This window comes from Mycolicibacterium phocaicum (genome assembly GCF_010731115.1).
GTDB lineage: Bacteria > Actinomycetota > Actinomycetes > Mycobacteriales > Mycobacteriaceae > Mycobacterium > Mycobacterium phocaicum.
Map to the genome: position 1 here is coordinate 2,108,870 of NZ_AP022616.1, position 56,511 is coordinate 2,165,380.

The 56,511-nt window shown below is 67.0% G+C and carries 55 protein-coding genes and 2 tRNA genes (2 of these 57 only partly in view); 21 read left to right on the forward strand and 36 right to left on the reverse strand.

Annotated elements, in window-relative coordinates:
* The 11 genes from G6N46_RS10180 to G6N46_RS10230 all read right to left on the reverse strand — a co-directional run.
* Positions 1–181, reverse strand: the 5' end (the start) of a protein-coding gene (locus G6N46_RS10180) for a S9 family peptidase (RefSeq protein WP_138248400.1). It extends 1,799 nt beyond the left edge of the window; 181 of the gene's 1,980 nt are visible here — the first part of the coding sequence; its start codon is at positions 179–181; its stop codon lies off the left edge, out of view.
* Positions 182–221: 40 nt separating this feature from the next.
* Positions 222–1,034 (reverse strand): alpha/beta fold hydrolase, encoded by an 813-nt coding sequence (locus G6N46_RS10185; RefSeq protein ID WP_138248399.1) that lies wholly within the window; start codon positions 1,032–1,034, stop codon positions 222–224.
* 109 nt (positions 1,035–1,143) lie between these two features.
* Positions 1,144–1,470, reverse strand: coding sequence for a transglycosylase family protein (locus G6N46_RS28475; RefSeq protein ID WP_029105388.1), 327 nt, complete (start codon positions 1,468–1,470; stop codon positions 1,144–1,146).
* A gap of 861 nt (positions 1,471–2,331) precedes the next feature.
* Positions 2,332–2,910 (reverse strand): molybdenum cofactor guanylyltransferase, encoded by a 579-nt coding sequence (gene mobA, locus G6N46_RS10195; protein WP_138248398.1) that lies wholly within the window; start codon positions 2,908–2,910, stop codon positions 2,332–2,334.
* A gap of 10 nt (positions 2,911–2,920) precedes the next feature.
* The gene (locus tag G6N46_RS10200; RefSeq protein WP_138248397.1) at positions 2,921–4,003 is read right to left on the reverse strand and encodes a 2-oxoacid:ferredoxin oxidoreductase subunit beta; all 1,083 of its coding nucleotides are present in this window, start codon (positions 4,001–4,003) and stop codon (positions 2,921–2,923) included.
* Complete coding sequence (locus G6N46_RS10205) at positions 4,000–5,934, reverse strand: 2-oxoacid:acceptor oxidoreductase subunit alpha (protein WP_138248396.1); 1,935 nt, start codon at positions 5,932–5,934, stop codon at positions 4,000–4,002. Before G6N46_RS10205 ends, G6N46_RS10200 begins: the two co-directional genes overlap by 4 nt.
* A 349-nt stretch (positions 5,935–6,283) precedes the next feature.
* Complete coding sequence (locus G6N46_RS10210; protein ID WP_020102196.1) at positions 6,284–6,436, reverse strand: hypothetical protein; 153 nt, start codon at positions 6,434–6,436, stop codon at positions 6,284–6,286.
* Between the two features lie 95 nt (positions 6,437–6,531).
* The gene (locus tag G6N46_RS10215; protein WP_138248395.1) at positions 6,532–7,311 is read right to left on the reverse strand and encodes a sulfite exporter TauE/SafE family protein; all 780 of its coding nucleotides are present in this window, start codon (positions 7,309–7,311) and stop codon (positions 6,532–6,534) included.
* A gap of 68 nt (positions 7,312–7,379) precedes the next feature.
* Complete coding sequence (gene trxA / locus G6N46_RS10220) at positions 7,380–7,742, reverse strand: thioredoxin (protein ID WP_138248394.1); 363 nt, start codon at positions 7,740–7,742, stop codon at positions 7,380–7,382.
* Positions 7,743–7,776: 34 nt separating this feature from the next.
* On the reverse strand, positions 7,777–8,979 hold the full coding sequence (locus G6N46_RS10225; protein WP_138248393.1) for an NAD(P)/FAD-dependent oxidoreductase: 1,203 nt from the start codon (positions 8,977–8,979) through the stop codon (positions 7,777–7,779).
* A 20-nt stretch (positions 8,980–8,999) separates the two neighbouring features.
* On the reverse strand, positions 9,000–10,379 hold the full coding sequence (locus tag G6N46_RS10230; RefSeq protein ID WP_138248392.1) for an MBL fold metallo-hydrolase: 1,380 nt from the start codon (positions 10,377–10,379) through the stop codon (positions 9,000–9,002).
* 308 nt (positions 10,380–10,687) lie between these two features.
* On the opposite strand from G6N46_RS10230, the gene G6N46_RS10235 reads away from it, so the two are divergent.
* Positions 10,688–13,030 (forward strand): FdhF/YdeP family oxidoreductase, encoded by a 2,343-nt coding sequence (locus G6N46_RS10235; RefSeq protein ID WP_138248391.1) that lies wholly within the window; start codon positions 10,688–10,690, stop codon positions 13,028–13,030.
* The gene (fdhD, locus tag G6N46_RS10240) at positions 13,018–13,842 is read left to right on the forward strand and encodes a formate dehydrogenase accessory sulfurtransferase FdhD (RefSeq protein ID WP_138248390.1); all 825 of its coding nucleotides are present in this window, start codon (positions 13,018–13,020) and stop codon (positions 13,840–13,842) included. Before G6N46_RS10235 ends, fdhD begins: the two co-directional genes overlap by 13 nt.
* 52 nt (positions 13,843–13,894) lie before the next feature.
* Here the strand turns inward: fdhD and clpX are convergent, their stop codons facing one another.
* The 5 genes from clpX to G6N46_RS10265 form a co-directional block, all read right to left on the reverse strand.
* Positions 13,895–15,175, reverse strand: coding sequence for an ATP-dependent Clp protease ATP-binding subunit ClpX (gene clpX / locus G6N46_RS10245; RefSeq protein ID WP_064859772.1), 1,281 nt, complete (start codon positions 15,173–15,175; stop codon positions 13,895–13,897).
* A 353-nt stretch (positions 15,176–15,528) separates the two neighbouring features.
* Positions 15,529–16,182, reverse strand: coding sequence for an RsiV family protein (locus G6N46_RS10250; protein WP_138248389.1), 654 nt, complete (start codon positions 16,180–16,182; stop codon positions 15,529–15,531).
* A 45-nt stretch (positions 16,183–16,227) separates the two neighbouring features.
* Positions 16,228–17,349 carry an AfsR/SARP family transcriptional regulator gene (locus G6N46_RS10255; protein ID WP_064859774.1) on the reverse strand — a complete coding sequence of 374 codons (1,122 nt, stop codon included), beginning with the start codon at positions 17,347–17,349 and terminating at the stop codon, positions 16,228–16,230.
* A 19-nt stretch (positions 17,350–17,368) separates the two neighbouring features.
* A complete protein-coding gene (locus G6N46_RS10260; protein ID WP_138248388.1) occupies positions 17,369–17,860 on the reverse strand; it encodes a hypothetical protein in 492 nt (163 codons plus the stop codon).
* Positions 17,857–19,071 (reverse strand): hypothetical protein, encoded by a 1,215-nt coding sequence (locus tag G6N46_RS10265; RefSeq protein WP_138248387.1) that lies wholly within the window; start codon positions 19,069–19,071, stop codon positions 17,857–17,859. The genes G6N46_RS10260 and G6N46_RS10265 overlap by 4 nt, the downstream gene beginning before the upstream one ends.
* Positions 19,072–19,270: 199 nt before the next feature.
* On the opposite strand from G6N46_RS10265, the gene G6N46_RS10270 reads away from it, so the two are divergent.
* Positions 19,271–20,614: a hypothetical protein gene (locus G6N46_RS10270; RefSeq protein WP_138248386.1), complete on the forward strand. Its 1,344-nt coding sequence runs from the start codon at positions 19,271–19,273 to the stop codon at positions 20,612–20,614.
* A gap of 56 nt (positions 20,615–20,670) precedes the next feature.
* On the opposite strand, the gene G6N46_RS10275 is transcribed toward G6N46_RS10270, so the two are convergent.
* The 4 genes from G6N46_RS10275 to G6N46_RS10290 all read right to left on the reverse strand — a co-directional run bounded on the left by G6N46_RS10275 (position 20,671) and on the right by G6N46_RS10290 (position 23,719).
* The gene (locus tag G6N46_RS10275) at positions 20,671–21,306 is read right to left on the reverse strand and encodes an ATP-dependent Clp protease proteolytic subunit (protein ID WP_064859782.1); all 636 of its coding nucleotides are present in this window, start codon (positions 21,304–21,306) and stop codon (positions 20,671–20,673) included.
* Between the two features lie 11 nt (positions 21,307–21,317).
* The gene (locus G6N46_RS10280) at positions 21,318–21,911 is read right to left on the reverse strand and encodes an ATP-dependent Clp protease proteolytic subunit (protein WP_138248589.1); all 594 of its coding nucleotides are present in this window, start codon (positions 21,909–21,911) and stop codon (positions 21,318–21,320) included.
* A 186-nt stretch (positions 21,912–22,097) separates the two neighbouring features.
* Positions 22,098–23,603 (reverse strand): trigger factor, encoded by a 1,506-nt coding sequence (tig, locus tag G6N46_RS10285; RefSeq protein WP_138248385.1) that lies wholly within the window; start codon positions 23,601–23,603, stop codon positions 22,098–22,100.
* Between the two features lie 39 nt (positions 23,604–23,642).
* Positions 23,643–23,719: transfer RNA gene (locus G6N46_RS10290), tRNA-Pro, on the reverse strand.
* 123 nt (positions 23,720–23,842) lie between these two features.
* On the opposite strand from G6N46_RS10290, the gene G6N46_RS10295 reads away from it, so the two are divergent.
* Together G6N46_RS10295 and G6N46_RS10300 are read left to right on the forward strand one after the other, a co-directional pair.
* Positions 23,843–23,916, forward strand: a tRNA-Gly gene (locus G6N46_RS10295).
* 370 nt (positions 23,917–24,286) lie between these two features.
* Complete coding sequence (locus G6N46_RS10300) at positions 24,287–25,498, forward strand: alkane 1-monooxygenase (RefSeq protein WP_234880583.1); 1,212 nt, start codon at positions 24,287–24,289, stop codon at positions 25,496–25,498.
* On the opposite strand, the gene G6N46_RS10305 is transcribed toward G6N46_RS10300, so the two are convergent.
* From G6N46_RS10305 to G6N46_RS10325, 5 genes are all read right to left on the reverse strand, one after another.
* Positions 25,495–25,902 carry a DUF2628 domain-containing protein gene (locus G6N46_RS10305; protein ID WP_167526404.1) on the reverse strand — a complete coding sequence of 136 codons (408 nt, stop codon included), beginning with the start codon at positions 25,900–25,902 and terminating at the stop codon, positions 25,495–25,497. The two genes, G6N46_RS10300 and G6N46_RS10305, sit on opposite strands and share 4 nt — an antisense overlap.
* 53 nt (positions 25,903–25,955) lie before the next feature.
* Positions 25,956–26,516, reverse strand: coding sequence for a hypothetical protein (locus tag G6N46_RS10310; RefSeq protein ID WP_138248384.1), 561 nt, complete (start codon positions 26,514–26,516; stop codon positions 25,956–25,958).
* A 177-nt stretch (positions 26,517–26,693) separates the two neighbouring features.
* Positions 26,694–27,329: an NUDIX hydrolase gene (locus tag G6N46_RS10315; RefSeq protein ID WP_138248383.1), complete on the reverse strand. Its 636-nt coding sequence runs from the start codon at positions 27,327–27,329 to the stop codon at positions 26,694–26,696.
* Positions 27,322–28,854: a nicotinate phosphoribosyltransferase gene (locus tag G6N46_RS10320; RefSeq protein ID WP_138248382.1), complete on the reverse strand. Its 1,533-nt coding sequence runs from the start codon at positions 28,852–28,854 to the stop codon at positions 27,322–27,324. The genes G6N46_RS10315 and G6N46_RS10320 overlap by 8 nt, the downstream gene beginning before the upstream one ends.
* Before the next feature lie 14 nt (positions 28,855–28,868).
* A complete protein-coding gene (locus tag G6N46_RS10325) occupies positions 28,869–29,720 on the reverse strand; it encodes a phosphoribosyltransferase family protein (protein ID WP_163692700.1) in 852 nt (283 codons plus the stop codon).
* A gap of 72 nt (positions 29,721–29,792) precedes the next feature.
* Here G6N46_RS10325 and G6N46_RS10330 point away from each other — a divergent pair, with 72 nt between their 5' ends.
* From G6N46_RS10330 to G6N46_RS29060, 3 genes are read left to right on the forward strand one after another with little or no spacing between them, the layout of a single operon-like run.
* Complete coding sequence (locus G6N46_RS10330) at positions 29,793–30,647, forward strand: DUF1542 domain-containing protein (protein WP_138248380.1); 855 nt, start codon at positions 29,793–29,795, stop codon at positions 30,645–30,647.
* 46 nt (positions 30,648–30,693) lie between these two features.
* The gene (locus G6N46_RS10335) at positions 30,694–31,089 is read left to right on the forward strand and encodes a transposase (protein ID WP_163692701.1); all 396 of its coding nucleotides are present in this window, start codon (positions 30,694–30,696) and stop codon (positions 31,087–31,089) included.
* A gap of 7 nt (positions 31,090–31,096) precedes the next feature.
* Entirely contained in the window at positions 31,097–31,456 is a 360-nt protein-coding gene (locus tag G6N46_RS29060; RefSeq protein ID WP_407665190.1) for a transposase, read from the forward strand.
* On the opposite strand, the gene G6N46_RS10345 is transcribed toward G6N46_RS29060, so the two are convergent.
* The 5 genes from G6N46_RS10345 to G6N46_RS10370 form a co-directional block, all read right to left on the reverse strand.
* Complete coding sequence (locus G6N46_RS10345) at positions 31,447–32,802, reverse strand: IS256 family transposase (RefSeq protein ID WP_079890061.1); 1,356 nt, start codon at positions 32,800–32,802, stop codon at positions 31,447–31,449. The two genes, G6N46_RS29060 and G6N46_RS10345, sit on opposite strands and share 10 nt — an antisense overlap.
* Before the next feature lie 278 nt (positions 32,803–33,080).
* On the reverse strand, positions 33,081–33,875 hold the full coding sequence (locus tag G6N46_RS10355) for an Fpg/Nei family DNA glycosylase (protein ID WP_138248377.1): 795 nt from the start codon (positions 33,873–33,875) through the stop codon (positions 33,081–33,083).
* Between the two features lie 15 nt (positions 33,876–33,890).
* The gene (locus tag G6N46_RS10360; RefSeq protein WP_138248376.1) at positions 33,891–34,370 is read right to left on the reverse strand and encodes a ribose-5-phosphate isomerase; all 480 of its coding nucleotides are present in this window, start codon (positions 34,368–34,370) and stop codon (positions 33,891–33,893) included.
* A 45-nt stretch (positions 34,371–34,415) separates the two neighbouring features.
* Positions 34,416–36,638 (reverse strand): LpqN/LpqT family lipoprotein, encoded by a 2,223-nt coding sequence (locus G6N46_RS29005; protein ID WP_138248375.1) that lies wholly within the window; start codon positions 36,636–36,638, stop codon positions 34,416–34,418.
* A gap of 194 nt (positions 36,639–36,832) precedes the next feature.
* On the reverse strand, positions 36,833–37,453 hold the full coding sequence (locus tag G6N46_RS10370; protein ID WP_138248374.1) for a mycothiol-dependent nitroreductase Rv2466c family protein: 621 nt from the start codon (positions 37,451–37,453) through the stop codon (positions 36,833–36,835).
* 102 nt (positions 37,454–37,555) lie between these two features.
* Here G6N46_RS10370 and pepN point away from each other — a divergent pair, with 102 nt between their 5' ends.
* Positions 37,556–40,156 (forward strand): aminopeptidase N, encoded by a 2,601-nt coding sequence (gene pepN / locus G6N46_RS10375; RefSeq protein ID WP_138248373.1) that lies wholly within the window; start codon positions 37,556–37,558, stop codon positions 40,154–40,156.
* A 34-nt stretch (positions 40,157–40,190) separates the two neighbouring features.
* Here the strand turns inward: pepN and G6N46_RS10380 are convergent, their stop codons facing one another.
* Positions 40,191–41,813, reverse strand: a complete 1,623-nt coding sequence (locus G6N46_RS10380) for a GMC oxidoreductase (RefSeq protein ID WP_138248372.1) — start codon at positions 41,811–41,813, stop codon at positions 40,191–40,193.
* A 460-nt stretch (positions 41,814–42,273) separates the two neighbouring features.
* Here G6N46_RS10380 and G6N46_RS10385 point away from each other — a divergent pair, with 460 nt between their 5' ends.
* Complete coding sequence (locus tag G6N46_RS10385) at positions 42,274–43,494, forward strand: alkane 1-monooxygenase (protein ID WP_061005418.1); 1,221 nt, start codon at positions 42,274–42,276, stop codon at positions 43,492–43,494.
* Between the two features lie 129 nt (positions 43,495–43,623).
* Here G6N46_RS10385 and G6N46_RS10390 read toward each other — a convergent pair whose 3' ends face one another.
* The 3 genes from G6N46_RS10390 to G6N46_RS10400 all read right to left on the reverse strand — a co-directional run bounded on the left by G6N46_RS10390 (position 43,624) and on the right by G6N46_RS10400 (position 45,031).
* Positions 43,624–44,100, reverse strand: coding sequence for a DUF5130 domain-containing protein (locus G6N46_RS10390; RefSeq protein WP_020102225.1), 477 nt, complete (start codon positions 44,098–44,100; stop codon positions 43,624–43,626).
* On the reverse strand, positions 44,087–44,317 hold the full coding sequence (ctaJ, locus tag G6N46_RS10395; RefSeq protein ID WP_029105398.1) for an aa3-type cytochrome oxidase subunit CtaJ: 231 nt from the start codon (positions 44,315–44,317) through the stop codon (positions 44,087–44,089). The genes G6N46_RS10390 and ctaJ overlap by 14 nt, the downstream gene beginning before the upstream one ends.
* A 63-nt stretch (positions 44,318–44,380) precedes the next feature.
* A complete protein-coding gene (locus G6N46_RS10400) occupies positions 44,381–45,031 on the reverse strand; it encodes an HNH endonuclease (protein ID WP_138248371.1) in 651 nt (216 codons plus the stop codon).
* A gap of 132 nt (positions 45,032–45,163) precedes the next feature.
* Between G6N46_RS10400 and G6N46_RS10405 the strand changes: the two genes are divergently transcribed.
* The 7 genes from G6N46_RS10405 (at position 45,164) to G6N46_RS10435 (ending at position 52,290) form a co-directional block, all read left to right on the forward strand.
* Positions 45,164–45,568, forward strand: a complete 405-nt coding sequence (locus G6N46_RS10405; protein ID WP_163692705.1) for a globin — start codon at positions 45,164–45,166, stop codon at positions 45,566–45,568.
* Positions 45,568–47,136 carry a glycoside hydrolase family 13 protein gene (locus G6N46_RS10410; protein ID WP_138248369.1) on the forward strand — a complete coding sequence of 523 codons (1,569 nt, stop codon included), beginning with the start codon at positions 45,568–45,570 and terminating at the stop codon, positions 47,134–47,136. The genes G6N46_RS10405 and G6N46_RS10410 overlap by 1 nt, the downstream gene beginning before the upstream one ends.
* A gap of 3 nt (positions 47,137–47,139) precedes the next feature.
* On the forward strand, positions 47,140–47,847 hold the full coding sequence (locus tag G6N46_RS10415; RefSeq protein WP_138248368.1) for a TetR/AcrR family transcriptional regulator: 708 nt from the start codon (positions 47,140–47,142) through the stop codon (positions 47,845–47,847).
* A 142-nt stretch (positions 47,848–47,989) separates the two neighbouring features.
* Positions 47,990–48,871 carry a metal-dependent hydrolase gene (locus G6N46_RS10420; protein WP_138248367.1) on the forward strand — a complete coding sequence of 294 codons (882 nt, stop codon included), beginning with the start codon at positions 47,990–47,992 and terminating at the stop codon, positions 48,869–48,871.
* A gap of 24 nt (positions 48,872–48,895) precedes the next feature.
* Positions 48,896–49,777 carry a metal-dependent hydrolase gene (locus tag G6N46_RS10425; RefSeq protein WP_138248366.1) on the forward strand — a complete coding sequence of 294 codons (882 nt, stop codon included), beginning with the start codon at positions 48,896–48,898 and terminating at the stop codon, positions 49,775–49,777.
* A gap of 12 nt (positions 49,778–49,789) precedes the next feature.
* Entirely contained in the window at positions 49,790–51,367 is a 1,578-nt protein-coding gene (locus G6N46_RS10430) for a flavin-containing monooxygenase (protein ID WP_138248365.1), read from the forward strand.
* Positions 51,364–52,290: an SDR family NAD(P)-dependent oxidoreductase gene (locus tag G6N46_RS10435; protein ID WP_138248364.1), complete on the forward strand. Its 927-nt coding sequence runs from the start codon at positions 51,364–51,366 to the stop codon at positions 52,288–52,290. The genes G6N46_RS10430 and G6N46_RS10435 overlap by 4 nt, the downstream gene beginning before the upstream one ends.
* Before the next feature lie 7 nt (positions 52,291–52,297).
* Here the strand turns inward: G6N46_RS10435 and G6N46_RS10440 are convergent, their stop codons facing one another.
* Positions 52,298–52,888 (reverse strand): TetR/AcrR family transcriptional regulator, encoded by a 591-nt coding sequence (locus G6N46_RS10440; protein WP_138248363.1) that lies wholly within the window; start codon positions 52,886–52,888, stop codon positions 52,298–52,300.
* A gap of 71 nt (positions 52,889–52,959) precedes the next feature.
* Here G6N46_RS10440 and G6N46_RS10445 point away from each other — a divergent pair, with 71 nt between their 5' ends.
* From G6N46_RS10445 to G6N46_RS10460, 4 genes are all read left to right on the forward strand, one after another.
* Positions 52,960–53,376, forward strand: coding sequence for a nuclear transport factor 2 family protein (locus G6N46_RS10445; protein WP_064860152.1), 417 nt, complete (start codon positions 52,960–52,962; stop codon positions 53,374–53,376).
* Between the two features lie 47 nt (positions 53,377–53,423).
* On the forward strand, positions 53,424–54,089 hold the full coding sequence (locus G6N46_RS10450) for a cyclase family protein (protein ID WP_064860151.1): 666 nt from the start codon (positions 53,424–53,426) through the stop codon (positions 54,087–54,089).
* Between the two features lie 20 nt (positions 54,090–54,109).
* Positions 54,110–54,601, forward strand: coding sequence for a pyridoxamine 5'-phosphate oxidase family protein (locus tag G6N46_RS10455; RefSeq protein ID WP_064860150.1), 492 nt, complete (start codon positions 54,110–54,112; stop codon positions 54,599–54,601).
* Positions 54,602–55,029: 428 nt separating this feature from the next.
* Positions 55,030–56,268 carry an HNH endonuclease gene (locus tag G6N46_RS10460; RefSeq protein WP_163692707.1) on the forward strand — a complete coding sequence of 413 codons (1,239 nt, stop codon included), beginning with the start codon at positions 55,030–55,032 and terminating at the stop codon, positions 56,266–56,268.
* Between the two features lie 128 nt (positions 56,269–56,396).
* Here the strand turns inward: G6N46_RS10460 and G6N46_RS10465 are convergent, their stop codons facing one another.
* On the reverse strand, positions 56,397–56,511 hold the end of the coding sequence (locus tag G6N46_RS10465; protein WP_138248361.1) for a DUF8185 domain-containing protein. It continues 521 nt past the right edge of the window; only the last 115 of its 636 coding nucleotides appear in the window; its start codon lies beyond the right edge, outside the window; it ends in the stop codon at positions 56,397–56,399.

The window sequence follows — 56,511 nt, forward strand, 5'->3', positions numbered from 1 at the left end:
GGCGCGCTTCCTGCTGACCGTCGGGATCGAGTTCCCAAGCCGCGGTGATGAATTCGGTGCCCTTGTCGTTCAGTTCGCTGATCATCGTCACGACGCGGCGGCCGTCCGGTGAGACGGCGAGCCCGGACACCCGGGGCAGAGAGAGGTACGCATCCAGGTCATCGAACGGAGTCAGGGCCATGCTCCGTTGTTAGCACATCAGGGGCCGCGGCCTCACGCTGTCATTGCCCGCGGTGGCGGTCGAGGAAGTCGTCGATCAGCGTGTTGACGGTGTCGGGCGCCTCATAGGCGGCCAGGTGCCCCACCTGATCCAGTACCACCAGCTCCGAGCCGGGAATCGCCTCGGCCATCCGGCGCACTTCGGCAACAGGAAAGCTCGCGTCCTCGCGACCGGCGACGACCAGGGTCGGGGTGTTGATGCGGCCGAACAGGGCGTGCTGATCGGGACGCCTGACAACGATGCTCTCCACCGCGAAGCTGGCCGACCGGGCATCGTTTCGCGTGATCATCGTCACCAGTCCGTCGACCAGGTCGGGCCGCTGCCGGCGGGTGGTCTTCCCGAGGAAGCGCGGCACGACCGTCGACCGCACGAAGAGCGGGCGCCCGGCCAGCCGGGTCATCCGGGCCGCGAGCGCGAGTTGCAAACGGTCCCATCGGGGGCCCTCCGAGGCGGTGCCGTTGAGCAGTACCGCGCATCCGACCCGGTCGGGGAACGTCGCGGAGATCGTGCCGCCGATCATGGCGCCCCACGAGTTGCCGACGAGGTGCGCCCACGGCAGCCCCAGCGCGTCCAGGACGTCGACATACGCCCGCGCACTCGCCTCGAAGGTGAAGGGACTGTGCAGCGGCTCGCTGCACCCCTGCCCTGGCGGGTCGACCGCGATGGTGGTGTACCGGGCGGAGAAGTGCGCCACCTGCGCGGCGTACAGCGTGTGGTCGGTCAGGAGGCTGGGCATCAGGAGAATCGGGTCGCCGGAGCCGCTGACGTGGACCTGCAGGGCGCCGAGGCCTGTCGCGATGTCGTGCGTCGCCATGCCCCCATAGTTTCATCAAGTGACGGTTGTCCCCGGCCGGCCACAACGACAAAAGGTGCCGGACCGTGTGGTCCGACACCCTTTGTTTGTCTCGTTCGTCGTACGGCTGTCAGCCGCGACGGCCGCAGACCGGCCAAGCGCCCATGCCCTGACGGGCGGCGACGTTCTCGGCGACTCGGATCTGCTCATCCTTGCTGGCGGTGTGGGGCATGCCCGAGCCGCCGTTGGCACGCCAGGTGCCGAGGTTGAACTGCAGCCCGCCGTAGTAGCCGTTGCCGGTGTTGATGGCCCAGTTGCCACCAGACTCACAGGCTGCAACGGCATCCCAGTTGTGGCCGCCGTCCGCATTCGCGGTACCGGTACCGATGACCATCGGGGCCACAGCAACTGCCCCAGCAACGGCAACCAGTCCAAGCGTTGTGCGGATGTTCTTCACGTTGTTCCTCTCGCCGAGCGCGCGCCAAACATCGCCCGCGCATAGGCGGTGCGAACTGCTGCCTGCCGGGCAGGCGTAGGGGGCTGGATCGTGTCGTCTCGGTCGGACACGACAGCGGGGGCGGTTTGATCGGTCCGGGCTCAAGGCCGGCGGACTCCACGGGCAACAGGCCATCTGCTCTGGTCCCACCGCGATCCCGCTCACACGCAGGTTCATGGTTTTTTCAGTTATTTGCTCTCTTGGAGCTGCACGAGGACCGTAGCAAGAATCCGTGCGGCAATGTCGAACCCATCCCAGCCAGATAACAGGCAGATCACGGTCCAACCTGAGAGGAACATAAGCAGGTCACGCGATATATAAAGCACCCCTAACAAATCACAATTCAGCAACATTCCGTGATAGAGGTCACCATGAAATTGTGGCCTGGCACACAGAAATCAATTCACACGAGTCACAGTTGTCGCAGGTCAGCGCCCCATTTGCGCAGTGTCCGCGCTAAACCTCCGGCGTGTCGCACGGTGAAATGCAGGCGCACCGTGAGCCCCTGTTCGCTGCCGACGGACGCGTCAAACCCGTCCCGACTCGAAGGATCCACTCAATACTGCGCCAATCAGGACTTTTAATGCCCGCGATGCGTACGGTTCGAGCAGCGTCAACCGATCACCCGCAGACGCGTACGCTCAAAGCCGTTGCGCCACAACGTCTTCAGAACTAGAGAATAGAGCGACGGGCAAATTGTCCAGAATTGCGCCCCTAGATTTCCGAATTCAGCGCACAGAACGGAAATGCAAGTAATTCGAATTCGCCGAACAACGAGAAATCCAAGAATGCACAGCCCGGCCGCGGGGCTTTGCTGAGGTGTCAGACGAAATCGTCCGGGCTGTTGACGTTGACCAGTGCCCGCTGCCGGTCCATCACCACCCGCTGGGTGTCGACGGTGTCGACCAGGGCCCGCATGCTGCGTCGCCCGTGCGCCACCAGCTCGTCGGCCCGGGCCGCCAGGGCAGTGCGGTAGACGCCGGCCAGGTAGTGATCGCGCCCGTCCCAGGGCAGCACCACGTCGGCGTCCACCCGTGCCGCATGGTCGGCGAGCTCGTCGATCAACTCGGCCGTCAGATACGGCATGTCCACGGCGCACACGAAGGCGCGCGGGTATCCGGCGTCGGCCGCAGCGCGCAGCCCACGGGCGGTGGCCAGCAACGGGCCGACCCCGGGGGTCGCATCCCGCAGCACTTCCGCGTCCAGGTCAGGCAGCGCCTGGCCGCGGGCAGCGATGACGAACACCTGCGGGCACCGCGCTCGCAGCGTGTTCACGACCTGTTCGACGAACGTGATCTCCCCCGCCGGCCCGCGGAATCGCACGGTGGCCTTGTCGCGCCCCATACGACGAGACGCCCCGCCGGCCAATACAACTGCGGCCGGCGGGGCGTCTTCGGTCAATGCGTCGTTGTTACTCGTCGACTGTCCAGGTGTCCTTGCCACGCAGCAAGGATTGCAGAGCGGCGGTGTCATGCGCCTTGGAATCCATCGCCGTCTTCAGCTGCAGACGCGCTTCGTCGTCGTAGGTCGGGCGGTCCACCGAACGGAAGATGCCCATCACGGTGTGCTCGAGGTTCTGCTCCGACAGGCGCGACAGCGCGAACGCGTAGGCCGGATCGTCGAGATGGGCGTTGTGCACCACGATGTCCGACGGATCGACGTCAGCAGTCTTGCCGATCTCCAGTCCGTAGCCGGACTTGGTCACGCAGAACTCGTTCTCGGCACCGAAGGTGATCGGCTGGCCGTGCACCAGGTTGATCAACCGGTCCTCGGCGCCTTCCTTGCGCAGCGGGTCGAACGAGCCGTCGTTGAAGATCGGGCAGTCCTGCAGAATCTCGACGATGGCGGCACCGCGGTGCGCAGCCGCGCCCTTGAGCACCTCGGTCAGACCCTTGCGGTCGGAATCCAGCGCCCGGCCGACGAACGTCGCCTCGGCACCCAGCGCCAGCGACACGGGGTTGAACGGCTGGTCCAGCGAGCCCATCGGGGTCGACTTGGTGACCTTGCCAACCTCCGAGGTCGGCGAGTACTGCCCCTTGGTCAGACCGTAGATCCGGTTGTTGAACAGCAGGATCGTGATGTTGATGTTGCGGCGCAGCGCGTGGATCAGGTGGTTACCACCGATCGACAGCGAGTCACCGTCACCGGTGACGACCCACACCGACAGGTCCGGACGCGCGAGCGCCAGGCCGGTCGCGATGGTCGGGGCGCGACCGTGGATCGAGTGGAAGCCGTAGGTCTCCAGGTAGTACGGGAACCGGCTCGAGCAGCCGATGCCGCTGATGAACGCGATGTTCTCGCGGCGCAGGCCGAGCTCCGGCAGGAAGTTACGGATGGTGTTGAGGATGACGTAGTCACCACAGCCCGGGCACCAGCGCACCTCTTGGTCGCTGGTGAAGTCCTTGCCCTTCTGCGGCTGGTCCGTGGTCGGGACCAGGGCATTCTTGCTGAGGGCTTCGGTCAGGCCCAGATCAGCACCGATCAGATCCGTCATGCGTTTGCTCCCACACCGGTTTCCACGGTGGCGGCTGCCAGCCGTGCGAACTTGGCCTTGTCAGTTTCCTTCTCGCGCAACGATCCGTCCAGCGCCGCGCTGATGATGCCCTCGACCTCGTCGGCCAGGAACGCCATGCCCTCGACCTTGGTCACCGATTGGACGTCGACCAGGTACTTGCCGCGCAGCAGCAGCGCCAGCTGGCCGAGGTTCATCTCGGGCACGACGACCTTGTCGTACTTGCGCAGGACCTCTTCGAGGTTGGCCGGGAACGGGTTGAGGTGGCGCAGCTGCGCGTGCGCGACCTTGACGCCGTTGCGCCGGGCGCGGCGGCAGGCCTCGCCGATGGGGCCGTAGGAGCTGCCCCAGCCGAGCATCAGCAGTTCGGCTTCGCCACTCGGGTCGTCGACCTCGAGGTCGGGCACCTTGATGCCGTCGATCTTGAGCTGGCGCAACCGGACCATGAGGTCGTGGTTCTTGGGCTCGTAGGAGATGTTGCCGGAGCCGTTGGCCGCTTCCAGACCACCGATGCGGTGCTCCAGACCGGGGGTGCCCGGGATGGCGAACTGGCGACCCAGCGTCTCGGGGTCACGCGCGTACGGCTGGAACGGCTTGCCCGGCTCGGCGAACGTGTGCTCGATGGCCGGGTAGCTGCTGATGTCCGGGATGCGCCACGGCTCGGAGCCGTTGGCGATCGCGCCGTCCGACAGGATGATCACCGGGGTGTGGTACGCGATGGCGATCCGCACGGCTTCCACGGCGATGTCGAAGCAGTCCGACGGCGAGCACGGCGCCAGCACCGCGACGGGCGACTCGCCGTTGCGGCCGTACAGCGCCTGCAGCAGGTCGGCCTGCTCGGTCTTGGTCGGCAGACCGGTGGACGGGCCACCGCGCTGCACGTCGATGACGATGAGCGGCAGCTCGGTCATGACGGCGAGGCCGATGGCCTCGGACTTCAGCGAGACGCCGGGACCCGAGGTGCTGGTCACGCCGAGCGCGCCGCCGTACGAGGCACCGATGGCGGCACCGATGCCGGCGATCTCGTCCTCGGCCTGGAAGGTCATGACGTTGAAGTGCTTGTACTTGGACAGCTCGTGCAGGATGTCCGACGCCGGGGTGATCGGGTAGGTGCCGAGCACCACCTGGATGTCACCCAGCTGACCGGCGGCGACGATGCCGTACGCCATGGCGGTGTTGCCGGAGATCTGGCGGTATTCACCGGACTTGAGCTTGGCCGGGGCCACCTCGTACGTGGTGCCGAACGCCTCGGTGGTCTCGCCGTAGTTCCAGCCGGCCTTGAGCGCCAGCACGTTGGCCTCGGCGATCTCGGGCTTGCGGGCGAACTTCTCGCGGATGAAGGCCTCGCTGTGCTCCAGCTCGCGGCCGTACATCCACGACAGCAGACCGAGCCCGAACATGTTCTTGGCGCGCTGACCGTCCTTCTTGGTCGCGCCGATGGCCTCGACCGCGGCCAGCGTCAGAGTGGTCATCGCCACCGGGATGACGACGAACTCCGACAGTTCGTCGTTCTCCAGCGGGTTCTCCTCGTACCCGACCTTGGCCAGGTTGCGCTTGGTGAACTCGTCGGAGTTGGCGATGATCATGCCGCCGCGCGGCAGGTCGGCAACGTTGGCCTTGAGCGCCGCCGGGTTCATGGCGACCAGCACGTCGGGGCGGTCACCGGCGGTGAGGATGTCGTAATCCGCGATCTGGATCTGGAACGACGACACACCGGGCAGGGTGCCCTGGGGTGCGCGGATCTCGGCGGGGTAGTTCGGCTGCGTCGCAAGGTCATTGCCGAACAGGGCGGCTTCCGAAGTGAACCGGTCACCGGTCAGCTGCATACCGTCACCGGAGTCACCAGCGAAGCGGATGACCACCTTCTCGAGCTTCTGCCGCGAGGTGCCGTTGTCGCCGTCGTTAAGACCCACGACGCCTGCCTTTCACACTCTGTTTCGGAGTCCGTCGCACTGTTTCGGAGTCGCCGCAAAGCGGTGCTCACGATCGCCAGCTCGGCGCCGCCAAAATTTTGATGTCACTGCTAGTACCGATTATTGCACTTCTCTTAGGGTGCACTAGCCAGGACGCGCCAATGAGGGGCGGGGGGCGGCCACCCAAAGGCGCACGTCAGGTCGATTGCAGCCACTTGACACGTGTCAAAATGTGGCTTTCATCACGTTCCGCCGACCGGAATTCCTAAGAAAGCGGTTACCGTCCGGTAGCCGTCTGCGCTAGCGCTTCGCCGCGTCGGAAATACCCGGCGGCACAAGAGATTAGGCGTCAGTCCGGTTGGCCGTCTGGACGGGTGTCCAGACGGCGGCCATGCCACCGCAGGCGTAGCAACATCAACTGCCGGTGCGCCTGGAATCCCAACGCCAACGGGTCGGCCCAGGCGCGGCGACCCGGCGTACCACGACCGGTATCGGTATCCATACGGCCATTGTCCAGAAGCTGGGCAACCGCGCACGTCCCGCGACGGAGCGCCAACATGTCGGTCCGGTGAAGATTTGCCGACACCGCTGATCACGTCACACAAAGCTCACGACGACGGTGTCGATGAGCACATAGGCGGCGACCGCGAAGACGAGGTAGGCGAACCCATGCTGCAGCCGCCGGGTGTCGAACCGGGTCCCGAGGTGGCCGGCGATCAGCGAGCCGGCGATCGCCGTGCCCACGAACGCCGCGGCGATGGTCCAGTCGATGCTGGTGCCGCCCAGGTGGGACAGCAGGCCCGCCAGCGAGTTCGCGACGATGATGAGCAGCGAGGTACCGATCGCGACAGGCATCTCCACCCCGAGCAACAACACCAGCGCCGGAATGATCAGAAAGCCGCCGCCGACACCGAAGAGCCCGGTGAGCAGGCCGACGAGGAAACCCGCGGGAATCGACCTCGAGGCACAGCGGCGCCAGTTGATTCCCGAATCACCCACTCTGCAGGCGGTACCGGTGCCGCCGTCGTCCTGCAGCATCCGGACTCCGGCCAGCACCATCACCACCGCGAAGCCGACGAGGAGCGCCGGTTGCGGCAAGTGGCGGCCGATGGCACTGCCGACGAACGTTGCCGGGATGCCGGCGGCCGCGAAGATGGCGGCCAGCCGCCACTGCACGTGCCCGGCCCGAATCTTCGGCAACGCGCCGACCGCCGAGGCGATGCCGACGACCAACAGCGACATCGGAATCGCCTGCTCGATCCCCAGACCCAGGACATAGACCAACGCCGGTACCGCCAGAATGGAACCGCCGCCGCCGAGCAGGCCGAGCAGGACGCCGATGGCGGCGCCCAGGCCAAGGGCGAGAACGATGTTCACGGCACTTCACTCTCCTCGAACGGAACGGCGGGATGCGTCGTCGCGCGTGGCGCGCGACGACGTCTCGGTCAGTGCGTCTTGGCCGCGATCTGGGCCCGCACGTCGGCCATGTCGAGTGCCTTGACCCGGGTGATCAGATCCTCGAGGGCCGGGGCGGGCATCGCACCGGGCTGGCGGTACACGAGGATGCCGTCGCGGAACGCCATGATCGTTGGGATCGCCTGGATTTCGAGCGCCGCGGCAAGCTGCTGTTGCGCTTCGGTGTCGACCTTGGCGTGCACCACATCAGGGTGCGACTGCGCCGATCGATCGAAAACCGGAGCGAACGCGCGACACGGACCGCACCACGACGCCCAGAAATCGATGAGGACAATGGGATTGGCGGTGATGGTCGCGTCGAAGTCGGCGGCGGTCAGGTTTTTGGTGGTCATGGCGATTTCCTTTCGTGGTCGATCAATTGCCTTGCTAAGCAAGGCCTTTCAGCATCAGATTCCAATACATGAACGGCAGTCCATACTTCTTCAGGTACCAGTACGCCCGGTGCGGGATGACCGGATCGAGCAGCGGGAACGAGGGCTTCAGGTTGAGGTCGTAGTCGAATTCGGCGAGCAGCATGGCGTCCGAGGACGTGACGATCGGGCACGACGAGTAGCCGTCGTACGACGCCCGCAGCGGGCGGCCGGTCAAGAAGGAGTCGATGTTCTCGACCACCACCGGGGCCTGCTTGCGGATCGCGGCCCCGGTCTTCGAGTTCGGTGACGAACCGGCGTCACCGAGGCTGAAGACGTTGGGGTACCGCACGTGCTGCATGGTGTGCTTGTCGATGTCGACGTAGCCCATGGCGTCACCCGTCGACAGCGCGCTGCGTTTGATCCAGTCCGGCGCGGACTGCCGCGGCACGGCGTGAAGGACGTCGTAGGGCAGCATGGCGTCGGTACCACCCTCCCCGACACTGGTGACGCCGACCTTGTGCGACGCCGCGTCGACCAGGGTCACCTCGGAGTTGGTGTGCAAGGTGATGCCGTAGTCGGCGATCACCTTGTCGAGACTGTCCGCGATCGCGGGAATCCCGAACGGCCGCGCGCCCGGCATGACCAGGTGGACGTCGATGTCCTTGAGCACGCCCTGCGACCGCCAGTAGTCGGACGCCAGATACGCGATCTTCTGCGGCGCGCCGGCACATTTGATGGCGCCGGACGGAACGGTGAACACCGCCGTACCCGACCGCAGGTTCCGGATGAAGTCCCATGTCCGCGGTGCGAGGTCGAAGCGATAGTTCGAGGAGACGCCGTCACGACCCAGCGTCTCCGCCAGACCCTTGGTGCGATCCCAATCGAGTTGGATACCCGGGCAGACCACGAGCGCGTCGTATTCGTAGGTGGCGCCGTCGATACAGGTGACGGTGTTGGCGTCGGGGTCGAAAGCGCTGGCGGCGTTCCGGATCCACGTCGCGCCCTTGGGCATCACCGCGGACTCGGCGCGTTCGGTCGTGGCGGCCTGCGCCTGCCCGCCGCCGACCAGGGTCCACAGCGGTTGGTAGTAGTGCTTGTCCGAAGGTTCGATGACCGCGACGTCGGTGTAGCCCTTGCGCAATAGCCGGGCCGCGACCGTGATGCCGGCGGTCCCACCGCCGACGATCACGATCTGGTGCTTTGCAGTGCTGGTCATGTCTGTGATGTCTCCTGTCTTCAGGCGTTCTCGACGGCTTCTGCCCAGGCGCCATAGCCACCCAGGATGTCGCTCACGTCGCTGAATCCGTTCCGCCGCAACAGACTTGCCGCGACCGACGAGCGGTACCCACCGGCGCAGTAGACGACGGTCGGTTTGGTGGGGTCGAGCTCGCCGAACCGAGCGGGCAACTGTCCCACCGGGATGCCGATGGCATTCGGGATGGTCCCGGCCGCGACCTCACCGGGGTTGCGGACATCGACGATCTGCAGGTTCGGCAGCGCGGCGGCCCGTTCGCCAAAAGCCTTGGCGGTCAACCGCGAGGCCACCTGGACGTCACCCCGGTGCGCGACCAACGCCGCGTACGGCTCCGCCACGTAGCCGATCACCCGGTCGAAACCGATCCGGGCGAGCCGGTTCTTGCCCTCGAGCTCCGCACCGGGCTCGGTGAACAGCACGATGTCGACGTCGGACGGCAGGACGGAACCGGCGAACTCGGCGTAGCGGCCTTGCAGCCCGATGTTGACGGCGCCGCGCAGGTGACCCAGCGCGAAATCTTCGGGGCCACGGCCGTCCACCAGGACGGCGCCGGCGTCGATCGCCGCGCGCGCCTGCTCGTAGGTCAGCGCCGACGGCATCTTGGTCTCGTCCAGCAGCTCGCGATCCTTGCGGTTGAGGATCGCGTCGTAGACGAAGTAGCCCGGCGCGGGCGGCTGCCCCTCGGTGACGAGGTCCGTGAACGAGGCCTTGTCGGTGGCGCGCAGCGCGTAGTTCGTCGCCTTCTGATCACCGATCGTCGACCACAGGTCGGTCGACAGGTTCTTGCCACAGGCCGAGCCGGCGCCGTGCGCGGGGTACACCCGGGTCGCATCGGGCAGCGTCATCAGTTTGTTGTGGAGCGACTCATAGAGCTTGTCCGCCAGTTCTTCTCGCGTGAAACCGATCGAGGCCAGCAGGTCGGGGCGGCCGACATCGCCGATGAAGAGCGTGTCCCCGGTCAGGACGCCGTAGGGCGTCGGGTCGTCGGCGTGCTCGTACACCACGACGCTCATCGACTCGGGAGTGTGCCCGGGGGTGTGACGGAACTCGAGCGTCACGTCGCCCAGCGAGTAGCGCTCACCGTCGGCGACGCCCATCGACTCGAACTCGGTCTCGGCGACAGACGAGTAGACGATCTTGGCCCCCGCGGCCTTCGCCAGCTCGAGGTGTCCGGAGAGGAAGTCTGCGTGAAAGTGGGTCTCGATGACCAATTCGATGGTCAGCCCATGCTCTTCGGCATCGGCAAGGTATCCGGCCACATCGCGCTGCGGGTCCACAACCACTGCGCGCCCGGTGGTTTCGTCACCGATCAGGTAGGACGCGTGCGACAGGCAATCCAGGTAATACTGCTGCAGGATCATCAGCGGCTTCTTTCTCCTCGTTGGGTAGCACCACTTTGAGCTATACCCTCATGAGTATTCAATATACCCCTGGGGGTATCTTATTCCAACCCGGAAAATACGGGTGGGGGTATCTGTCACGCTCTCCTGGAACGTACCCCGGCCCGTATACCCGGCGTAGAGGCTTAGGTCCCGTGCGCCGGGTGGTGCTGGTCACCGGCGCCGTACCGACCCGCGATAGGCACCGCCTATCAGGGCATCTGAAATGCCGATGACCGATGCCTCACTTCCAGACCTGAATCCCAGATTTCCGGGATTAGATTGGAGAGATGACCACCGTCAGAGACGGCCACGATGTCGACGCCACCTACGACGAACACAACATCGCGGTGACCGGCGCCGAACATGAAGCCGCCGGGGTCAAGGCCGTGATGGTCAGCATGCAGCGCGGGCTTCGGCAGATGGGTCCGGTGCGCACGGCGGAAACACTCAGCAAGATCAACCAGCGGCACGGCTTCGACTGCCCAGGCTGCGCGTGGCCAGAGGAACATGGCGGACGCAAGCTCGCCGAGTTCTGCGAGAACGGCGCCAAGGCAGTGGCCGAGGAAGCGACGCGACGCCGGGTCACCCCGGAATTCTTCGCCCGGCATCCGGTCGCCGAACTCGCCGAAAAGCCCGAATACTGGCTGTCCCAGCAGGGCCGCCTCACCCACCCGATGGTGCTGGCCCCCGGCGACAGCCATTACCGCCCGATCGACTGGGACGACGCGTACACACTGATCGCCCGCGAACTCAATGCCCTCGCCGGCCCCGACGAGGCGTTGTTCTACACCTCCGGCCGCACCAGCAACGAGGCCGCGTTCCTCTACCAACTGCTTGCGCGCAGTTTCGGCACCAACAACTTGCCGGACTGTTCCAACATGTGCCACGAGTCGTCGGGCACCGCGCTGGTCGAGTCGATCGGCATCGGCAAGGGCTCGGTCACCGTCGACGACGTCATCCACGCCGACTGCATCGTCATCGCCGGGCAGAACCCGGGCACCAACCACCCACGCATGCTGTCGGTGCTGGAGAAGGCAAAAGCGCCGGGCGCCACGATCATCGCGATCAACCCGCTGCCCGAGGCCGGACTGATGCGGTTCAAGGATCCGCAGAAGGTGCACGGCGTCGTCGGCCACGGCGTGCCGATCGCCGACGAGTTCGTGCAGATCCGCATCGGCGGCGACATGGCGCTGTTCGCCGGTCTGGGGCGGCTCCTGCTGGAAGCCGAGGATCAGGCACCCGGGACCGTGTTGGACCGCGACTTCATCGACCGGCACTGCGCCGGCTTCGACGACTACGAAAGCCGCACCCGCGCAGTCGAACTGGAGACCGTCACCGCAGCCAGCGGCATCGGCCGGGACCAGTTGCAGCGCGTCGCCGACGCGCTGGTCCGCTCCGAGCGCACCATCATCTGCTGGGCGATGGGCCTGACCCAGCAGAAGCACGCGGTGGCCACCATCGGCGAGGCCACCAACCTACTGCTCATGCGCGGCATGATCGGAAAGCCCGGTGCGGGCGTGTGCCCCGTGCGCGGCCACTCCAACGTGCAGGGCGACCGGACCATGGGCATCTGGGAGAAGATGCCCGAAGAGTTCCTGGCCGCGCTGGACGCCCGGTTCGGCATCACCTCCCCGCGCAAGCACGGCCACGACACCGTCGACGGAATCCGGGCCATGCGCGACGGGCACGCCAAGGTCTTCATCGGGATGGGCGGCAACTTCGTCTCGGCCACCCCCGACACCGACGTCACCGCCGCCGCCATGCGCAATTGCGCTCTCACGGTGCAGATTTCGACGAAGCTCAACCGCAGCCACGTCGTTCACGGCCGCACCGCACTGATCCTGCCCACCCTGGGCCGCACCGACAAGGACTTCCAGGCCGGCGGTAAACAGGTGGTGTCGGTGGAGGATTCGATGTCGATGGTGCATCTGTCGCGCGGCGGCCTCACCCCGCCCAGCGACCAGGTGCGCAGCGAGGTCGCGATCGTCTGCCAACTGGCCCGGAACCTCCTCGGGCCGGCGCATCCGGTGCCGTGGGAATCCTTCAACGCCGACTACGACGGCATCCGCGACGCCATCGCGGACGTGGTTCCCGGATGCGCCGATTACAACACCCGGGTCCGTCGGCCGGACGGCTTCCAGCTGCCCCACCCGCCCCGGGATTCCCGCGAATTCCCCACGCACACCGGCAAAGCCAACTTCTCGGCCGAACCCGTCGAATGGGTACCGGTGCCCGAGGGCCGGCTGGTTCTCCAGACCCTGCGCAGCCACGACCAGTACAACACCACCATCTACGGCTTGGACGACCGCTATCGCGGCGTCAAGGGCGGCCGGCGCGTGGTGTTCGTCAACCCGGCCGACATCGCGGCCCTGGGCCTGGCCGAGGGCAGCCGCGTCGACCTGGTCTCCGAATTCGACGGCCACGAGCGCCGCGCGAAAGACTTTCTGGTGGTGCCCTATTCGACGCCCGTTGGCAACGCCGCGGCCTACTACCCGGAGACCAATCCCTTGATCCCGTTGGACCACACTGCACGGAAATCCAATACGCCGGTGTCCAAAGCCGTGGTGATCAGGCTGGAACCGGGGGTCGCGCGCAGCGAGAGGGGAGCTGATCAGCCATGGGTCGGGTGACCGCACGGCGCCGAGCCGAACACGTCACCGCCGGCGGCGCCGTCTCCCGGCCGGAAACCCTGGCGGTCGAGGAACCCCTGGAAATCCGGGTCAACGGCACCCCCCTCACCGTCACCATGCGGACGCCGGGCTCGGATGTCGAACTCGCCCAAGGGTTTCTGCTCACCGAGGGCGTGATCGCCCGCCGCGATGACATCGCCCGTGTCGCCTACTGCCGCGGAGCCACGGAAGACGGCAGCAACACCTACAACGTGCTCGACGTGATGCTGGCGCCCCACGTCCCGCCGCCGTCGGTCGACGTGACCCGCAACTTCTACACCACCTCGTCGTGCGGCGTGTGCGGCAAGGCCTCCATCGACGCCGTCCGGACCGTCAGCCACTACTCCCCCGGCGACGACCCGACCACCGTCACCAACGCCACCCTGTCGGCGATGCCCCAACAGCTGCGCCAGGCGCAGAAGGTGTTCAACAGCACCGGCGGGCTGCACGCCGCCGCGCTGTTCAGCGCTGACGGTGAGATGTTCGTCGCCCGCGAGGACATCGGCAGGCACAACGCGGTGGACAAGGTGATCGGCTGGGCGCTCGAGCAGGGCCGCGTTCCGCTGACCGGCACCGTCCTGCTGGTGAGCGGCCGGGCGTCGTTCGAACTGACCCAGAAGGCCGTCATGGCCGGTATCCCGCTGCTGGCGGCCGTCTCGGCACCGTCGTCGTTGGCCGTCGACCTGGCCAGCCAGGCCGGGCTCACGTTGGTGGCCTTCCTCCGCGGCGAGTCGATGAACGTCTACAGCCGGCCGGACCGCATCCTCCGATAGCTGTGAAATGGAAAAGCCCCCGCCGGCGGCGGGGGCTTTTCCATTGGCGGAACTAGGCGCTCTTGTCGCGGCGCTCCGAGCGGGGCGCCTTGCGCGGCACGATGGTCGGCAGCACGTTGTCCTGCACGGTCTCCTTGGTGACGACCACCTTGGCGACGTCGTCGCGGCTCGGGATGTCGAACATCACCGGCTGCAGGACCTCTTCCATGATGGCGCGCAGGCCACGGGCACCGGTCCCGCGGTGGATGGCCTGGTCGGCGATCGCGTCGAGGGCGTCGTCGGTGAACTCCAGCTCCACCCCATCCATCTCGAAGAGCCGGACGTACTGCTTGACCAGAGCGTTCTTCGGCTTGGACAGGATCGACACCAGCGATTCCTTGTCCAGGTTGGTCACCGACGCCACGACCGGGAGGCGGCCGATGAACTCGGGGATCAGACCGAACTTGATCAGGTCCTCGGGCAGCACCTCGGCGAAGTGGTCCTGCGTGTCGATCTCGGCCTTGGAGTGCACCTCGGCGCCGAAGCCCAGACCACGCTTGCCGACCCGGTCGGACACGATCTTCTCCAGGCCCGCGAACGCCCCGGCCACGATGAACAGGACGTTGGTGGTGTCGATCTGGATGAATTCCTGGTGCGGGTGCTTGCGACCGCCCTGCGGCGGCACCGACGCCTGCGTCCCCTCGAGGATCTTCAGCAGTGCCTGCTGCACGCCCTCACCGGACACGTCGCGGGTGATCGACGGGTTCTCGCTCTTGCGGGCGATCTTGTCGACCTCATCGATGTAGATGATGCCGGTCTCGGCGCGCTTGACGTCGTAGTCGGCGGCCTGGATCAGCTTCAGCAGGATGTTCTCGACGTCCTCGCCGACGTAGCCGGCCTCGGTCAGCGCGGTCGCATCGGCGATGGCGAACGGCACGTTGAGCATCTTGGCCAGCGTCTGCGCCAGGTACGTCTTGCCGCAGCCGGTCGGCCCGAGCATCAGGATGTTCGACTTGGCGAGTTCGACCGGCTCAGCCCGGGAATCGCGCGACTTCTCCTGCGCCTGGATGCGCTTGTAGTGGTTGTAGACAGCCACAGCGAGGGTCTTCTTGGCGTTGTCCTGACCGATGACGTAGCCCTCGAGGAAGTCCCGGATCTCCTGGGGCTTGGGCAGCTCGTCGAGTTTGACGTCGTCGGCGTCGGCCAGTTCCTCTTCGATGATCTCGTTGCAGAGGTCGATGCACTCGTCGCAGATGTAGACGCCAGGTCCAGCAATCAGCTTCTTGACCTGCTTCTGGCTCTTTCCACAGAACGAGCACTTCAGCAGGTCACCGCCGTCTCCGATGCGCGCCATGGGGTGAGGCCCTACTTTCTCCGGTCGCCGTCAGTCGTTACACCAGATAGTGGGTTATTTCGGGTGTGATCCCGACGCTACCCGTTCGCTCCGTTGCGGTGCGACCGAAAGGGCCGAATCGCTCCGGTGGTATTTATCCGTGTGCAGGAGAACATAGCCCGATCGGTGGCTTGCCACCCCTCGGCGCGCTGACCGTGATTCTGGCGTGTCTTTCCGGCGCCGGTTGGCGTTGGCTCGGCAGGCCGGCCAGACATACTCTGATCAGGGCTGTTCACCTATCCGCAACCCTACCGTGTGCACATCGAAGCCGCCGACGCATTTCGCGGCCAGCGCAAGCCGGCGGCCCGTCGGGCCTACCCCTGGAGCCGGCCGCCCAGGTCACCCACCGGCACCGCGATCGTGAGCGGGCCGCCGTTGCCCACGAGCTGGCTCTCGCCGAAAAAGAAGGTGACGGCCTCGTCGGTGATCGCGAAATTCCGGTACGAGCCACGGTCCGGTTCGATCAACGCCGCGTTGCGCGCCTTCAGCGCGTGCTGCACCACCGGCGTCAGGATCGCCGCCGGATCGGACCCCGGCCCGAACAGCGTGTCGATGGTGATCGGCCCGCCGGCCCCGTAGGTGAAGGTCCGGTACCGGATGTCGGGGTGGCCTTCGTGGGCCAAGCCCGTGGGGTCGACGATCTTGAGCACCAGGCTCTGCGTCCGCGCCGAGCGGTACATCGTCGGCGTCACGGTCTCCTCATACCCCCGGCCGCGGCCGAACTTGTCCACCCAGCCGACGAAGCCGTCGCGGTCCTGGGCCAGGAAGTCCGCGACCGCCTGCTGATCGGGGTAGTCGACCGGGAAGGCGGCGGTCCGCTCGTACCCGGCGCCGACCTCATGGATGCGGCAGATGCCGGTGACGTCGGGCGTCCCGCCGAGAGCGCCACACGACTGCTGCGCGGACGCAGCCGGCGCCAAGCTCAGGAACGTCGCCGTCGCGGCCAGGGCAAGAGCCGAAATCCTCATGCCGTCATGGTTCGCCGCCGCCCTTGGCAGATTCTTGGTGTGCGGCTACCCGAGTTCGAGGGTGAATTCATGCGCGCCGATGCGGATGCGATCGCCATCGAACAGATTGGTGTTGGCCTCGATCCGCATGCCCTGCACGTAGACGCCGTTGGCCGAACGCAGGTCCACCATCACCGGTCCACTGCCCGCATCGACGATGACGGCATGGTGCCGGCTGACGTCCGCGGCGTCGAGCACGATGTCGTTGTCGGCCAGGCGACCGATGCGGGTCGCCATGGCGCGCAAGGCGAACCACTGCCCCGACGCGTCGCGCAGGCCCGCCCTGGACGCGCTCGTCCGCGTGGAGTCCGACCGGAGCCGGCCGATGGTGTGCACCGCCGTCGCCTGCGCAGTGCCCTGTACGTCGAGTGGTTCCTGCCGCAGAATGCGTTGCTGCAGGGCACTTATCGCCGCGCCGGGATCGATGCCGAGGTCCTCGGCCAGGATCGACTTGACGCGCCGGAACGCGTCGAGGGCATCCGCCTGCCGCCCGCAGCTGTAGTAGGCGGTGATCAGCTGCGCCCACAGCGGTTCGCGGTAGGGATGCTCGGCAACCAGCGATTCCAGCGGCCCGATCACCAGAGCCGCCTGGCCGCAGGCGATTTCGGCTTCCGCACGCGCGGTCTCCACGACAATGCGCTCGTCGACCAGCGCGGCGGCGACGGCGTCGACGAAGGCAAAGTCGGACAGGTCGCCGAGGACCGGGCCACGCCACTGCGCCAGGGCCGCCGACAGGTGCACCGCCGCGGACGGGAAGTGACCGGCGGCCGCCGCCCGTACCCCGGCGACCTTCTCCTTCTCGAAGCGCCCCAGGTCGGTTGCGTCCTCCGCGACATCGAGACGATAGCCGGGCGGGGCGGCGGCCAGTGTCTCCCGCGGCATTCCGGACTCCGCCAAGATCTTTCGCAGATTGGAGATGTAGGAATGCAACGCGGTACGGGCGGCCGCGGCCGGGGACTGCTCCCACACCGCGTCGATCAACGCGTCCACCGACACCGGCCGCCCGCGGTTGAGTAGCAGCATCGCGAACACCGCACGCTGCTTCGGTGCGCCCAGTGAGACGACGTGGTCGCCGGCAGCCATTCGCAGCGTGCCCAGAACACCGAAGTCGATTCCGGCCGGCCGCATGGGCCGAGGGTATCTGGTGCTATCGGCCGATGCGGGCTATTGCCAGTTCCGCGAACGTCTTCAGCGTTTCGCAACGCCACACGTAACTGCCCGTGACGCGGTAGATCCGTTCCCCCGTCAACAACACGGTGAGCGTCGTCGACGGCGGTGTGACATTCGGCTCATAGGTGCAGACCGCCTGCAGTCCCACATCGGCGAACTCGGTGGCTCTCGGCCACTCGGCCACCTGGCGGAATGTCGTTGCCGCGTCCCATGGGAACGCGTCGGCGAAGCGGACATCGGATTCCAGGCTGCGGCCGCACACCGGTTCGCCCAATACCCGGTAGGCGCAGGACAATTCGGGAAGATGAGTCCGGATCGGATCCGCCGTCGCCGGCCCTTCGAGAAAGACCGCGGCCTCGTCGGCGCTCACCCAGGTGCAGGCCTCGGTGGTCGCATCGTCGGCACGTGCGGCCGGCGCCACCACGATCGCCATGACGACTGCCGCCAGCACGGCTCCGAATCGCCTCACGACTGATAGCCGCGGCCGAAGGTCAACGCGTCGATGACGCGTCCGTCGTTGGCGGTCGGACCCAGCAGCACCCTGGTGGCGTTCGATGCGGGGTTGTAGGCCATCAGTGCCGTCGACGGGCTGCAACCACTTGTCGCCTTGAGGACCAATGACCCGCCGGACGCCCCGACGACGTCGATCTTGTCGCCTGCCCCAGGCACCTTGACCCGCTGCGTGTGCCCGTCTTCGGTCACGCGCGACAGGAAGATGACGCCGCAGGCACCGAGTGATTGCACGAAGGTGCCACTGGGCAGCTGCCAGGCGTCCATGTCGCCATAATCGCCTTCGAATCCCGGCTCATTCTTCGCGTTGTTGAGGGCGGTGAGCGCGGTCGGCGCCGATCCGTCGAGCGGCACCTTCCACAGTTGGCCGGCCGCGGAGTTCTCGATGTTGCAACGGGCCACGAAAGCCGTCGGCGTCAGCCACCGGGTCGTCAGGCACACGCCGTTCGTCATCGGCGCCGGCAGCACCCGCCCGATGGTTCCGTCGTTGCTCATGAGGACGAAGCTGTTGTCGGTTCGCAGGGCCGCGTCGGTGCCGCGGTTGGCCGTCGACAGCACGAGCGTGGTGCCGTCGGGGGTTTCGAGGTAGTCGCCGCCGAATCGGCCGGCGCCGGCAAGGTTCTCGGTCGGGTAGGTCAGTTGCACGTTGCCCGCGAGGTCGACGCGCTGCAAGGTGCTGGGCTGCCCCTTGCTGGTGGTCGACAGCACGATGGCTTCACCGTTGGGGCGGCTGAACCGCGCGGACGCCGCCGAGGGGAACGACGTCTGCCGGCCGGTGTGCAGATCGACGACGATGACGGTGTCGTTGCCGATCGAGAACAGCGCCCGGCCGCCGTCACCCGACCAGTCCAGCAGGTGCGGCTTCCACCCCTTGTCGTTCGGCTCGAACGTCGTGATGGCGTACCGGCGCCCCGCGGGATCGATCAGAAACAGTGTGTTGGCAGCGTTCTCGGGCCGCGGCTCTTCGGGCGCCGGCCGCTCACCCGGACGGTGCCCGGCGACCGGGTTCCAGGTGGCCAGGGTCCAGCCGTCGCCAACCTCGTTCCACGGCACCGGCATCGAGGTATCGGATACGGGGTTCGCCTGCGCCACCGGCGATCCGGCGACCATGGCCGCTGCCAGAACGGCGGCGGCCACGACGGCGGCGGTGCGGCGGAAGTGTCGGCTCATGACAGGTCCTGTTCGGTGGCCGGGATTGGTGGTCAGGTCACAGGGTGCGGTGGGCGCCTTGGCGATTTCTTGGCGCGCGGCGAGCGACTGCCTTCGACATTCGACATAATGTTCCAACTACGTCAATTAGTCTTCATGCCGGGGAGGACCACTCCCTTGCGACCAACGCACGCAATCGAATACGGGAAGGCACCGCGCGATGAATCACCCCAGCCCCGCCACGACCTCCACCGCGCGCCGGCGGCTCCAATGCCTGCCCCTGGCCGGCGTCGTCGCGGCAGCCTGCGTCCTGACGCCGAACGGCCAGCTCGCAATCCAGACACACGCCGCGCCGATCAGCGCCCCGCGACTGGACACTCGCGCGGTCCAGTTCGCCGCGTTCGTCCAGGAGATGACGACCCGCGAGCAGGCGTTGCTCGAGCAGATCACGTCCACCGCGGCGACGAACACGTTCGCAGCGCCGGCGCCCCTGGCAGCCACCGACCCGCTCGCCACTGCCGGCAGCGCTGTCATCAACGTGATCACAGCCCTCGGACAGGCGGTGGTCGAGGCAGCCAAGAGCACTGCCGTCTCCGTGGTTTCCATACCGCTGGTGATGCTGAATCGCGCGGCCACTGATCCCTTCTATCTCCCGTGGCTACCGATCGCGCTGGTGTCCTATGCGTTCACCCTCCCGTTTCAGGTGGTGGGGACGTTCGCGTACGACTTGGTCGCGAACCTGACGCAGGTGGTGACAGCGCTGGTGCCGGCGGCCGCCGGCCCGGCACCGGCCGCGGCCGACAGCCCGGCATCGGTCGCCGCCACCCCGTCCCCGGCCAACCCGGTCCAACAGGCCCTCGAAACCGTCAAGACGCGAGTGACCAACGCGACCAACGCCGCCGGCTCGGCTTTGGCCGCCGCGCCGTCGGCGCTGGCATCCGGGCTGCAGCTGCCGTCGGCACTCGCTCCGCTCGCGCCCATCGCCGGCGCGGCGTTCGCGGCGCTGTCACCGGCGATCGCCGTTGCGAACTTCATCTCAGTCCTGGTGACGGGCAAGGCGCTGCCGCTCAACGTGGTGAAGCCGCAGCTGTCGCCCGCCTCGTCGGTGGCATCGACCGCTCCGCGCGCGACCGCCGCGACCGACAAAGCGTCGGAGCCGGACTCCCCCGCTGCCGGCAACGCAGGCACCAACGACGCCGCGGGCGCCGACAAGCCGTCCACCCAGACCGAGAAGAAGCCCGCCAAGACCGTGAGCAAGCCGCGGACCCGGCGGACCTCGCCCGCACCGACCGCGAGCACGTCGCCGACACCGGCCAAGACAACCGACGCGACGGACGATTCGCCCACCAAGACCGACAGCGATCCGGCGCCGGCCACCAAGCCGGAGAAGCCCGCGAAGTCGGACAAGTCCGAAAAGTCGGAGAAGCCCGGCACCGATAATTCGTCGGCGCCGCAGCACAATTCGAAGAAGGACAAGAAGGCCGCCGACAAGAAGACCACGGACAAGAAGGCCAAGGGCGGCGCGCCGTCCGGCGCCTCGAAGTCCTCCTCGGCCAAGGACTGAACAAACGCCAGCGGCCGCCAGTCTGAACAGACTGGCGGCCGCTGTGCGTTCGGCGACTAGGCCTTCTGGGCCGAGAGCTTCCGGTACTCCAGGACCGTGTCGATGATCCCGTATTCCTTGGCGTCGGCTGCGGTCAGGATCTTGTCGCGGTCGGTGTCCTTGCGGATGACGGCGGCTTCCTTGCCGGTGTGTCGCGCCAGCGTCTCCTCCATGAGGGTCCGCATGCGCTCTATCTCGGCGGCCTGGATTTCCAGGTCGGAGAACTGACCCTGGATGACGCCACCGAGCGAGGGCTGGTGGATCAGCACGCGGGCGTTCGGCAGCGCCATGCGCTTGCCTGGCGTACCGGCGGCCAGCAGCACCGCGGCGGCCGACGCGGCCTGACCGAGGCAGACCGTCTGGATGTCGGCGCGGACGTACTGCATGGTGTCGTAGATCGCCATCAGCGAGGTGAACGAGCCACCCGGCGAGTTGATGTACATGGTGATGTCGCGATCAGGGTCCTGCGACTCGAGCACCAGCAGCTGGGCCATCACGTCGTTGGCGGACACGTCGTCGACCTGGGCGCCCAGGAAGATGATGCGCTCGTCGAACAGCTTGGCGTAGGGGTCGACGATGCGCTCACCGAGGTGGGTGCGCTCGCTGAACTGCGGCAGGATGTAACGCGCCTGCGGAGCCAGCTCCGGGTTCAGATGCTTGGAGATCACTTCGAGGCTCCCTTGCCGCCGTTGAGGTTTGCACGGGTGATGATGTGGTCGACGAAGCCGTATTCGAGCGCTTCCTGCGCCGTGAACCAGCGGTCGCGGTCGGAGTCGGCCTCGATCTGCTCGATGGTCTTGCCCGTGAACTGGGCGTTGAGCCGGAACATCTCTTTCTTGATGACGTGGAACTGTTCGGCCTGGATCGCGATGTCCGCCGCGCTGCCGGTGACGCCACCGAGCGGCTGGTGCATCAGCACGCGGGCGTGCGGCAGCGCATGGCGCTTGCCCTTGGTGCCGGCGGCCAGCAGGAACTCGCCCATCGATGCAGCCATGCCCATCGCGTAGGTGGCGATGTCGCAGTCCGACAACTCCATGGTGTCGAAGATCGCCATGCCGGCGCTGATCGAGCCACCCGGCGAGTTGATGTACATGTGAATGTCTTTGGTCGGATCCTCGGCCGTCAGCAGCAGGATCTGGGCGCACAGCCGGTTGGCGATGTCGTCGTCGACCTGCGAGCCCAGGAAGATGATGCGCTCGGCAAGCAAACGCTCATAGACCGAGTCCGTGAGGTTGAGCCCCGGTGCGCTTGAACGCATGTCAGTCACGACTGGATACCTGCTTTCTCGAGTTCGTCCACACGACATTAACCAACGGCCGACGGCCGCGAGTCCCCGACGCGGTCTAGTTCGCTCACAGCGTCACAGCCGCCGGAGAGCGGACGGTGCCGCAGGCATCACTGACGACACCTGCGGCACCTGTACCACGATCAGAGTTCGGACGCCTCAGGCGTCCTTGTCCGCCTTCTTGGCCTTCTTTTCCTTGGCCGGCTTCTCGTCCTTGGCCTCATCGTCAGCCTTGGCCTTCGCCTTCTTGGCCTTGGCGGGCTTCTCGTCCTCGGCCGGAGCCTCGTCCGCGGCGGGAGCCTCGGCTTGGACCTCGTCGGTGGCCTGGGCCTCAGCGGCGTCGCCGGCCGGGCCGAAGAACTCCGCGGTGTCGACGGTGTTGCCATCGGTGTCGGTGACGGTCGCACCCGAGACCACGGCGGCGATGGTCATGCCGCGACGGATGTCGGCGAACATGGACGGCAGCTGGTTGTTCTGCTGGAGGATCTGGATGAGCTGCTGCGGCTCGATGCCGTACTGGCGGGCCATCAGCGCGATGCGCTCCATAAGGTCACCCTGGCCGACCTTGACGTCCAGCTCGTCGGCGATGGCGTCCATCAGCAGCTGGGTCTTGACGGCCTTCTCGGCGTTGGTGCGGGTGTCCGCGTCGAACTCCTCGCGGCTGCTGCCCTGCTCCTTGAGCTGCTCCTCGAACTTGGCCTCATCGTGGTCGAGTCCGTGGACCGCGTTGTGGACGGTCTCGTCGACGGTCGCCTGGACGATGGCCTCGGGCAGCGGCACCTCGATCTGCTCGAGCAGGGTCTCGACGGCCTTGTCGCGGATCTGCTCGGCCTGACCGATCTGCTTCACGCGGCGAACCTGGGTGACCAGGCTCTCCTTGAGCTCATCGATGGTGTCGAACTCGCTGGCCAGCTGGGCGAAGTCGTCGTCCGGCTCCGGCAGCTCGCGCTCCTTGACCGACTTGACGGTGACGGTCACCACGGCTTCCTTGCCGGCGTGCTCGCCTGCGGCCAGAGTGGTCGGGAATTCCTTGGACTCGCCGGCCTTCAGGCCGATGATGGCCTCGTCGAGGCCCTCGATCAGCTGGCCGGAACCGATCTGGTGCGACAGGCCCTCGGTCTTGGCCTCCGGCACGTCCTCACCGTCGACGGTGGCCGAAAGGTCGATGGAGACGAAGTCGCCGTCGGCGGCGGCGCGCTCGACACCGGTCAGGGTGCCGAAGCGGGCGCGCAGGTTCTGCAGTTCGGCGTCGACCTCGTCGTCGTTGATGACGATCGGGTCCACAGTGATCTTGATGGCCTTCAGGTCCGGCAGGGTGATCTCCGGACGGACGTCGACCTCGGCGGTGAAGACGAGCTCGTCGTTGTCCTCGAGCTTGGTGATGTCGATCTCGGGCTGGCCCAGCGGCTTGACGTCCTGGGCGGTGACGGCCTCGCCGTAGCGGGCCGGGATGGCGCTGTTGACGACCTGCTCCAGCACGGCGCCGCGGCCGATGCGGGCCTCGAGCAGCTTGGCCGGGGCCTTGCCGGGACGGAAGCCGGGCAGGCGGACCTGCTTGGCCAGCTCCTTGTAGGCCTGGTCGAACTCGGGTTGAAGCTCGGTGAAGGGCACCTCCACGTTGATGCGAACCCGAGTCGGGCTCAACTGCTCCACGGTGCTCTTCACAGCGTTACTCCTTGTTTTTTGATACTTGCCATCAGTCGGTGGTCGGGGTGACAGGATTTGAACCTGCGGCCTTCCGCTCCCAAAGCGGATGCGCTACCAAGCTGCGCTACACCCCGTGCCTCGTCGCGGTCGGAAACACCGCGGTCGAGATACTACGTCCTGGACACGCGAGATCATCAATTGGATTGGCGGCCGCTGGCCCGGTACTGTCTGCCGGTACTGTGATCGCAGCAGTGCACGCGGGCGTAGCTCAATGGTAGAGCCCTAGTCTTCCAAACTAGCTACGCGGGTTCGATTCCCGTCGCCCGCTCCAGAGGACCGGCCTGACCAGGCCGGTCCTTTTGTATTGGGGCTCATTTTCCGGCGCCGCGCCCGGCACCGGGACCGGGGCGCCCAGCGCACACGCGACAGCGCCACTTCGCCCGACAAATGACTTTGCCGGACGGGTCCACAACAATTATTGACCGAGCGGCCAATATAAGCCTTCCGGCGACACTCGAATTCGGTCGGAATCTGGGAGTTTCCTGGCAATTCAATGCAAATTGCCGCAATGCCGAATTGTACGTGCTTCTGCCCAAATAATGGCAGGTCAACGCCGCCTCAAACAAGAATACAAAGCGTGCTGGCAAATATTTTTGCCATCCGAGTCGAGAGTCGATAACGGTGGCGGTATAAATGCTCCGATGACCGCGTCGATCACCCCATCAGACCGCCGAAACAGGCGGCTCGTCGACGTGCGCACAGAGGTTGCTGAGGCCACGTGGCGGGACCCGAAGAGATACCTGTGGCTGCTGGTCCCGTCCGCTCCCGGCGCGGTGACGCTGTCCTGGCTGCTGGTGTGGACCACCCGGCTCCACTTCTTCTGGTGGACCGCACTCTTCGTGATCCTGGTGGCGGGGCCCGCCGCCGATCATCTGCTAGGGCGCGAGAAAAGCGGTCGCGCACCCGACCACATCCTGGCCGAACTGCAGCAGGACAGGTTCTACCGGTTCGCGACCCACATGTTCCTGCCCACGCAGTACCTCGCGCTGGCTTTCGGCTGCTGGGTGTGGGCCGGCGGCGGCTGGGTCACGTTGACGTTCACCGACAAGCTGGGGCTGATGGTCGCGGTCGGCCTGTCGGGTGGCATCGCCAACAACGCGGCCCACGAATTGGGGCACCGGCGCGACCGCGCCGAACGGTGGCTCAGCAAGCTCGCGCTCGCGCAGAGTTGGTACGGCCAGTTCTACGTCGAGCACAACCGCGGGCACCACGTCCGCGTCGCGACACCGGAAGACCCGGCCAGTGCCCGCTTCGGCGAGAACGTGTACTTCTTCGTGGTGCGCTCGGTCGTCGGCAGCACCCGCTCGGCCTGGCGGCTCGAGGCCAAACGCCTTGACCGCCAAGGCCATTCGCGCTGGAGCGTACGCAACGACGTGCTCAACGCCTGGCTGTTGAGCGTGATCTTGTTCGCCGGGCTGGCACTGTGGTTCCGGCCCGTGGTCCTGCCATGGCTTTTCGGCCAGGCGCTCATCGGCATCTTCCTACTGGAGGCCATGAACTACCTGTCGCACTACGGGCTGCGCCGGCAGAAACTGCCGTCGGGTCGCTATGAGCGACTGCGCCCCACGCACAGCTGGAACAGCAACACGGTCATCATGAACGTGTTCCTGCTGCATCTGCAGCGGCACTCGGATCACCACGTCGACCCGTCGCATCGCTACCAAGGGATTCGGCACGCCGAGGACGCGCCGCAGCTGCCGAGCAGCTACACCGCGATGCTGGTCCTCAGCCTCGTCCCGATGTTGTGGCGCCGCGTGATGGATCCGCGGGTCCTCGCGATCTACGGCGGCGACGTCCGACTCACCGCGCTGAGCCCGCGGCAGCTGAAGCGGCTGGCCCGCGACGGCAGCTAGCGCCGCCTGCCGTGCCCCTCGAACAGGTTCCAGGACTGGCTGCCCCGCACCACGTGCAGGTAGTACGCGTAATTCGCGGTCGACATGCCGATCGCGGCCAGACCGAACCCGATCGCGCGGGCGAGGGAATCCGACACGTTGAGGACGACGAGCACCACCTCGACCGCGACGAAGATCCCGAGCAGCGTCAGCCCCTTGCGCCACATGCCCTTGACGAAGAAGTAGATCGGGCCGAACAGGAAGGCCAGGATGTTCGAGGTGAGTTTCACCCGCTCCAGGAACGACAGTGCCTGGTAGGCAGCCTTGGACTCCGGCGTCGAGTTCGGCAGACCGTAGGTGTTGAAGAAATCGAACCGCTTCTGCCACGACGGGGACACCGTGGAACTGGGAACTTGCTGTGACACTTCACCAACATTAACGGCCGTGCAGTTTTGTTGGTGCGCTCGGGTCCCGGCCGCTAGCTGCTGCCCGGAATCGGCCGCGCCACGCCGTTGGTCGTGCGAATGACGTTGAACTGCGGCGGATTGGCCGGGGCGGGGGCTTCCGAGCTCGCCGTCGCGGTCGCGGTCGCCGAAGGTGACGCGGCAGGCGGGGACGCGGGCGCCGGCGCGCTGGCGGGCGGCGTGTACTGCCTGGCGGGCGGCGTGTAGGTCGTCGGAGCCTGAGTCGTCGCCGTGGAGGGACGGGTCGGTGGCGCCGGAACGGGGCTCACGGGCGCGGTCGTCGTGGGTGTGGTGACCGGCGCAGGCGCGGGCGCGGCAGGTGATGTGGCGGTCGTCGAGGACGGCGAAGTCGCGGCAGGAGCCGACGTGGTGGAGCTGGTGGGGGCGGCCGGCGTTTCCGGCGCGGGTGGCGGGATTTTGAAGCCGGCAAGCGACCCGATCCCCAACAGGATCAACAAGATGAGGACAGCACCGCCCGCGACTATCAGCACCTTGCCGGTGTCGGTGGTGAACCAGCCCGTCGGTGCCGATGCGGTGTGGGTGTTTGCCACCGGTTCGGTCTCTGCGTCTGCCATAAGTTGCTCTCCTCCCAGCAGGGTGCCGGGAGCGTATCCCGTAAATCAGCAGGTCGCGACTCATAGTGAACCCATATCCCCAGGTCGGTGGCATGTTCACAGGAACGTAACGCGCACGCCTCGCGCCGCGCCCGCCCGTATGCGCCAGCAATTTGCCAGCATTTACGCAGTAGACGTTTATCTGGCGACCCGGAACACCGTCACCGGCCGGGTGTGCGCGGGCCGGCTGCCATCCGGGGCGAACAGGGCCGCCCGTTCCAGCCGGCGCCGCATCGCCGCCAGCGGAATCGGCTCGGCTCCAGTGCCGCCGGACAGGTGGAACAGCAGCTTCGTCAGCGCGCAGACCTCACCGGCCGTGCAGCCGCCGCCGAACATCGCCGCGACGGTCGCGGGGTCCGACAAGAGTCGCTGCGACACCGTCGCCGCGGTGTCCCTGATCATCGCGTTGTGTCCGAAGGGCAGCGGCGGCACGGGGTCACCGTCGCGCACCAGGAGAACGTCGTCGCCGGGTTGGGCGCGCATCACGTTCACCAGGGACACGGTGTGCCCGCGCTCGTCGCGCTGCGGGTCGGACACGACGAGGGCCACCGTCGGCGGTCCATCGATCGGCTCGGCGCCGGCCCGGTCCCGCAGCGCGCGGTGTGCCGCCGCGGCGACCGTCTCCCCGTTGGCCGCATCGAGAACCACGCCGGGCAGTGCCCAGTCGCCCTGGTGGGGTTCGCGCTGCCGGCGCGCGAGGATGAGCCCCGGCTCATCGCCGGGGCTCACCGCGAAGACGTCGACGCTCAGCCAGGTGGCCAGCGACTCAGTCATGACGGGCGTCCTCCTCGCCGGCGGCGTACGCCGCCCAATCACGTCGCACGGTAGCGCGCACCTCCGCGAAGGTCACCGGGTTGACGACGACGCCGTCCTCGAACACCGTCCGCATGGCGTCCGTCGTCTCGACGGCGCCGGCCGCGCCCTGCACCAGCGTCAGTCGTCCGCGCTCGTCCCGGACCACGGCCAACCGGCCCCGTGCGCTGCGCTTGCCCGGATCGGTGACCGGCGCCTTGGCGATGTCCCGGCCGCGACCGTCGATCTGCACCCACGTCGCCTTCATGGCGATGGAGAAGGTGTCGCGCGTGACGTACTGGTAGGTGTAGGAACCGAATCCCAGCACCGGAGTGGTGGACACATAGCCCTGGCCCATCAGGTTGGCGGTGATGGCGTCGGCCCGGTCGTGGGTGATCGAGTCGCCGTAGATGACGCCGATGTGCGGATCCAGCTCCCGATAGCCGGCCGCGTTGACGGTGCCGCCGAACACCTCCCACAGCAGGTTCACCACGCCCTTGCGGGCGGGGCTGCCGGCCGGGGCCTGCGGGTCGCCGCACAGGATGCGTTCGGGGTCACCGCTGTCCGGGCGGATCACCACCTTGCCGTCGCGCGCGGTGATCGTGTCTTTCAGCGTGGGCAGGATGCCGGTGCAGACGTGCCACAGGTCCCAGGTGTCACTCACGATCGACACGATGCCGGTCGGATACAGGTCCAGCAGCCGGGCGAAGGTGGCGATTTCGTCGTCCTGGGTGCCCGCACACATGACGCTGTGCTCGGTGGCCGGCACACTGCCGCCGATGATGCCGGCCGAGCCCGGGTAGTTCCGGTCGATCCAGCCCAGCGCGGGCAGGCAGTCGGTGCCGGTGAACGCCAGCAGGTGCGCGGCCCCCGACGCGGCCGCGGCTGCGCTGCCGGCCATCCCCCGGAACGAGAAATCGTGCCCCTGCCAGTCCACTGCGGCCGGGTCGGCGCCGGTGGCCCGCGCGCGGGCGTCCAGCAGCGTGCGGTTGCGCCACGCGGTGGTCGCCGACGTGATGGGCTGCCACAGCGCGGCCGACATCTCGGTCTCGATGTAGTTCGTCAGCCAGAAGAATTCGGGCGCGGTGTTCTCGACGGTCAGGTACGGCACGCCGACCGGGACGATGGTCCCCTCCGGCAGCGCCCGGACCCGCAGCGGCAGCCGGCCGTAGGCATGCAGCTCCCGGATGTGCGCGGCGCCAACATCATTGGGCCCCAAGACCTGGGTGACCCGGTCCACGTAAGCCCGGCACACCTCGTCGACGTCGGCGGCGAAGAAGGCGCTCCACCGCTGGTTCAAGTCCCGCAGATAGGCCTGCAGGCCGAAGAACGCCGTCCAGCTCACCCCGGGGATGCGGCTGCCGCGGGCCGTCAGGTTGGAGTAGACGTACTCGGTGGCGGCCGGGTACTGGCGGCGGTGATCCAGCTTGTAGGCGTCGGTGTCCATCAGGACATCCAGGGCCGCAATGGTTTCCGGCCGATATGTGGTGGTTGCTTCTACGGTCATGAGGTGAGTCCTTGTCAGATCAGAGTGGCCAGGGCGCGGACGATGAACGGTTCCAGCGGTTGCACGTGCACGCCGTCGGGCGTGGCGCGGGAGTCGGTGCTCGTGACGGAGGCGTAGCCGGCGAGGTTCTCCCGCCACCGTCCGGTGAAGCAGCCGTGGCTGACCCACAGGTGCAGCGCCAGCTCGGGGCGGCTCGCCCGGATGGCGTCGGCCAGGCCGGCGAAGGTGCCGCCGCCGTCGCAGATGTCGTCGATCACCAGCAGTCGACCCTGGTCCGGCAGCCCCTCGGGAGCGACGAACCCCGACAACTTGCCGGTGGCCGGATCACGTTGCTTCCCAGCGACATACAGCGGCACACCCAGTCGGGATGCCACCCGCCCGGCACGGTCGCGGGCCCCCTTGTCGGGGGCGACGACGCCCGCCCAGCCCGGGTGGTGCACGGCGCCGCATGCGACCAGATCCACCGCTTCGATGACGGTGACGGCCGCTCCGCCACGCCGGGCCTCGTCGGCCCAGACCGGCGAATGCGGATCCACCGTCACGATGTGCGCGATACCCGTGGCAGCGGTGAGCCGGGCGGCGACGCGGGCGTCGTCGGTCGGGTCGTGATCACCGCGGGCCGACGGCAGGTACGGCGCCACCAACACCGGAGCATCGGTCGATCGGTTGCGGTGAAAAGCCGCCCACTGCCCGGCTGCGGCGTAATCGATTGCGCCGCAGTGGCTCCAGATGACCGGGCGCAGTCCCGCGCCGAGCGGTTCCAGTTCCCGGACCGCGGTGTCGCCACCGGGGTAACTGGTGACGATTCCGGGTGCGGTCGACAGCACACCGCGCTCGGTGTCGAAGACGTGGAATGTCGCGTTCATGACGACGACGATAATAGATATGGACATAAATGTCCATATCTATGGGACGGCCGTCATCGGTAAGCTGCCTCCATGGAGTTCGTGCTCATCCTGATCGTCATCGTGGCCATTGGGTTCTTCCTGTTCAGCAGACAGAGCAAGGCCAACAAGGCAGCCGCGCTGGCCAACGCGAAAGCCGATGCGCGCCGCGTCATCGAGATGCTGGGCGGGCAGGTGTTCAATCTGACCGGCACGGACGAGGCCTCACGCCAGGCCCTGGCCGATGCGTCCGAGCGCTACAACGCCGCCGCGTCGCAGATCGAACAGGCCACCACCGCCCAGCAGGCCGCCTTTGCGAAGCAGAGCGCGATAGAAGGGCTGTACTACGTGCGGGCCGCGCGGACCGCCATGGGCATCGACCCCGGTCCCCCGCTGCAGCAGCTGGCCGGCCAGCGCGGCGCGGGCGAGGTCACCGAGGACCGCCGAATCCAGTTCGACGGCAGGCAGATTCAGGCCTCACCGGGTCCGACGGCCGCCACCCCGAACTACTATCCCGGCGGCCGGGTCGCCGGTCGCCCGGTGCCCGAGGGCTGGTACTCCGAGCCGTGGTGGAAGCCGGCGCTGGTCGCCGGGGCGTGGGGTGTCGGTTCGGTGCTGCTGTTCGACGCGCTGTTCGACGGCATGCACGGAGTCAGTTACGGCGCATCGGGTTTCGAGTCCGGGTACGGCTCGGGATTCGACCAGGGCTACCAGCAGGGCCTCGATCAGAGCCAGTTCGCGGACTCCGGCCAGGGCCAGGACGTCAGCTGGAACGACAGCAGCGGCTGGGATGCCGGCAGTGGCGGTTGGGACTCCGGGAGCAGCGACTCGGGTAGCAGCTGTGGCGGTGGCGGCAGCAGCTGTGGCGGCGGTGGTTGCGGTGGCGGCTGCGGCGGTGGCGGCGACTAGGGCGTGTCTGACAATTGTTTCGGGTGTGGTGTCTGAGACTTAAGGCATGTCGCGGTTTCAGCTGTTGTCCGATGCCCAGTGGGATCTGATTGCCGATTTGCTTCCTGTTCGAACGGGTAAGCGGGGTAGGCCTTTTGGTGATGCTCGTTCGATGGTCGAAGGCATCATTTATCGGTATCGCTGTGGGATCGCCTGGCGGGACGTGCCCGAGGTGTTCGGCCCGTGGCAGAGCATCTGGACCTGGCATCGGCGGATGAGCGCTGACGGCACCTGGGATAGCGTGCTCGCCCGGTTGCTGACCTCTGCTGATGCGGCCGGGATGATCGACTGGGCGGTGTCGGTCGACTCCACCATCGCACGGGCTCATCAACACGCCACGAACATCACCCGCGACACAGGGGGCTGGGTCGAATTACAAGAATCTGCTGATCGAGCCGCCTGACCATGGCATTGGGCGTTCCCGCGGCGGGTTGACCAGCAAGATTCATCACCTTGTCGACGGCCACGGACGGCCGTTGGTGGTGCTCGTCGGGGCTGGGCAAGCCCACGATGGCCCGGTGTTTGAGCATTTGCTCGCTCACTTGAAAGTCGGCCGCAGCGGCGGCGGTCGAGCACGGACACGGCCTGACCGGGTTCGTGGCGATAAGGCATATTCCAGTCGTGCGACCCGGATGTTGTTGCGGCGTCGACGAATCGGCGCGGCGATACCCGAGCCCGCCGATCAGATTGCCAACCGAGCCTGTCAAGTTTTCTGTGTAAATCGCCTGTCTGATTGTCCGTATGTGAGTTGTTGTGGTGCTTACAGATAACGTTCGATGCGCTCTGGGTAGACCAGTGCGAGTTGCTCGAGTGCCTTCTTCCAGTTGGTGACCACCTGTCCTTCCACGAGGCGTCCGGGGGCTGTGCGGCCCTGTTTCTGGCCGCGTTCCTTGGCCCGCTGTGCAGCGCGTTTGTCTTCGATGTTGCAGATCGCCAGCCACAGCAATTTCACCGCCGAGGCATCGTTGGGAAACTGTCCGCGGTTCTTGATGATCTTGCGCAGCTGATAGTTCAACGACTCGATCGAGTTGGTCGTGTAGATCACCCGGCGCAGCTCAGGCGGGAACGCCAAAAACGGGATGAACTGCTCCCACGCGCGTTCGAAAACCATTGTCACCGTGGGATTTTTCTTCCCCAGCTCCGAGGCGGCGAACGCGTCCAACTCGACGCGGGCAGCGTCGGCATCGGGTGCGGTGTAGATCGGCTTGAGCGCCGCGGCCACGGCCTTGCGGTCGGCATAGGACACGAACCGCAGCGCGTTGCGGATCAGATGCACCACGCAGGTCTGCACCGCGGCCTGCGACCAGGTCGCGGCGATCGCCTCCGGGAAGCCCGTGAGCCCGTCGCAGCACACGATCAGCACGTCCTTGACACCCCGGTTGGCCAGGTCCGCGCACACCGACGCCCAGAACGATGCGCCTTCGTTGGGCTGGACCCAGATGCCCAGGACGTGCTTGACCCCGGCCATGTCGACGCCCACAGCGATGTGCGCGGCCTTGTTGCGGGTGTGGCCGCCGTCTTTGACCTTCACGATCATCGCGTCGAGGTAGATCACCGGATACAGCGGCTCCAACGGCCGGCGCTGCCAAGCCAGCACCTCATCGGAGATCTCGTCGACGATCTTGGAGATCGTCTCGTGCGACACCTCGGTCCCGATCGTCGATTGAAGATGAAATTGTATGTCCCGCAACGTCATTCCACCCGCATACAGTGAAACGATCATGTCATCGAGACCACCGATACGGCGGGTGCCTTTGGGCACCAGCGTCGGGGTGAACGAGCCATCGCGGTCCCGCGGCACATCCAGGGGCACCGGGCCGGCCTCGGTGAGCACAGTCTTGGGTGAGCTGCCGTTGCGGGCGTTGGGCAGCACCCGGCCGGCCGGGTCGCCCTTCTCATACCCCAGATGATCGGTCAGCTCGGCGGCCAGGCCGCGTTCGAGAGCGAGCTTGATCAGCCCGGGCAGCAGCCCGCCTTCGCCGGTCAGCGCCACCTCGCCGGTATCGATCTGCGCCAGCAGATCATCGACCGCGCCCGACGCCCGAAGCGCCTCGGCCATCTCCACCGTGGAGACCGCCTCAACCAGCACCCCATCCATGTCCTTGCCTGTTGTCACGTCCTGCGATCCTTCCGTTAACAGGACTTACACAGACCATTTGACACGCCCTGCCAACCGGAAGCGACGCGGTGCAGCCGGTGGACGACCACCAGCATTCGATGCCGCCGATTACAAAGGCCGCAACGTCGTCGAACGAAACTTCAACCAGGTCAAGCAATGGCGCGGGTTGGCCACCCGCTACGACAAACTCGCTGTCGTCTACCGCGCAGCAGCGGTCCTACGCGCCGTCACGCTTTGGCTTCCCCAATTATCAGACACGCCCTAGCCGCTAGCCGTCACACCTGACAATCGGGGCACCAGAACAGGTTTCGCCCCTCCATCACCTCGGTGCGGACGGTGGCGCCGCACACCCGGCACGCTTCCCCAGCCCGCCGGTACACATAGGTGCGCGGCCGGTCGGCGGCGTAGGACGGCGCGCCGTGGTCGTCTTCCGGGCGCACCACGACGATCTTGCCGCGGCGCACCCCGACTTTCATGAGCGCGACGAGATCGGTCCACAGCTCGGCGAATTCGGCTTCGGTCAGCTGGGTGCCGGTGCGATGCGGTTCGATCCGGTGCCGGAACAGCAACTCGCTGCGGTACACGTTGCCGACACCGGCGATCACCGTCTGGTCCATCAGCATCGATCCGATTGACCTGCGGGACTTGCTGATTCGCGCCCAGGCCAAGCCGGGGTCGGCATCGCGGCGCAGCGGATCGGCACCGAGCCGGGCCACGACGTCATCGACGCCGCCCTCGTCGATCAGCTCACACACCGTCGGGCCGCGCAGGTCGGTCCCGAATTTGGCCCCGAGCATGCGCATGCGCACCTGCCCCACGGGCGCGGTCATCGGCAGTGGCTGTTCGGTGAACGTGCCGTACAGCCCGAGGTGGACGTGCACCACCGCACCACCTTCGTAGTGGTGGAACAGGTGCTTGCCCCAGGCGTCGGCCTTACGCAGCACCCGGCCGCTGACGGCGGCCGCGGCATCGGCGAACCGGCCCTGCGGACTGCTGACGACCACCGGCGCCCGCCCGAAACGCTGCTGGTGCAGGCGGGCCAACCGGTGGAGGGTATGCCCCTCCGGCACGGGTCAGGCCCGGGATCAGGCCGGAGCGCCCGGAACCTCGGGGGCCACGCGCGTCTTCTCGTACTCGGCCAGGATGTCGATGCGGCGCTGGTGCCGCGCGGCCTGCGACCACTCAGCGGCCAGGAAGGCGTCGACGATGGCAAAGGCCTCTTCGGTGCTGTGCATACGGCCACCGATGCCCATCACCTGCGCGTTGTTGTGCTCGCGGGCCAGCTGCGCGGTTTCGACACTCCACGCCAGCGCGCAGCGCACGCCCGGCACCTTGTTGGCGGCGATCTGCTCGCCGTTGCCCGAGCCGCCGATGACGATGCCCAGGCTGCCCGGGTCGTCGACGGTGCGCTTGGCGGCGTCGATGCAGAACGCCGGGTAGTCGTCCTCCGCGTCGTAGGCGAAGGCACCGCAGTCGACGGCCTGATGGCCGGCCGCGGTCAGGTGATCGAGCAGGGCCTGCTTGAGTTCGTATCCGGCGTGGTCGGCTCCGAGATATACGCGCATGGCGCACATTCTGGCAGAACAGCGGCCCGGGACAGAATCAGCGGTTCAGCCGGAGGCGATCTTCGTGTCTCGGTCGATCGCCTCGGTGATCTGCTTGATGATCTCGGCCTGATCGGCGACGCCATCGATGTTGATCTGCATGACGTACAGCCCGGTCCCGTCCTGGATGACGACGGTGTTCTGGGTGATGAGCTTGGTCACCCCGTTGGAGTTCCAGGAACCGGCGATCTGGAACGACTTGTGGCCGTCCACCATTCCGGGCGTGCCGATGTCGGTGGCAGTGAAACCCGGCAGGTTGTTCAGCTCACCCGGCGCGAAGTCGAGAATCTTCTGCGCATCGGCGTTCGGGCCGAGCCGGGAGATCAACGCCGTGGCGCTGGGCCGGTAGTTGCCGGCACTCGGGCCGTTGTAAACGATGGACTGGTACGCGAAAGCCGGCGTCTGCGGTCCGGCGTCGGCCCAGCCCGGCGGCATCGGCATCGTGACCACCGGTGCGCCGGGCTCGTTGCGGTGCACCAGCACTTCCGGAATGTTGTTGCTCTTCAGGTAGGTCGCGATGGTCTGGTAGTTACCGGGCGTCCCGACCAGCACCGGCGGCGCCGGCTTGTGCGACGACGACGGCGTGTCCGCGCCGGAACTCTGGGTACTGGTTCCCGAGGCATCCGAGGATCCGCTCGAGTCGCCACCGGAATTCACGAGGACCACACCGAGCAGCACCACGATGACGACGGCGATGGCGCCCCCGATCACCCAGATCTTGGTCTTGCCGCCCGATGACTGGCCACGGCCCGGCTGCGTCTTGCCGATGTCGGCTGCGAGTTGCGAGTACGACGTCGGCGGCGGCGCGCTGGGACGGCCCACTCCCGGGGCGCCGTGCACTGCCGGGTCGGCGGGGATGACCGGCAACACCACCGTCGGCGACACCGTCTCGTGGGTCGGCCGGACGGGCCGCTGCGGCGGCGGGAGCGGAGGCGGTACCGGCTGCCGGTACGCCGGCGCCGACGGTGACGAATCCGGTTCCGGCCGAAACGGTTTCGGCTCAGGTGATGGACCGACGGGGCCGCGCTGCGGTACCGGCGGCGGTGTCGGCTCTGAAACCGGCTCGAGCGGCGGGTGCGGCACGGGCGGCGCAGACGGCGCCGGCGGTTCCGGAGCCGGGGGCTGTGGGACGGGCTCCTGGACGACCGGTTCGGGCTCGGGCTCCGGTGTGGGTGCCGGTTCGGGCGTACGCGTCGGCTCAGGCGCCGGCGTGGGCTCAGGCGTGGGCTCGGCCGCCACGACCGGCGGCACCGGCGGCGGAGCGACCGGTGGCGGCGTCAGCTCCGGGGCGGACGGCGGCTCGGCGACCGGCGCCTCCGGCGCGACCGGGGTGACGGTCGGCAGCTTCAGTTCGGCGGTGCGCAGGTTGAGCGTGGGCGACTCGGTGACGAGTTCGGCCTGCCGCTCGAAGGCCCGCGCGAACTTGGTGCAGGAGTCGAAACGGTCCTCGGGCGACTTGCCCATGGCCTTGATCAGCACATCGTTCAACGGCTCCAGCCACGGCTTGAGGTCGCTGGCCTTGGGCGGCGGCGCGCTGAGGTGCTGGCTGATCACTGCGATCTGGTTGGTGTCCTGGTACGGCGTCTGCCCGGTGAGCAAGCGGTAGGCCGTCGCGGCCAGCGCGTACTGGTCGGCGCGGCCGTCGATCTCGCCGCCCATCAGCTGCTCGGGCGCCGAGTAGGAGACGGTGCCGATCGCCAGGTTGGCCGACGTCAGGCCCGTCACCTCATCGATCTGGCGGGCGATGCCGAAGTCGCTCAGCAGGATTCGCCGCTCGTCGCTGTCGATGTTGCTCAGCAGGATGTTGGCCGGCTTGATGTCGCGGTGCAGCAACCCGCGCTGGTGCGCGTAGTCCAGGGCCGAGCTCATGGCCTTGACGATGTCGACGACCAACTCCAGCGGCAGCCCGTTCGGGTACTCGTACTTGACCAGCTGTGCGGCGTCGGTGCCGTCGACGTAGTCCATGGTGATCCACAGCCGGCCCTCGAACTCGCCGCGGTCGTGCAGACCCACGATGTGTGGGTGCCACAGGCCCGCGGCGATGTTGGCTTCGCGCTCGAACCGGATACGGAATTCATCGTTGGCGCTGGCGGTTTCCCGCAGCACCTTCATGGCGTCGAGGCGGGGCAGCCTGGGGTGCTGGACGAGGTACACATCGCCCATTCCCCCTGAGCCCAGCAACCGGCGCACGGTGTACCCGGCGAAGGTTGCGCCCGTATCCAGCGACATCAGCGCATCCTACTCAAACCCGCACGTCGAAGGACGAAACTGTCCGTCGGCACGTCGCTCCCCACCAGTTGCATCGTTGTGGCTCATGTTTCGGATGTGTCTGGCCACCGTAACCCCGTCCAGACGTTCCTTGCGGAACGCCGACGAGATTACCTGGGCCGACCCTGGTGAGCGTGACTAGCGGGCGATTGCGGTCAGTCGAATTCGGGCGCCTCGTCGCGCGAGCGCTTGAGCTCCCAGAAATGGGGGTAGGAGGCGAAAATCACCGACGCGTCCCACAGCTTGCCGGCCTCTTCGCCACGCGGGATGCGCGACAGCACCGGACCGAAGAACGCAACGCCGTTGACGTGGATCGTCGGGGTGCCGACGTCGGGGCCGACGGCGTCCATGCCGGCGTGATGGCTCTTGCGCAGTGCCTCGTCGTACTTGTCGCTGGTGGCTGCTTCCGCGAGCTCGGCGGGCAGGCCGAGTTCTTCGAGGGACCCGGCGATGACCGCGGCGAAATCCTTGTTGCCCTGGTTGTGAATCCGGGTGCCCATCGCGGTGTACAAGGGCGCCAGCACGTCGGAGCCGACGGCTTCCTCGGCCGCGATGGCGACGCGGACCGGGCCCCACGCGGTCTTCATCATCTCCCGGTAGGTCTCGGGCAGGTCCCTGCCCTCGTTCAGCACCGCCAGGCTCATGACGTGGAACTGCACGTCGACGTCGCGGACCTGCGCGACCTCGAGGATCCAGCGTGAGGTGATCCACGCCCACGGGCACAGCGGGTCGAACCAGAAACCCGCGACATCCTTGGTTACGGCAGAGTCGGCCATTCGTCTTCCTTTTGCGGTCGGTACGGATCCCGTTGGCAACAACTATGCCCGGCGCCCCCATGTTCCCGGTCACGACCATCGGTTGTCCCCTAAGTTGGTGACGTGGCACTTCCGAACCTGACCCGCGACCAGGCCGCCGAGCGCGCCGCGCTGGTGACCGTTGACAACTACCGCATCGATCTGGACCTCACCGACGGTGCCGGCGCACCGAGCGAGCGCACCTTCCGGTCGGTGACCACGGTGACGTTCAGAGCGCTGCCCGGCGCCAACACCGTCATCGACATCGCTGCCGACACCATCCGCGGCGCGACCCTCAACGGGTTGCCCATCGACGTCTCCGCGTACGACGAATCGACGGGCGTACCGCTGGCCGGGCTCGCCGAGCAGAACGTCGTCGTGGTCGACGCGGACTGCCGCTACTCCAACACCGGTGAGGGGTTGCACCGCTTCGTCGACCCGGTCGACGGCGAGGTCTACCTCTACTCGCAGTTCGAAACCGCCGACGCCAAGCGGATGTTCGCCTGCTTCGACCAGCCCGACCTCAAGGCGACCTTCGATGTGACAGTGACCGCGCCCGCACACTGGCAGGTGATCTCGAACGGCGCCGGCAGCTCGGACGGCGCCGCCCCGGCGGCGACGTCAGACAGGGGGATGGTCCATCGATTCGTCACCACTCCGAAGATGAGCACGTACCTGGCCGCGTTGATCGCCGGGCCGTACGCGCGGTGGGACGACGTCTACACCGACGAGCACGGGGACATTCCGCTGGGCATTTTCTGCCGCGCGTCGCTGGCCGAGTTCATGGACGCCGAGCGGCTGTTCACCGAGACCAAGCAGGGATTCTCCTTCTACCACAAGAACTTCGGCACGCCGTATGCGTTCGGCAAGTACGACCAGCTGTTCGTGCCGGAGTTCAACGCGGGTGCCATGGAGAACGCCGGAGCGGTGACGTTCCTGGAGGACTACGTCTTCCGGTCCAAGGTCACGCGCTACTCGTACGAGCGGCGCGCCGAGACCGTGCTGCACGAGATGGCCCACATGTGGTTCGGCGACCTCGTCACCATGCGGTGGTGGGATGACCTGTGGCTCAACGAATCCTTCGCGACCTTCGCCTCGGTGCTGTGCCAGGCCGAGGCCACCGAGTACAAGCAGGCGTGGACCACCTTCGCGAATGTGGAGAAGTCCTGGGCCTATCGACAGGATCAGCTGCCGTCCACCCACCCGGTGGCCGCCGACATCCCCGACCTGGCCGCCGTCGAGGTCAACTTCGACGGCATCACCTACGCCAAGGGCGCCAGCGTGCTCAAGCAGCTGGTGGCGTACGTCGGGCTGGAGCCGTTCCTGTCGGGCCTGCGCGACTACTTCCGCGATCATGCGTACGACAACGCCACGTTCGCGGATCTGCTTGGTGCGCTGGAGAAGTCGTCGGGCCGGGATCTGTCGGACTGGGGCCAGCAGTGGCTGAAGACCACGGGCCTGAACACGCTGCGCGCCGACTTCGACGTCGATGGCGCCGGAGCCTTCACCCGGTTCGCCATCGCCCAGAGCGGTGCGGCGCCGGGCGCCGGAGAGACGCGCGTGCACCGGCTCGCGGTCGGCATCTACGACGACGACGGCTCCGGCAAGCTCGTCCGGGTGCACCGCGAGGAACTCGACGTCGAGGGCTCGGTGACGGATGTCCCTGCGCTGGTCGGGATTTCACGCGGCAAGCTGGTCCTGGTCAACGACGACGACCTGACCTACTGCTCGATGCGGCTCGATCCCGCGTCGCTGCAGACGGTGCTGAGCCGCATCGCCGACATCGACGACCCACTCCCCCGCACGCTGGCGTGGTCGGCGGCCTGGGAGATGACGCGCGAAGCCGAGATGAAGGCCCGCGACTTCGTCGCCCTCGTGATGAGCGGGCTGCACGCCGAGTCCGAGGTGGGCGTCGCCCAGCGGCTGGTGCTGCAGGCGCAGACCGCGCTGACCTCGTACGCCGATCCGGCGTGGGCGGCCGAGATCGGTTGGCCCGCTTTCGGTGACGCGCTGCTCGATCTGGCGCGGGACTCGGCGCCGGGGTCGGACCACCAGCTGGCGTTCATCAACGCGCTGTGCACGTCAGTGCTGGCGCCGAACCACATCGCGGTGCTGTCGACGCTGTTGGACAACGAGCCCGCCGCGGTGAACATGAGCGGCCTGGTGATCGACACCGATCTGCGCTGGCGCATCGTCACGGCGCTGGCACGGGCCGGCGTCATCGACGCCGACGGCGGGCCGACGCCGTTCATCGACGCCGAGGCCCAGCAGGATCCGACGGCGGCCGGCCAGCGCAGCGCCGCGGCCGCGGGCGCGGCCCGCCCGCAGGCAGCGGTGAAAGAGGCTGCGTGGCAGCGGGTCATCGAGGACGACACCCTGGCGAACATCACCACCCGCGCCATCGTCGGCGGCTTCGTTCAGCCCGGACAGACCGAGCTGCTGGACCCGTTCCGGGACCCTTACTTCGAGGCGATCTCCGGGGTGTGGGAGCGGCGGTCGAGTGAGGTGGCCCAGACCGTCGTCATCGGCCTGTACCCGTCGTGGGACATCAGCCAGGCCGGCCTCGACGCCGCCGACCGGTTCCTCTCCGATCCGGAGATTCCGCCGGCACTGCGCCGCCTGGTGCTGGAAGGCCGTGCGGGCGTGGAGCGTTCGCTGCGCGCCCGCGCCTTCGACGTGAGCTGACGCGACTGCAGCGGCCGCACCTGACCATCGTCGGTCAGGTGCGGCCCTGCAGGATGCCTTCGATGTTCCGCTCGGCGAGCGCGGTGATGGTCATGAACGGGTTGCAGCCGAGGTGTCCGGGCATCAGTGACGCATCGTTGACGAACAGGTTGCGGTGACCGTTCACCCGCCCGAACGCGTCGGTGGCCTTGCCCCGCACGCATCCGCCCAGGGGATGAACCGTGTTGGGCGCGAACACTTTTCCACTGAACAGGTCGTTGCGGTAGTCGACCTTGTTGGCCTTCAGGATCTTGTCGAACACCAGCCTCGCCCTGGCTTCGTTGTTGGCGGCGAAGGCGTCGGTCCACTGGATCGTCGCGGTGTCGGACTGGCGGTCGTAGGTGATGTCGGCCCGGTCACCGGTGTCGACCATGACGTAATACCCGAGCAGATACGTCTCCACCGGCAGCGGCATGGAGAACATGCTGGCGTACACCGGATTGTCCGGGTCGTCGCGGCCGTCGATGTTGATCATGCCCATCAGCGATTGCGTGGTGCCGGCCGGATCGCTCTTGGCCAGGTTGTGCCCGACCATCAGGTCACCGTTGTTGCCGTAGCCCTTGCCGATCTGATCGTTGAGCCGGGCCAGGTCACCGGTCTCCCGCGCCTTCAGTAGCAGCTTGGTCGTGCCGAGCACACCGGCCGCCAGATACAGCTGGTCACAACCGAATTCGGTCTTGGACAGCTCTTTGCCCCAGCGGTCGATCTCGCGGGTGGACACCACGAACTCACCCGACCGTTCCTGGCGGATCGAGATGACCTCGGTCAGCGGGCGTAGCGTGACGTGGCCCGTCTTGAGCGCGTCGGCGATGTAGGTCTGGTCGACGCTGCCGAACCGGCCGTAGTTGTTGCCGAACTGCTGCTCGAACGCCAGCGACGATTGCGGCACCTGGCCGGCCGCCTCCTTCACCAGATAGTCGAACGAGTAGGAGCTGCCGTTGTAGTCGACCTTGTAGCCGGCCGCCGCCGCGTACTTGCGGCCGGCGCGCGCGTACTGGAAGCAGGGTGTCTGCTCGAACCAGGCCATGTCGCGATAACTGATCTTCAGCGACGACTTGGCGCGTTCGACATAGGTGCGCAGGAACTCGTCGGCGCCGATGTCGGGGAACGCCTTGGCGACCTGCCGCTGCGTCGGGATGGCCGCGATGCCCGCGTTGATCATCGAGCCGCCGCCGACGGCCAGGCCCCGGAAGACGTCGTGGGCGCCGTGTTTCACCTTCTGGCAGATGCCGGCCTGGATCGGCTGAGGCGACGGCGCGTGCTCTGCGACCTGCTCGACAGTGAAGCCGCCGAAGGAGGTGACCAGACTCGGCGGAATCTTGGTGAACCAGCCCGCGCGGGTATCGGCGGGCAGCATCTTGGAGAACCGCTTGCCGTCGTCGTCGGGTTTGTCCCAGAGCCGGCCCTGTTCGATGACCAATGTCTCGACACCGGCCTGTCCCAGCCGCAGCGCGGAGACTCCCCCGCCGTAGCCGCTACCGATCACGATGGCCGAGAAATGCTTCCGAGCCTCGGTACGGTCGCGGGATCTTTCGACGAGCGCCCCGATACCCGCCGCGCCCGCGACGCCCACCACCGCCGCACCGCCGAGGAACTGGCGCCGGCTGATCGGGCTCATCGGTGACCTGCCGCGGCCGCGCCCCAGCACCGGATGTGTCGATGCCGGCCGTGCATCACTGCCAAGATCGTCCTTCCGCCTTACCGTCCAGCTATCCCGAAGCCAGTCGCCTGCCGGCCTCCGAATAACGGATTCATCTCAAAAATTACACGATGCTGCGGAGTTTCCGCCGCTGTGCGGGATCCGACTGCGACCGCGTCGTCCGACCCGCACGACGCCCGGTATGTCGTACATCACCCATATCCGTGTATGGCACTCTACCTGCAAGTTTGATGGCAACGGCGCCGAACCGTCGACAGCTGCCCGACAGCGGGGACCGAGGTCGGGCAACAGTCGCGAATACCCCCGCGCGCTGACGACTCAAACAATTTGCTGGATAACGATGAGAAAACGGACAGGAAGTGGCTCTGGCTACCGACTTGTATTTGCGCAAACGGCCGAATGCGGGTACGAATACGGGGTGTTGTCGGCATTGCGCGCGGGCCAGGAGGCATCGCAACCTCACGCGCCCGAGGCACCGGACACCCCCGCCACCAAGTCGAAATGGCGCGATCCCAAACGCTACGTGTGGCTGCTGGGCCCCATCACCCCCGGAATGGTCGGCCTGTCGTGGCTGCTGGTCTGGCTCACCGGCGTCGACGCGTTCTGGTGGACCGGGTCGCTGCTGACGTTCGGGCTCGTCCCCCTGCTCGACCACATCGTCGGCCCCGAGGCCGAGAAGGCTCCCGGCGATCTCCGCAGTCTGGAAGACGACCCGTTCTACCGGATCGCCACGCATCTCTTCCTGCCGGCCCAGTATCTGTCGCTGATCTTCGCCTGCTGGCTGTGGGCCGGCGGCGGCTGGGTGACCATGTCGTTGGCCGACAAACTCGGCCTCATGGCCGCGGTCGGAACGGTCGGCGGGATCGCCATCAACGCCGCCCACGAACTGGGCCACAAGCGCGGCATGTCCGAGCGCCGGCTCTCCAAGATCGCCCTGGCGCAGACCTGCTACGGCCACTTTTTCGTCGAGCACAACCGCGGCCACCACGTGCGGGTCGCGACGCCGGAGGATCCGGCCAGTTCGCGTCTCGGCGAGAGTCTGTACGCCTTCATCGGCCGGTCTGTCCTCGGCAGCCTGCGGTCGGCCTGGAAGCTGGAATGCGACCGCCTGGCCCGCGTGCACAAGTCCAAGTGGTCGCTGCACAACGAGGTCCTCAACGCCTGGCTGCTCAGCGTCATCCTGTTCATCGTCCTGGCGGTGTGGTTCGGACCCGTTGTCGTGCCGTGGCTGTTCGGCCAGGCCGTGATCGGCATCTTCCTGCTGGAGACCGTCAACTACCTCGAGCACTACGGCCTGCGGCGGCAGAAAATGCCCAACGGCCGGTACGAGCGGGTGCGCGCCGGTCACAGCTGGAACAGCAACACCGTCATCGCCAACGTCTTCCTGTTCCACCTGCAGCGGCACTCCGATCACCACGCCAACCCGATGCGCCGCTACCAGGCGCTGTGCCATGCCGACGAGGCGCCGCAGCTGCCCGGCGGTTACGGCACCATGCTGCTGCTGGCCATCTGCCCGCCGTTGTGGCGCCGGGTGATGGACCCCCGCGTGCTGGCGCACTACGACGGCGACATCAGCCGCACCGCGCTGCAACCCGGCTACGAAGCCCGGCTGCGCAAGCGCTACCCCGCCGCGCGCTGAACCACGCCGCTCCTGCTGCCCGGCACATTCGCGCGCGTGGGCGACGCCCGCAGTCCCAGGTCGACCGCACCCGGATAGCACTCTGCCGGGTGCGAACCAGTGGTCCGCACCCGGCAGGGTGAACGAAAATCAGGCGGGTGAGACGCCGGCACTCAGCACGCGGACCGCGCTGATCAGGCCGTCCATCAGGTTGCCCTGCTTGAACGACGCCGCCGCCGCGGAAACTCCCAGCGGAGCGGCCTCTTCGATACCGCGACCGCGGACCTCGGCGCCGTAGACGACCTCGATGGCCTTCTGGTTCGGCGAGACGGCCAGCAGCACCGCGTTGTTCGGCGTCGGCACGGTGGCCAGCACCTCACGCGCGGTGGCGGCGGTGTCCGCGCCCAGGTCGCCGATGTAGACGGCGAAGCGGGCGCCGGCGGCGCGCGAGCCGTACTTCAGGGCGTCGTCGAGGAACACCAGGTCCTTGACCGGGAACGGGTAGTGCACCGACAGCTCACCGGGTTCGGTGACGCCGGAGATGCGGCCGCTGTACGTGACGGCGTAGCCGTACGGCAGGTTGGCCGGATCGATGTTTGCGACCTCGGTCTGGCTACCACTTGCCACTTGCGCCACCTCCCACAGTCAGGTGCGAGTCATGGCCACCGTGGCCGTGATCCGCCGGTTCCTCGGCCGCCCACAGGATCGGCGCGTGGGTCCACTTGTCGGTCATCTTGTAGGTGTCCGGGTGCGGGCTCTTGCGCAGCAGGAACAGCGCGCCAAGCACCAGCAGCAGCGCCAGCGGCACCCCACCGAGCAGCGAATGAGTAAGTGCAATGCTCACGCGCAAACCGTATCAGTACGCACACCGCTCACGCTGGGGACAGGGGCAATCCGCGCGTGAATGTCAGGCGGCGCCTTCGCCGAGGTACCGCACCCAGGCCGGATCGAGCTCTTTGACCGCCGAAAGCAGCCGCCAGTGCTGGCCTTTCGGCGGCAGCGGCACCGCGTGCAGCGTCCAGCCGAGTTCGGTCAGCAGCCGGTCGGCCTTGCGGTGGTTGCACGGACCACACGCCGCGACGCAGTTCTCCCAGGAGTGCTCGCCACCGCGGCTGCGCGGCACGACGTGGTCGACGGTGTCGGCCTTCCCACCGCAGTACGCGCAGCGGAACCGGTCCCGGTGCATCAACGCGGCCCGAGTCATGGGAATGCGGGCCCGATATGGGACCCGCACATAACTACGCAGCCGGATGACCGACGGGACGGCGACCGCGCGGGTCGCCGAGTGTATGACGGGACCGGACGGATCGTCGTGCACCACATCGGCTTTGCCGCACAGCACCATGATCACAGCGCGACGCATGGGCAGGGCCGTCAACGGTTCGTAGGTCGAATTCAGCAGCAGGACGCGGCGACGGCCCCAGAGTGAGCCGACAGCTCCCTCTGCGGGACTCGATTCGACTGCGTGCAGGGGTGATGACAGTGCCGGGCTCGACACAGGCGAGCCCGCCGCGGCGCCGTGAAGTCTGTGGCCGCGGACCTTCCTCCGTTGCGACATACGTCCTCCGTGTTGACAGTTCACCACGGATCGGCAGCCAACGCACGAGAATTCCGGCGTGTTAGCTGGACCATCGGATGAACTTCACGTGACGACTCCCGCCCGGAACGCACCGTCGCGTCCTCGTGGACAATGGCGACCGTGACAGAGGCGCAACAGTCGTTCTACGACGAAGTCGGCGGAGCGGAGACCTTCGGGCTCCTGGTGTCGCGGTTCTACCAACAGGTCCGCGACGACGAGATCCTGCGCCCGCTGTATCCGGAGGACGACCTCGACGGCGCCGAGCACCGGCTGCGGATGTTCCTCGAGCAGTACTGGGGCGGTCCCCGGACCTACGGCCAGGAACGCGGCCATCCCCGGCTGCGGATGCGGCACGCCCCGTTCCGCATCGGTTTCCTCGAGCGCGACGCGTGGCTGCGGTGCATGCACAGCGCGCTCGCGTCGATCGGCCCCGAGACCATCGACGACGCACACCGGCAGGCGCTGCTCGACTACTTCGACATGGCCGCCCAGCACATGGTCAACTCGGCGTTCTGATGACAGATCCGCGGTGGTGGTCACGCGCGGTCTTCTATCAGCTCTACCCGCGCTCGTTCGCCGACAGCGACGGTGACGGCGTCGGCGATCTCGACGGCGTCACGGCGCACCTGGACCATCTGCGCGCGCTCGGCGTCGACGCGCTGTGGCTCAACCCGGTGATGGTCTCCCCCATGGTCGATCACGGGTACGACGTCGCCGACCCGCGGGACGTCGATCCGCTGTTCGGCGGCATGGCGGCGCTCGATCGGTTGATCGCCGCCGCCGACGCGGCGGGCATCAGGGTCACCATGGACCTGGTCCCGAACCACACCAGCTCGGCGCATCCGTGGTTCCGGGCGGCCCTGGCCGCGGGTGCGGGCAGCCCCGAACGAGCCCGCTATCTGTTCCGGGACGGACGTGGGCCGGACGGCGCGCTGCCACCCAACAACTGGACGTCGGTATTCGGCGGGCCCGCGTGGACCCGGATCACCGAACCCGATGGCGGGCCCGGCCAGTGGTACCTCCACCTGTTCGATGCCGCCCAGCCCGACCTGAATTGGGACAACCCGGAGATCGCCGCGGATCTGGAACGGACACTGCGGTTCTGGCTGGACCGCGGCGTCGCCGGATTCCGGATCGACGTGGCGCACGGGATGGCGAAACCGGCCGACCTGCCCGACATGGCCGACCCTGAAGGCGTCATGCTGGCCACGCGAGTCGACGACCCGCGGTTCAACAACGACGGTGTGCACGCCATTCACCGCGGCATCCGGACGGTGCTCGACGACTATCCCGAGGCCGCCACCGTCGGCGAGGTCTGGGTGTTCGACAACGAGGATTTCGCGAAGTACCTCCGCCCCGACGAGCTGCACCTGGGCTTCAATTTCCGTTTGGTGCGAGCCGATTTCACCGCGCCCGCCGTTCGCGAGGCGATCGAGAATTCCCTGGCGGCGGCCGCACTGGCCGATTCACCACCCACCTGGACGTTGTCCAACCATGACGTCGAACGCGAGGTCAGTCGTTACGGCGATGGCGCACAGGGACTTTCACGCGCCCGGGCGATGGCGCTGGTGATGCTGGCACTGCCGGGGGCGGTGTTCGTCTACAACGGCGAGGAACTCGGACTGCCCAACGTCGAGCTGCCCGACGACGTCCTGCAGGACCCCGTCTGGGAGCGGTCCGGCCACACCGAACGGGGCCGCGACGGCTGCCGGGTGCCACTGCCCTGGTCCGGCGACGCCGCGCCGTACGGGTTCTCGTCGACCGCGCAGACCTGGCTTCCCATGCCCGGCGGCTGGGGGCCGTTGACCGTCGCCGCACAGTCCGCGGACCCGGAGTCGACCCTGTCGCTATTCCGGCACGCCATCGAATTACGCCGGGGCCGAACCGTTTTGGGCCGTTCGGTGCAGTGGCTACCGACCGCGCCAGGGCTGCTGGCATTCCAGTGCGAGGACGGGCTCGTCTGCCTGCTCAACGCGAGCAGTACGACGGTCGATGTACCCGCCGGCCGGGTGGTGCTCGCCAGTGGGCCACTGCCCGACAGGCGAATGCCACCCGACACGGCCCTCTGGCTGACTTACGATTAACCCATGCCCGTGGATGCCACCCGTGTCGCGGTGCGGATGTCCGCACCCACGGGTGACGCGCGGGCCGACCGCTGGCGGGCGCACCGCGCGACGGTCAAGGCCGACCTGATCGAGGCGACGCTGCGGGCGATCGACGAATACGGGCCCGACCTGTCGATCGACGACGTCGTGAAGACCGCCGGCGTGCCGCGGCCGAAGTTGTATCGGTTCTTCACCGACAAGGAGACCCTGTTCGCCGCGGTCGGTGAGCGCATGCAGGAGCTGATCGTGCAGCGCGTCATGCCGTGCTTCCACGTCACGGCGACGGCGCTGGAGCTCGTGAGTTCTGCGCTCACCGGCTACGTCGAGCTGGTGGCCGAGCGGCCCAATCTCTTCCGGTTCGTCGTCGGTTCGCACTTCAGCGACGACCATTCCCGGACCAAGCTGCTCGACAACGGTCGTAACCTTTCCACCGCGATGACCGAAGTCCTCGCGGCCATGGTGCGCGCCCACGGCGGCGACGCCGATCACCTCGAATACACGGCGGACGCGATCCTCGGCGCCGTGGCGCTCGGCGTCCTGCGCTGGCTCAATGAGCCGACGATCGACAAAGACGAACTCATCGCACAGTTGACCCCGGCGATCTGGGGCGCGGTGTCGGCGGCGGCCGCCGCCCGCGGCGTCGTCATCGCGCCCGATGAGCAGATGGCGTTGTTCGGCACCGCCGACTGAACCGTCGGTCCTTCTGAACCGCACCGGCCGCTCAAAAAACGTCATTATCCAAAACCCTTGCGCAATGGCGCATGCCGTCGTAACTTCGAACTACTAGAACTCGCGGTACTAGTTACTGAATGTTCGAGGAAAGGCGGGCGGCATGGCCGTACGCAGTGAGCAATACACGTCAGCGCGGACCTCCCGGGCGGTCTACCCCCGGACCCGGCGAATCCGCTTCCGCTTCAACGAAGAAGCCGGCCGAAAGTACTTCGTCGCCGGCGACATGGTGTTCAGCCACTTCGTCGCCGGTCTGTCGGGGGCATTCCCGCCCGGCGAAGAAGGCTTCATCCGATCGGTCCGCCGATTCGCCGACCGGATCACCGATCCCGAACTCAAGAAACGGGTCGCCGGCTTCATCGGCCAGGAGTCGATGCACGGACAGGAACATCGGCACCTCAACGAGAAGCTGATCGCGATGGGCTACCCCATCGCGTGGTGGGACTCAGAATCCTTTAAAGACAAGCGGATTCGGTTCGAAGACCGGTTACCCCCTCATGTGCATCTGGCGCTGACGGCCGCCGCCGAGCACTACACCGCGGTGCTGGCCGAGCGAGTGCTGTCGAGCGACGAACTGCAATCGATCCCGGCCGATCCCGAGGTGTGGCATCTGCTGAATTGGCATGCGCTGGAAGAACTCGAGCACAAGTCCGTCGCCTTCGACGTGTACCGCGCCGTCGGTGGTACCGAGCGCACCCGCATCGCCGTCATGGTGGCAGCGTGCGCTCTGCTTCTGCCGGTGACTCTTGTTTCCCTCGCCGTCTCGGTCGGGTCCGATCCGGTGGCGCGGCGCCGGCCCGTCCACCTGGCCCGCGAGACGTACGACCTGTTCACCGGGCCGATATTCAAGGGCCTGTTACCCGATCTCGCGGTGTACCTGCGCCCCGGATTCCATCCGGACGACGTCGACACCAACGCGCTGGCCCAGCAGTGGCGCGACACCCTCTTCGGCGCCGACGGCATCCTCGTCGACCATCTCAGATAGCCGGCACGACGTAAGGAATCGATCATGAGCACTGACCCCATCACCGCGCATACCGCCGCTCTGCCCAAGGTCCGGCGGATGCGGTTCCAGTTCGGGGAACCCGAACCGCTGCACCGGCATTTCGTCGAGGGCGACATCGTGTTCAGCCACCTGGTGGCGGTGTTGTCCGGTTCCTTCCCGCCCGGCGAGGAGTCGTTCATCCGGTCCGTTCGCCGCTTCTCCGACCAGATCACCGACCCGGTACTCAAGAAGCGCGTCGCGGGGTTCATCGGCCAGGAGTCCGTGCACGGCCAGGAACACCGCAAGTTGAACACGCAGCTCGCCGACATGGGCTATCCCCTCGTGCGGTTCCTGCTGTTCGCCCCGACCAGCGTGCGCCAGAAGGTGGTGCTCCGCATCGAGAAACTGATCCCCGCGAAGGTGCATCTGGCGATGACCGCCGCCGCGGAGCACTACACCGCGGTGCTCGGTGCGCGGGTGCTGTCCGACGACGAAATCCAGTCGATCCCAGGCGATCCCGAGGTGTGGCGCCTGCTGAACTGGCATGCCATGGAGGAGCTGGAGCACAAATCCGTCGCCTTCGACGTCTACCGGTCGGTGGGCGGTTCCGAGCGCACCCGTATCGCGGTCATGTGGTTCATGTACTTCCTGACCATCCCCGTCGTCACCGCCGCGGTGGCGTTGTCGATTCTGCTGGACCCGACGGTATGGCCGCGACCCATCACGGTGCTCCGCCAAACCTACGGGGTGTTCCGCGGTCCTCTGCTGCGCGGCTTCCTCGGCGAGATCGCCGAGTACCTGCGCCCGGGTTTCCACCCCGACGACGTGCCGACCGAGGAACTCCTCGCCCGCTGGCAACACGACTTGTTCGGCGCCGGCGGCGAACTCGTCGGCTACGTCCGGTAGCGGGGCACCGACATGACCGCGAGTCCCAGAGCCGTGCCGGCACCGACGGCGGAACGACAGGCACCGGATCATGAGGTGGTGATCGTCGGCGCCGGATTCGGTGGCATCGGTGCCGGTATCGCCCTCCAGCGCAGGGGCATTCACGACTTCGTCGTCCTCGACAAATGGGACCACGTCGGCGGCACCTGGCACGCCAACACCTATCCGGGTGTGGCAGTGGACATCCCCTCGGTCATCTACAGCTTCTCCTACGAGCAGCGCGGCGGGTGGTCGCGGGTCTTCGCGCCCGGCAACGAGTTGCGGGACTACGCCGACGACATGGTGGACAAATACGGCCTGCGCGACAAGCTGCGGCTGAACACGACCGTGACCGGAGCGACGTTCGACGAGCGGAACAGCATGTGGCGCTTGATGATCGACGGCGGCACCGAGATCACCGGCCGCCATGTCGTGATGGCGGTCGGCGGGCTTGAGCGGCCCAAGCTGCCCGACATTCCCGGTCTGCAGGATTTCGGCGGCGCACTCATGCACACCGCGCTGTGGGATCACGACGTCGAGCTGGCCGGCAAGCGGGTGGCGGTCATCGGCACGGGCGCGACGTCGCTGCAGCTGGTGCCGGCGATCGTCGACGAGGTGGCGCACCTCACCGTCTTTCAGCGCACGCCGATCTGGGTATTTCCCAAGCCGGACAGCATGATTCACGGTGTAGCCCGTGCGGTGCTGGAGATCGGCCAGGTGCGGTCGGCGCTGCGCGCCGTTGGGACCGTCGCGACCGAGATCGGGATGGGTGGCGTGCTCACCGGGCCGAGCTGGCTGGTCGAGGCCACCCGCAAGCTCGCCGAGGCACCGGTGCGGGCGTGGATGCGCAGCCAGATCACCGACCCGGCAATCAGGGACAAACTGACTCCGCGCTACGGCCTGGGGTGCAAGCGCCCGTCGATGTCCAACGACTATCTGAAGACGTTCAACCGCAGTGACGTCAGCCTGGTGACCGACTCCATCGAGCACATCACCGAGACCGGTGCGGTGACGGCCGATGGCGTCGAGCACGAGGTCGATGTCCTCATCTGCGCAACCGGATTCAAGCTGTGGGAACGGGATTCGGTGCCGCCGTTCCCCGTCGTCGGCCGCGACGGGCTCGATGCCGCGGAGTTCTGGGCGGTCAACCGCTTCCAGGCCTATCAGGGCGTGTCGGTACCCGGGTTCCCGAACATGTTCATGATCACGGGCCCGTACGGATTCGTGCTGGGGTCGTATCTGTGGATGATCGAGGCCACGGCAGCACATCTGAGTCGCGCGATCGCCGAGGCCAAGCGCCGCGGCGCCCGGGAGGTCGAGATCCGCCGCGAGGTGCACGACGCCTATTTCCAGCACTGCCTGGCGCGCCAGCAGCGCAACGTGCTATTTACGCCGACCTGCGCCGGGTCCAACACGTATTACATCGATTACCACGGCGATTCGCCGTTCCGGCCGACGACGCATGGCGAGATGTACTGGCAGAACCGCCATTACGACCTCGACGTCTATCGGTACGGGGCCGGCAGCGCCGACGTCCACCACGTGGTAGCCACCTCGAAGGAAGCCGGATGAAAGTCAACAACCTGGACCCACAACTCGTGGTCGTCACCGGCGGCGGCAGCGGCATCGGGCGCGCCACCGCGATCCGCTTCGCCAGACGCGTTGCGCACGTGGTGGTCTCCGACATCGACCTCGACTCGGCAGACGCGACCGCCGCCATGATCAAGGGCGCCGGCCGCCGCGCGTCGGCCGCCCGGTTGGACGTCACCGACCCGGACGCCTGGGAGTCCTTCGCCCGTGAAGTGCGTGCCGACCATGGCGTGCCCGACGTCGTCGTCAACAACGCCGGCATCCTCGTCAGCGGTCCGTTCCTCGAACTCTCGGCGGCGGATTGGGACAAGCAGCTCAGCGTCAACCTGATGGGTGTGGTGCACGGCTGCCGGGTGTTCGGTGCGCAGATGGCAGAGCGCGGCCGGGGTGGTCACATCGTCAACATCGCCTCGGCGGCGGCCTTCACGCCGACACCGGTCATGGCGCCTTATTCGGTGTCCAAGGCGGGGGTCAAGATGCTCAGTGAATGCCTGCGCCTGGAACTCAAGCCGTACGGCATCGGGGTCAGCGCCATCTGCCCCGGCGTGATCAACACCAACATCGGCGACCGGGCGGTGACCGTCGGCGTCGATCCCGCGCTCGTCGCGCAGGCTCAGCGCCTCACCAGGCAGCTGCAGGAGTTCGCCGAGATGCTGCCGTTCGCGCCGATGAGCCCCGACCTCGTGGCGCGGGCCGTCGTGCGCGCCGTTAGCTACGACCTCGCGGTGGTACCGGTGCGGGCCGAGGCCTGGCTCGGTTACGTGATGCACCGCCTCGCTCCCGGTATCAATCGCCGTATGACACAGCCCTTCTCGTTCGATCTGGTCGAGAAGCTCGCTGGGCCGCTGCTCGATCGGGTGACGCCGGCGGCCAGCACGAACGCGGAGTCAATGGCCCACATCTGACGGACCCCTAGTCGGCCGGCCCGCCCAAGACGAGGCCCACCATGCTCTTGACGAGCGTGGTGACCCGCTTGGGCGGCGCCTCACCCGCCAAGAGGTGTCGCCGCACCGCGGCCAGCGGCAGGTCCAGGAGGGCGAAGGCGATCTGATCGTCGGGCCGCCCGGTCTGCTTCGCGAGGCTCCGGACCGCACTCTCGAGGCGCCGGCGCGAATCGCCTTCGGCGGCAAACAATTCCGTACGGCTCGCCTCGCTCCAGTCGTCTGGTTCGAATGCGCGGGCCCCGGCCTGCAGCACGACTGCCTCCGGCAGGTGGCCGCGGCACCAGTCGACCAGCCACACGGCCGCTCCGACCGCGCTATCTGCCGTGGGTTGTTCACCGAGGGCTTCCAGGTAGCCGCTCTGAAAGCCCGTCGTGGTGCGCAACCACAAGGCGGCCAGCAACGCGGCCCGGTCGGGAAAGCGATGGTAGATCGACCCGCTGGGGGCGCCGACCGCACGCGCCACCGCATTCATCGTCAGCGCTCGCGCTCCCCCGGTGACGAACAAGCGCGCGGCCGCGTCCAGGAAATCGTCGGCCCGGTGCTGCGGCGGTCTACCCATGATCTAGAGAGTATGCTCTACTACTTTATTAGAGATGTATCTCTAATAAAATACGAACGGGAGGACCGCCCATGACCACACCCGACAGCCCCAAGCCCTTGGACGTCGCCAACCGGCTCTATGCCGCCTTCGCCTCGCACGACCGATCCGCGTTGGCAACACTGCTGCATCCCGACTTCACCGGCCGGGTCAGCGAGGGCATGCCATTCGGCCTCGGCGGCATCGTGCACAGCCCCGAACAGATGCTGCGCGACGTCTGGGGCGGCGCGTCCAAGTACTACGAAATAGCGCCGCACCCTGACGAATACGTCATCGCCGGCGAAAACCGCGTCATCGTCCTCGGTTACTACCGCGGTCGGTGCCGGACCACCGGGCGTCACTATGCGGCCGCGTTCACGCACGACATCACCGTCCGCGACGGGAAGATCGCGTCGCTGACCCAGATCACCGACACCAAGCCGTGGCACGACGCGCTGGCCGCCGGCTGACGGTTAGAGTTCGTGACTCAGCCGCAGGCAATCAGAACGGAGTCGCGATGCTCGTCGATCTGTCTCACACCATCCGCGCGGGGCTGGTGACCTACCCCGGACTGCCGGCGCCCACGATCAGCGACCACCTCACCCGCGAGGCGTCGCGCGACGTCTACGCCGCCGGCACCGAGTTCGCGATCGGCGCCATCACGATGGTCGGCAACACGGGCACCTACATCGACTCCCCGTTTCACCGCTACGAGAACGGTGCCGACCTGGCCGGCCTCGACTTGAACACCTTGGTGGACCTGCCGACGATCGTCGTCCACCGTCGGGAGGTTGCGGCGCGCGCCGTCGTTGCCGACGAGCTGCCCGATGACATCGAAGCCGGCAGTGCGGTGCTGATCGACACCGGCTGGGACCGGCACTTCGGCACCGAGGCCTACGGCGACGACGCACCATTCCTGTCCGAGGCCGCGACCGAGCTCCTGGTGAGCCGCGGGGTCGCGCTTGTCGGTATCGACTCGGTGAACATCGACGACGCCAGTCCGGCAGCAGCGGGTCGACGGCCCATCCATACCGCGCTGTTGGGCAACGGAATTCACGTCGTCGAGCACTTGACCAACCTGGCCGCACTGCCCGCCCGCGGCGCCCGCTTCACCGCTGTTCCGCCGCGGGTCGAAGGTTTCGGTACCTTTCCCGTCCGGGCATACGCGACCATCCCCGACTGACCGGGACTACCGTCGGCAACATGACCAGTTGGAAAGAGTTCGCGGGCGCCGCACCGCGAATCGCAACCACCTTTGTCCGCCGACATACCGCCACCGGAAACCTGTGCATGCTGGGCACTTTGCGCTCGGACGGGTTTCCCCGGATCAGCCCCATGGAGCCGCGGTTCTTCGAAGACGAGCTGTGGATCTCGGGTATGCCCAACACCACGAAGTTCAATGACCTCGCCCGCGATCCACGTTTCTGCCTGCACACCGCGACGGTCGACACGCACGTCGGCGATGGCGATGCGAAGTTATGGGGCGTCGTCGAGGACGTGCAGGACACGGCCCTGCATCGACGGTTCGCCGAGGCGCTGTACGAACAGACCGGCTTCGACATCCGCGGCCAGGAGTTCGAACACTGCTATCGCGCCGATCTGGTCGGGGCGTCTGCGGTCGAGGTGGACGACGGACACCTCGACATCACGGTGTGGAAGCCCGGCGAATCCGAGCAAGTCGTCCGCAAGCACTGATCCGCTCCGGTCGCGAGGCGATTGAGTCTGGCGATAAGTCTCGCTGGCAGAGTCGCGTGTGGCCCCGCCTCCCGCCACACAGAGGCAGAATGCTCTCCCACAGACCTTGAATGAATCATGGTCAATATCAGTGCTTTCCGCAGAGTCGACTGCGCAGCAACCCACACCGGCGCCCCGGCCATGGGACGCATCGGGATAGCAGCCGTGCGTCCGCCTGCGGTCAGATCAGGATGCGGTATCGGCGCCGTCAGCGACGATCGCCGCAGCGATGAGCAGAGGCGACCGATGTGAGGCCAAGGATGCCGCAACTGCAGCAATCTCGTGCGCTTCTCCGAGCCGTCCCTGAATACCGAAGTCCCGATACGTCACGACGAAATTCGACCCCCATGCCGCCTTGCTGTTCGAACATTTGTTCGATACGGTGTGTTATGGGAATCGCACCGGATCTCAACCCACTCCTCGACCACCTGCGCGGCGTGGTCGTCCCCGAGAACATGTCGGGCGAGGATGCCGTCAACGTCACGCGGCTACTGCTGCTGATCCGGGGCGTGGTCGATCATCTGGCCGCGACAATGACCGGGGTGCTGGACCGTTTGGGCGTGGCGGCGGCGCAGGGCCGGTCGCCGCGAGAGCTGTTGATGTCGTTGGGGTGTGCACCGTCGGTGGCTGAGCGGCTGATCCGGGTCGGTGCCGCGCTACCGCTGTTGCCCGCGCTCGCCGCCCATGCCGGCGATGGGGCGATCTCCGGTGAGCATGTCGACGCGATCGTCAAGGGCATCAACCACATTCAAGCCCGCGCACCCGGACCAGTCGACGAGCAAGCCCGGTTCGCGCAGGTGAGCGACCTGCTGGGCCAGTTCTTCTCAGGGGCGACGCCGGCTGAGATCGGTAATCGGGCGCGGCGGCTCGGCAACCGGCACGCCGCGGCTGAAGGCGGGCTGCCCGCGGCCGAAGACCGGTCGATCAACACCGTCGAGCACCGGGTCACCTCCGACGGGCGGGTCCAGGTCCGCGCGGACCTGGACGCCGAAGTCGGCGCCAAATACCTCGCCGCGATGGAAGAACACTCAGCACCACGACCCGAACCCGACGGAACCCCCGATATCCGCACGGCGGGGCGGCGGCGCGCCGATGCCCTGGAGGCGGTGCTGGACATCGCCGCCCGCGGCGGCGACACCGCCAGCGCGCCGCGCACCCAGCTGCTGGTGACAGTGCCCGCCGACACCCCGGACCTGGCCACGCTGGAATTCATCGGGTCGATCAGCACCATGACCCTGGACCGACTCACCTGCGATACCACCGTCACCACCATGATCGTCGACGGCGAACAGGTACCGCTCGATATGGGGCGGGAGAAACGGCTGTTCCCGCCCCATCTACGCAAAGCGCTCTATCACCGCGACCAGTGCTGCATCAAATGCGGCGCACCCCCAGGGCGCACCCACGCCCACCACATCGTGCACTGGACCCACCACGGCGAAACATCACTGAGCAACGGCTGCCTGCTCTGCCCGGCCTGCCACGCCAACGTCCACCACGACGGCTGGGACGTCGTCATGGGAATGGACAAACACCCCTGGCTCATCCCACCCGCCACCGTCGACCCGGACCGAAAACCCATACCCGCCTACAACCGCCGCACCATGCGACTCGACGCGGCCGCATAACCACCGCAGATACGTACTCAAACCTGCTGTGCACCTTGACAACTCAATAGTGTTCCCGGACCTCGTGCTCGCGCGGCGGGTGGAGTTCACATCCGCCGCGCAAGCAGCCCCTCAGCCTCGAAAGACTCCTACGGCGACAACAGGATCGGCCCACCCCGGCGGCGGTACACCGAGCCGAACCGCGCGTCGATGCGCAGCCAGGTCGGATGCACCCGGACCCGGACCACCTCGTTGTCGGGCAGC

Excerpts from the sequence above, each read along its gene's own strand:
- G6N46_RS10185 (WP_138248399.1), bottom strand. The coding sequence starts at position 1,034 with ATGGCGACGCACGACATCGCGACAGGCCTCGGCGCCCTGCAGGTCCAC.
- G6N46_RS10200 (WP_138248397.1), bottom strand. The coding sequence starts at position 4,003 with ATGACGGATCTGATCGGTGCTGATCTGGGCCTGACCGAAGCCCTCAGC.
- G6N46_RS10210 (WP_020102196.1), bottom strand. The coding sequence starts at position 6,436 with ATGGATACCGATACCGGTCGTGGTACGCCGGGTCGCCGCGCCTGGGCC.
- trxA (WP_138248394.1), bottom strand. The coding sequence starts at position 7,742 with ATGACCACCAAAAACCTGACCGCCGCCGACTTCGACGCGACCATCACC.
- G6N46_RS10225 (WP_138248393.1), bottom strand. The coding sequence starts at position 8,979 with ATGACCAGCACTGCAAAGCACCAGATCGTGATCGTCGGCGGTGGGACC.
- G6N46_RS10230 (WP_138248392.1), bottom strand. The coding sequence starts at position 10,379 with ATGATCCTGCAGCAGTATTACCTGGATTGCCTGTCGCACGCGTCCTAC.
- G6N46_RS10235 (WP_138248391.1), top strand. The coding sequence starts at position 10,688 with ATGACCACCGTCAGAGACGGCCACGATGTCGACGCCACCTACGACGAA.
- fdhD (WP_138248390.1), top strand. The coding sequence starts at position 13,018 with ATGGGTCGGGTGACCGCACGGCGCCGAGCCGAACACGTCACCGCCGGC.
- clpX (WP_064859772.1), bottom strand. The coding sequence starts at position 15,175 with ATGGCGCGCATCGGAGACGGCGGTGACCTGCTGAAGTGCTCGTTCTGT.
- G6N46_RS10250 (WP_138248389.1), bottom strand. The coding sequence starts at position 16,182 with ATGAGGATTTCGGCTCTTGCCCTGGCCGCGACGGCGACGTTCCTGAGC.
- G6N46_RS10255 (WP_064859774.1), bottom strand. The coding sequence starts at position 17,349 with ATGCGGCCGGCCGGAATCGACTTCGGTGTTCTGGGCACGCTGCGAATG.
- G6N46_RS10265 (WP_138248387.1), bottom strand. The coding sequence starts at position 19,071 with ATGAGCCGACACTTCCGCCGCACCGCCGCCGTCGTGGCCGCCGCCGTT.
- G6N46_RS10270 (WP_138248386.1), top strand. The coding sequence starts at position 19,271 with ATGAATCACCCCAGCCCCGCCACGACCTCCACCGCGCGCCGGCGGCTC.
- G6N46_RS10280 (WP_138248589.1), bottom strand. The coding sequence starts at position 21,911 with ATGCGTTCAAGCGCACCGGGGCTCAACCTCACGGACTCGGTCTATGAG.
- G6N46_RS10300 (WP_234880583.1), top strand. The coding sequence starts at position 24,287 with ATGACCGCGTCGATCACCCCATCAGACCGCCGAAACAGGCGGCTCGTC.
- G6N46_RS10310 (WP_138248384.1), bottom strand. The coding sequence starts at position 26,516 with ATGGCAGACGCAGAGACCGAACCGGTGGCAAACACCCACACCGCATCG.
- G6N46_RS10315 (WP_138248383.1), bottom strand. The coding sequence starts at position 27,329 with ATGACTGAGTCGCTGGCCACCTGGCTGAGCGTCGACGTCTTCGCGGTG.
- G6N46_RS10320 (WP_138248382.1), bottom strand. The coding sequence starts at position 28,854 with ATGACCGTAGAAGCAACCACCACATATCGGCCGGAAACCATTGCGGCC.
- G6N46_RS10325 (WP_163692700.1), bottom strand. The coding sequence starts at position 29,720 with ATGAACGCGACATTCCACGTCTTCGACACCGAGCGCGGTGTGCTGTCG.
- G6N46_RS10330 (WP_138248380.1), top strand. The coding sequence starts at position 29,793 with ATGGAGTTCGTGCTCATCCTGATCGTCATCGTGGCCATTGGGTTCTTC.
- G6N46_RS10335 (WP_163692701.1), top strand. The coding sequence starts at position 30,694 with ATGTCGCGGTTTCAGCTGTTGTCCGATGCCCAGTGGGATCTGATTGCC.
- G6N46_RS10360 (WP_138248376.1), bottom strand. The coding sequence starts at position 34,370 with ATGCGCGTATATCTCGGAGCCGACCACGCCGGATACGAACTCAAGCAG.
- G6N46_RS29005 (WP_138248375.1), bottom strand. The coding sequence starts at position 36,638 with ATGTCGCTGGATACGGGCGCAACCTTCGCCGGGTACACCGTGCGCCGG.
- G6N46_RS10370 (WP_138248374.1), bottom strand. The coding sequence starts at position 37,453 with ATGGCCGACTCTGCCGTAACCAAGGATGTCGCGGGTTTCTGGTTCGAC.
- G6N46_RS10380 (WP_138248372.1), bottom strand. The coding sequence starts at position 41,813 with ATGAGCCCGATCAGCCGGCGCCAGTTCCTCGGCGGTGCGGCGGTGGTG.
- G6N46_RS10400 (WP_138248371.1), bottom strand. The coding sequence starts at position 45,031 with ATGTCGCAACGGAGGAAGGTCCGCGGCCACAGACTTCACGGCGCCGCG.
- G6N46_RS10405 (WP_163692705.1), top strand. The coding sequence starts at position 45,164 with ATGGCGACCGTGACAGAGGCGCAACAGTCGTTCTACGACGAAGTCGGC.
- G6N46_RS10410 (WP_138248369.1), top strand. The coding sequence starts at position 45,568 with ATGACAGATCCGCGGTGGTGGTCACGCGCGGTCTTCTATCAGCTCTAC.
- G6N46_RS10415 (WP_138248368.1), top strand. The coding sequence starts at position 47,140 with ATGCCCGTGGATGCCACCCGTGTCGCGGTGCGGATGTCCGCACCCACG.
- G6N46_RS10420 (WP_138248367.1), top strand. The coding sequence starts at position 47,990 with ATGGCCGTACGCAGTGAGCAATACACGTCAGCGCGGACCTCCCGGGCG.
- G6N46_RS10425 (WP_138248366.1), top strand. The coding sequence starts at position 48,896 with ATGAGCACTGACCCCATCACCGCGCATACCGCCGCTCTGCCCAAGGTC.
- G6N46_RS10430 (WP_138248365.1), top strand. The coding sequence starts at position 49,790 with ATGACCGCGAGTCCCAGAGCCGTGCCGGCACCGACGGCGGAACGACAG.
- G6N46_RS10435 (WP_138248364.1), top strand. The coding sequence starts at position 51,364 with ATGAAAGTCAACAACCTGGACCCACAACTCGTGGTCGTCACCGGCGGC.
- G6N46_RS10440 (WP_138248363.1), bottom strand. The coding sequence starts at position 52,888 with ATGGGTAGACCGCCGCAGCACCGGGCCGACGATTTCCTGGACGCGGCC.
- G6N46_RS10445 (WP_064860152.1), top strand. The coding sequence starts at position 52,960 with ATGACCACACCCGACAGCCCCAAGCCCTTGGACGTCGCCAACCGGCTC.
- G6N46_RS10450 (WP_064860151.1), top strand. The coding sequence starts at position 53,424 with ATGCTCGTCGATCTGTCTCACACCATCCGCGCGGGGCTGGTGACCTAC.
- G6N46_RS10455 (WP_064860150.1), top strand. The coding sequence starts at position 54,110 with ATGACCAGTTGGAAAGAGTTCGCGGGCGCCGCACCGCGAATCGCAACC.
- G6N46_RS10460 (WP_163692707.1), top strand. The coding sequence starts at position 55,030 with ATGGGAATCGCACCGGATCTCAACCCACTCCTCGACCACCTGCGCGGC.